Source organism: Pantoea alfalfae, assembly GCF_019880205.1.
GTDB classification, from domain to species: Bacteria; Pseudomonadota; Gammaproteobacteria; order Enterobacterales; family Enterobacteriaceae; genus Pantoea; species Pantoea alfalfae.
In genome coordinates, this window is record NZ_CP082292.1 from 1,551,297 (window position 1) to 1,608,967 (window position 57,671).

General features: G+C 59.4%; 51 protein-coding genes (2 of these 51 cut by a window edge). 43 read left to right on the forward strand and 8 right to left on the reverse strand.

Translation table 11 applies throughout. The annotated features are described in order from the left end of the window. The 18 genes from K6R05_RS07175 to K6R05_RS07260 all read left to right on the forward strand — a co-directional run. Nucleotides 1-814 carry the 3' portion of an aldehyde dehydrogenase family protein gene (locus K6R05_RS07175; RefSeq protein ID WP_222925297.1) on the forward strand. It extends 656 nt beyond the left edge of the window, so the window shows 814 of its 1,470 coding nt (coding positions 657-1,470); its start codon lies off the left edge, out of view; it ends in the stop codon at nucleotides 812-814. A gap of 27 nt (nucleotides 815-841) precedes the next feature. After that, the gene (locus K6R05_RS07180) at nucleotides 842-1,510 is read left to right on the forward strand and encodes a haloacid dehalogenase type II (RefSeq protein ID WP_222925298.1); all 669 of its coding nucleotides are present in this window, start codon (nucleotides 842-844) and stop codon (nucleotides 1,508-1,510) included. 10 nt (nucleotides 1,511-1,520) lie between these two features. After that, entirely contained in the window at nucleotides 1,521-2,798 is a 1,278-nt protein-coding gene (locus K6R05_RS07185) for an NAD(P)/FAD-dependent oxidoreductase (protein WP_222925299.1), read from the forward strand. An 81-nt stretch (nucleotides 2,799-2,879) separates the two neighbouring features. Further along, the gene (locus K6R05_RS07190) at nucleotides 2,880-4,487 is read left to right on the forward strand and encodes an ABC transporter substrate-binding protein (protein ID WP_161735942.1); all 1,608 of its coding nucleotides are present in this window, start codon (nucleotides 2,880-2,882) and stop codon (nucleotides 4,485-4,487) included. Between the two features lie 41 nt (nucleotides 4,488-4,528). Then, a complete protein-coding gene (locus K6R05_RS07195; RefSeq protein WP_010247875.1) occupies nucleotides 4,529-5,485 on the forward strand; it encodes an ABC transporter permease in 957 nt (318 codons plus the stop codon). Further along, nucleotides 5,482-6,333, forward strand: a complete 852-nt coding sequence (locus K6R05_RS07200) for an ABC transporter permease (protein ID WP_161735940.1) — start codon at nucleotides 5,482-5,484, stop codon at nucleotides 6,331-6,333. Before K6R05_RS07195 ends, K6R05_RS07200 begins: the two co-directional genes overlap by 4 nt. After that, nucleotides 6,330-7,994 carry an ABC transporter ATP-binding protein gene (locus tag K6R05_RS07205; protein ID WP_161735939.1) on the forward strand — a complete coding sequence of 555 codons (1,665 nt, stop codon included), beginning with the start codon at nucleotides 6,330-6,332 and terminating at the stop codon, nucleotides 7,992-7,994. The genes K6R05_RS07200 and K6R05_RS07205 overlap by 4 nt, the downstream gene beginning before the upstream one ends. A gap of 138 nt (nucleotides 7,995-8,132) precedes the next feature. Beyond that, nucleotides 8,133-9,464 (forward strand): NAD(P)/FAD-dependent oxidoreductase, encoded by a 1,332-nt coding sequence (locus K6R05_RS07210; RefSeq protein WP_222925470.1) that lies wholly within the window; start codon nucleotides 8,133-8,135, stop codon nucleotides 9,462-9,464. Between the two features lie 11 nt (nucleotides 9,465-9,475). Continuing rightward, nucleotides 9,476-10,318 (forward strand): GNAT family N-acetyltransferase, encoded by an 843-nt coding sequence (locus tag K6R05_RS07215; protein WP_161735938.1) that lies wholly within the window; start codon nucleotides 9,476-9,478, stop codon nucleotides 10,316-10,318. Beyond that, a complete protein-coding gene (locus tag K6R05_RS07220) occupies nucleotides 10,318-11,244 on the forward strand; it encodes a 2-hydroxyacid dehydrogenase (RefSeq protein WP_222925300.1) in 927 nt (308 codons plus the stop codon). The genes K6R05_RS07215 and K6R05_RS07220 overlap by 1 nt, the downstream gene beginning before the upstream one ends. A 1-nt stretch (nucleotide 11,245) precedes the next feature. Further along, the gene (locus tag K6R05_RS07225; RefSeq protein WP_161735936.1) at nucleotides 11,246-12,379 is read left to right on the forward strand and encodes a M20 aminoacylase family protein; all 1,134 of its coding nucleotides are present in this window, start codon (nucleotides 11,246-11,248) and stop codon (nucleotides 12,377-12,379) included. Between the two features lie 113 nt (nucleotides 12,380-12,492). Then, on the forward strand, nucleotides 12,493-13,809 hold the full coding sequence (gene gabT / locus K6R05_RS07230; protein ID WP_222925301.1) for a 4-aminobutyrate--2-oxoglutarate transaminase: 1,317 nt from the start codon (nucleotides 12,493-12,495) through the stop codon (nucleotides 13,807-13,809). A 165-nt stretch (nucleotides 13,810-13,974) separates the two neighbouring features. Further along, on the forward strand, nucleotides 13,975-14,487 hold the full coding sequence (locus tag K6R05_RS07235; protein WP_010247853.1) for an Lrp/AsnC family transcriptional regulator: 513 nt from the start codon (nucleotides 13,975-13,977) through the stop codon (nucleotides 14,485-14,487). 252 nt (nucleotides 14,488-14,739) lie between these two features. Next, on the forward strand, nucleotides 14,740-15,186 hold the full coding sequence (locus K6R05_RS07240) for a GNAT family N-acetyltransferase (protein ID WP_222925302.1): 447 nt from the start codon (nucleotides 14,740-14,742) through the stop codon (nucleotides 15,184-15,186). A gap of 18 nt (nucleotides 15,187-15,204) precedes the next feature. Next, entirely contained in the window at nucleotides 15,205-17,250 is a 2,046-nt protein-coding gene (locus K6R05_RS07245) for a hydantoinase/oxoprolinase family protein (protein WP_222925303.1), read from the forward strand. Between the two features lies 1 nt (nucleotide 17,251). Further along, nucleotides 17,252-19,210, forward strand: coding sequence for a hydantoinase B/oxoprolinase family protein (locus K6R05_RS07250; protein ID WP_222925304.1), 1,959 nt, complete (start codon nucleotides 17,252-17,254; stop codon nucleotides 19,208-19,210). Between the two features lie 62 nt (nucleotides 19,211-19,272). Further along, entirely contained in the window at nucleotides 19,273-21,054 is a 1,782-nt protein-coding gene (locus K6R05_RS07255; protein WP_222925305.1) for a thiamine pyrophosphate-requiring protein, read from the forward strand. 98 nt (nucleotides 21,055-21,152) lie between these two features. Next, nucleotides 21,153-21,995 (forward strand): oxidoreductase, encoded by an 843-nt coding sequence (locus tag K6R05_RS07260; RefSeq protein ID WP_161735930.1) that lies wholly within the window; start codon nucleotides 21,153-21,155, stop codon nucleotides 21,993-21,995. Nucleotides 21,996-22,087: 92 nt separating this feature from the next. Here K6R05_RS07260 and K6R05_RS07265 read toward each other — a convergent pair whose 3' ends face one another. Then, the gene (locus K6R05_RS07265) at nucleotides 22,088-22,309 is read right to left on the reverse strand and encodes a hypothetical protein (protein ID WP_010670899.1); all 222 of its coding nucleotides are present in this window, start codon (nucleotides 22,307-22,309) and stop codon (nucleotides 22,088-22,090) included. After that, complete coding sequence (locus tag K6R05_RS07270; RefSeq protein WP_222925306.1) at nucleotides 22,293-22,862, reverse strand: hypothetical protein; 570 nt, start codon at nucleotides 22,860-22,862, stop codon at nucleotides 22,293-22,295. The genes K6R05_RS07265 and K6R05_RS07270 overlap by 17 nt, the downstream gene beginning before the upstream one ends. Nucleotides 22,863-23,227: 365 nt before the next feature. Here K6R05_RS07270 and K6R05_RS07275 point away from each other — a divergent pair, with 365 nt between their 5' ends. The 3 genes from K6R05_RS07275 to biuH are packed head-to-tail and all read left to right on the forward strand — an operon-like array spanning nucleotide 23,228 to nucleotide 26,644. Beyond that, a complete protein-coding gene (locus tag K6R05_RS07275) occupies nucleotides 23,228-24,664 on the forward strand; it encodes an amidase (RefSeq protein WP_222925307.1) in 1,437 nt (478 codons plus the stop codon). Beyond that, nucleotides 24,661-25,977 (forward strand): purine-cytosine permease family protein, encoded by a 1,317-nt coding sequence (locus tag K6R05_RS07280; protein ID WP_222925308.1) that lies wholly within the window; start codon nucleotides 24,661-24,663, stop codon nucleotides 25,975-25,977. The genes K6R05_RS07275 and K6R05_RS07280 overlap by 4 nt, the downstream gene beginning before the upstream one ends. Continuing rightward, nucleotides 25,958-26,644 carry a biuret amidohydrolase gene (gene biuH, locus K6R05_RS07285; RefSeq protein ID WP_222925309.1) on the forward strand — a complete coding sequence of 229 codons (687 nt, stop codon included), beginning with the start codon at nucleotides 25,958-25,960 and terminating at the stop codon, nucleotides 26,642-26,644. The genes K6R05_RS07280 and biuH overlap by 20 nt, the downstream gene beginning before the upstream one ends. 93 nt (nucleotides 26,645-26,737) lie before the next feature. Here the strand turns inward: biuH and K6R05_RS07290 are convergent, their stop codons facing one another. After that, complete coding sequence (locus tag K6R05_RS07290) at nucleotides 26,738-28,924, reverse strand: putative bifunctional diguanylate cyclase/phosphodiesterase (protein WP_222925310.1); 2,187 nt, start codon at nucleotides 28,922-28,924, stop codon at nucleotides 26,738-26,740. Between the two features lie 416 nt (nucleotides 28,925-29,340). Here K6R05_RS07290 and K6R05_RS07295 point away from each other — a divergent pair, with 416 nt between their 5' ends. From K6R05_RS07295 to phnE (K6R05_RS07375), 17 genes are all read left to right on the forward strand, one after another. Further along, complete coding sequence (locus tag K6R05_RS07295; RefSeq protein WP_222925311.1) at nucleotides 29,341-30,441, forward strand: mechanosensitive ion channel family protein; 1,101 nt, start codon at nucleotides 29,341-29,343, stop codon at nucleotides 30,439-30,441. Between the two features lie 659 nt (nucleotides 30,442-31,100). Further along, nucleotides 31,101-31,814, forward strand: coding sequence for a bacteriorhodopsin (locus K6R05_RS07300; RefSeq protein ID WP_222925312.1), 714 nt, complete (start codon nucleotides 31,101-31,103; stop codon nucleotides 31,812-31,814). Beyond that, nucleotides 31,811-32,620, forward strand: a complete 810-nt coding sequence (locus K6R05_RS07305) for a Brp/Blh family beta-carotene 15,15'-dioxygenase (RefSeq protein WP_222925313.1) — start codon at nucleotides 31,811-31,813, stop codon at nucleotides 32,618-32,620. The genes K6R05_RS07300 and K6R05_RS07305 overlap by 4 nt, the downstream gene beginning before the upstream one ends. 236 nt (nucleotides 32,621-32,856) lie before the next feature. Beyond that, on the forward strand, nucleotides 32,857-33,570 hold the full coding sequence (phnF, locus tag K6R05_RS07310) for a phosphonate metabolism transcriptional regulator PhnF (protein ID WP_222925471.1): 714 nt from the start codon (nucleotides 32,857-32,859) through the stop codon (nucleotides 33,568-33,570). Next, the gene (gene phnG, locus K6R05_RS07315) at nucleotides 33,570-34,016 is read left to right on the forward strand and encodes a phosphonate C-P lyase system protein PhnG (protein ID WP_161736015.1); all 447 of its coding nucleotides are present in this window, start codon (nucleotides 33,570-33,572) and stop codon (nucleotides 34,014-34,016) included. The genes phnF and phnG overlap by 1 nt, the downstream gene beginning before the upstream one ends. Next, a complete protein-coding gene (phnH, locus tag K6R05_RS07320) occupies nucleotides 34,016-34,591 on the forward strand; it encodes a phosphonate C-P lyase system protein PhnH (protein WP_090959849.1) in 576 nt (191 codons plus the stop codon). Before phnG ends, phnH begins: the two co-directional genes overlap by 1 nt. Next, the gene (locus K6R05_RS07325; RefSeq protein WP_161736014.1) at nucleotides 34,591-35,667 is read left to right on the forward strand and encodes a carbon-phosphorus lyase complex subunit; all 1,077 of its coding nucleotides are present in this window, start codon (nucleotides 34,591-34,593) and stop codon (nucleotides 35,665-35,667) included. The genes phnH and K6R05_RS07325 overlap by 1 nt, the downstream gene beginning before the upstream one ends. Continuing rightward, complete coding sequence (locus tag K6R05_RS07330) at nucleotides 35,660-36,508, forward strand: alpha-D-ribose 1-methylphosphonate 5-phosphate C-P-lyase PhnJ (protein WP_110330551.1); 849 nt, start codon at nucleotides 35,660-35,662, stop codon at nucleotides 36,506-36,508. The genes K6R05_RS07325 and K6R05_RS07330 overlap by 8 nt, the downstream gene beginning before the upstream one ends. After that, entirely contained in the window at nucleotides 36,498-37,259 is a 762-nt protein-coding gene (phnK, locus tag K6R05_RS07335) for a phosphonate C-P lyase system protein PhnK (RefSeq protein WP_161736012.1), read from the forward strand. The genes K6R05_RS07330 and phnK overlap by 11 nt, the downstream gene beginning before the upstream one ends. Further along, a complete protein-coding gene (gene phnL / locus K6R05_RS07340) occupies nucleotides 37,260-37,973 on the forward strand; it encodes a phosphonate C-P lyase system protein PhnL (protein WP_222925314.1) in 714 nt (237 codons plus the stop codon). It abuts the gene before it with no gap. After that, nucleotides 37,970-39,106 (forward strand): alpha-D-ribose 1-methylphosphonate 5-triphosphate diphosphatase, encoded by a 1,137-nt coding sequence (gene phnM / locus K6R05_RS07345; RefSeq protein WP_161736010.1) that lies wholly within the window; start codon nucleotides 37,970-37,972, stop codon nucleotides 39,104-39,106. Before phnL ends, phnM begins: the two co-directional genes overlap by 4 nt. Then, nucleotides 39,106-39,642, forward strand: a complete 537-nt coding sequence (gene phnN / locus K6R05_RS07350; protein ID WP_161736009.1) for a ribose 1,5-bisphosphokinase — start codon at nucleotides 39,106-39,108, stop codon at nucleotides 39,640-39,642. The genes phnM and phnN overlap by 1 nt, the downstream gene beginning before the upstream one ends. Next, complete coding sequence (phnP, locus tag K6R05_RS07355) at nucleotides 39,639-40,409, forward strand: phosphonate metabolism protein PhnP (protein WP_222925315.1); 771 nt, start codon at nucleotides 39,639-39,641, stop codon at nucleotides 40,407-40,409. Before phnN ends, phnP begins: the two co-directional genes overlap by 4 nt. Before the next feature lie 78 nt (nucleotides 40,410-40,487). Beyond that, nucleotides 40,488-41,318 (forward strand): phosphonate ABC transporter ATP-binding protein, encoded by an 831-nt coding sequence (phnC, locus tag K6R05_RS07360; protein WP_222925316.1) that lies wholly within the window; start codon nucleotides 40,488-40,490, stop codon nucleotides 41,316-41,318. Nucleotides 41,319-41,344: 26 nt separating this feature from the next. After that, nucleotides 41,345-42,271, forward strand: a complete 927-nt coding sequence (gene phnD / locus K6R05_RS07365; RefSeq protein ID WP_161736006.1) for a phosphonate ABC transporter substrate-binding protein — start codon at nucleotides 41,345-41,347, stop codon at nucleotides 42,269-42,271. Between the two features lie 92 nt (nucleotides 42,272-42,363). Beyond that, nucleotides 42,364-43,224, forward strand: a complete 861-nt coding sequence (phnE, locus tag K6R05_RS07370) for a phosphonate ABC transporter, permease protein PhnE (RefSeq protein ID WP_222925317.1) — start codon at nucleotides 42,364-42,366, stop codon at nucleotides 43,222-43,224. Further along, entirely contained in the window at nucleotides 43,221-44,105 is an 885-nt protein-coding gene (gene phnE, locus K6R05_RS07375) for a phosphonate ABC transporter, permease protein PhnE (RefSeq protein WP_222925318.1), read from the forward strand. The genes phnE (K6R05_RS07370) and phnE (K6R05_RS07375) overlap by 4 nt, the downstream gene beginning before the upstream one ends. Here phnE (K6R05_RS07375) and K6R05_RS07380 read toward each other — a convergent pair. Then, nucleotides 44,059-46,668 (reverse strand): ATP-binding protein, encoded by a 2,610-nt coding sequence (locus tag K6R05_RS07380; protein WP_222925319.1) that lies wholly within the window; start codon nucleotides 46,666-46,668, stop codon nucleotides 44,059-44,061. The genes phnE (K6R05_RS07375) and K6R05_RS07380 overlap by 47 nt on opposite strands. Before the next feature lie 147 nt (nucleotides 46,669-46,815). Here K6R05_RS07380 and K6R05_RS07385 point away from each other — a divergent pair, with 147 nt between their 5' ends. The 4 genes from K6R05_RS07385 to K6R05_RS07400 all read left to right on the forward strand — a co-directional run bounded on the left by K6R05_RS07385 (nucleotide 46,816) and on the right by K6R05_RS07400 (nucleotide 51,079). After that, nucleotides 46,816-48,330: a sugar ABC transporter ATP-binding protein gene (locus K6R05_RS07385; protein WP_222925320.1), complete on the forward strand. Its 1,515-nt coding sequence runs from the start codon at nucleotides 46,816-46,818 to the stop codon at nucleotides 48,328-48,330. 10 nt (nucleotides 48,331-48,340) lie between these two features. Continuing rightward, a complete protein-coding gene (locus K6R05_RS07390; RefSeq protein ID WP_161736001.1) occupies nucleotides 48,341-49,321 on the forward strand; it encodes an ABC transporter permease subunit in 981 nt (326 codons plus the stop codon). A 91-nt stretch (nucleotides 49,322-49,412) separates the two neighbouring features. Continuing rightward, complete coding sequence (locus K6R05_RS07395) at nucleotides 49,413-50,351, forward strand: ABC transporter substrate-binding protein (RefSeq protein WP_013358324.1); 939 nt, start codon at nucleotides 49,413-49,415, stop codon at nucleotides 50,349-50,351. 44 nt (nucleotides 50,352-50,395) lie between these two features. Next, entirely contained in the window at nucleotides 50,396-51,079 is a 684-nt protein-coding gene (locus K6R05_RS07400) for a D-lyxose/D-mannose isomerase (RefSeq protein ID WP_161735999.1), read from the forward strand. A 15-nt stretch (nucleotides 51,080-51,094) separates the two neighbouring features. On the opposite strand, the gene K6R05_RS07405 is transcribed toward K6R05_RS07400, so the two are convergent. Then, nucleotides 51,095-51,838, reverse strand: coding sequence for a response regulator (locus K6R05_RS07405; protein WP_222925321.1), 744 nt, complete (start codon nucleotides 51,836-51,838; stop codon nucleotides 51,095-51,097). A gap of 422 nt (nucleotides 51,839-52,260) precedes the next feature. Here K6R05_RS07405 and K6R05_RS07410 point away from each other — a divergent pair, with 422 nt between their 5' ends. Then, nucleotides 52,261-53,559 (forward strand): NCS2 family permease, encoded by a 1,299-nt coding sequence (locus K6R05_RS07410; RefSeq protein WP_222925472.1) that lies wholly within the window; start codon nucleotides 52,261-52,263, stop codon nucleotides 53,557-53,559. An 823-nt stretch (nucleotides 53,560-54,382) separates the two neighbouring features. Here K6R05_RS07410 and K6R05_RS07415 read toward each other — a convergent pair. From K6R05_RS07415 to K6R05_RS07425, 3 genes are all read right to left on the reverse strand, one after another. After that, on the reverse strand, nucleotides 54,383-55,048 hold the full coding sequence (locus K6R05_RS07415; protein WP_222925322.1) for a PAS domain-containing protein: 666 nt from the start codon (nucleotides 55,046-55,048) through the stop codon (nucleotides 54,383-54,385). 4 nt (nucleotides 55,049-55,052) lie between these two features. Further along, a complete protein-coding gene (locus K6R05_RS07420) occupies nucleotides 55,053-55,736 on the reverse strand; it encodes a helix-turn-helix transcriptional regulator (RefSeq protein ID WP_222925323.1) in 684 nt (227 codons plus the stop codon). 1,660 nt (nucleotides 55,737-57,396) lie between these two features. Next, on the reverse strand, nucleotides 57,397-57,671 hold the end of the coding sequence (locus K6R05_RS07425; RefSeq protein ID WP_222925324.1) for an AMP nucleosidase. Its footprint extends 1,180 nt past the window's final position; the window shows 275 of its 1,455 coding nt (coding positions 1,181-1,455); its start codon lies off the right edge, out of view — the gene reads right to left on this strand; the stop codon is at nucleotides 57,397-57,399.

Genomic DNA, 57,671 nt, shown 5'->3' on the forward strand with positions numbered 1-57,671 from the left:
CAGCGCGCTGGTGAAACATCCGCTGGTGCGCAAAGTCTCGTTTACCGGCTCGACCCTGACCGGCGCGCGCATCATGAGTGATGCCGCGCAGCACGGCATGAAACCGGTGACGCTGGAGCTGGGCGGCAAAAGCCCGCAGCTGGTGTTTGATGATGCCGGTGACCTTGAGGTGCTGGCTCAGCGCATTCTGCGCGGCTTCACCGCCAACGGTGGTCAGGCCTGTGTAGCGGGCACCCGTCTTATTGTGCAGCGCAACATTGCCGATCCGCTGGTTGAGCGACTGGCCCAGCTTTGCCGGGAAGTGAAACCGGGCGTCACCTGGCAGGAAGGCAGCCGCTACGCGCCGCTGATCGATGAACGCCAGGGCAATAAAGTCTGCTCGGTCATTGAAGCCGCAAAAGCGCAGGGCGCAGAGGTGCTGGTGGGTGGAGAGCGCTTTGCCGACACCCAAGGCGGCTGGTTCTGGCAGCCGACGCTGCTGAGCCATGTGGCGCAGGATAACCCGGCGGTACAGCAGGAAATTTTTGGTCCGGTGCTGACGGTACAGACGTTTGATGATGAAGAGCAGGGCCTGGCGATGGCTGCGCACGAGACCTATGGCCTCTGCGCCGGTGTTCACACCCTAAGCCTGCCGCGCGCGCTGCGGGCGATGCGCGCCATCGACGCGGGCACTGTCTGGATCAATCGCTATGGTCGCTCCGGCGACTTCATCATTCCCACAGGCGGTTTTCTCGGCTCCGGCATTGGTAAAGATTTAGGGCGTCAGGCGTTTCAGGCCTGCCAGCGCCAGAAAAGCGTACTCATCGATTTCTAAGCGCAACTGACAAGACAGGGGTGTTACATGGCACTGTTTAAACCGAAATTCATTACGTTTGACTGTTACGGCACGCTGATTCGCTTCGATATGGCCGGTGCGGCACAACGCTGTTTCAGCGACCGCGTCGACCCGGATGCATTGAACGCGTTTACCGCCGACTTTGCCAGCTACCGGCTGGATGAGGTGCTCGGCGCATGGAAACCCTATTACGACGTGGTCAGTAATGCGATACAGCGCACTTGCAAAAAGTGGGGCATTAAGTGGGACAAAGCCGACAGCGACTTTATCTACACCGACTGCGCCAGCTGGGGTCCGCACCCCGACGTGCCGGCCGGACTGGCAAAAGTCGCTAAGGCGTTTCCGCTGGTGCTACTGACCAATTCGATGAAAGACCTCATCCCGCACCATGTACCGCGTCTGGGCGCGCCCATTCACATGACCATCACGGCAGAAGAGGCAGGCGCTTATAAACCGCAGATGAAGGGCTTCGAGTACATGCTGGATAAGCTTGGCTGTGGTCCGGAAGAGATCCTGCACGTCTCCTCCAGCTTCCGCTATGACCTGATGACCGCCTACGATCTCGGCATCAAAAACAAAGTCTGGGTCAACCGTGGTCATGAACCGGCGAACCCGTACTACCAGTACACCGAAATCAAAGATATCGGCGGCCTGCCTGGCGTCGTCGGACTCTGAGGAACTCCCCATGAAACTGGAATCGTTCTGGCAGGCCACGGCACCGGCCTTTACCGGTGCTGCCCGCGAACCGCTGCCCGCCCAGGCGGACGTGGTGGTGATTGGCGGCGGCTTCACCGGCGTTTCGGCAGCACTTAACCTGGCGCGCAGCGGCATCAGCGTGGTGCTGCTGGAGAGTGGCGACGTCATGAGCCAGGCATCGGCCCGCAACGGCGGTCACTGCAATACCGGTGTGGCGCAGAACTTCGCCTCGCTGGTGGCGAGTCAGGGTCTGGAGCAGGCCAGCCGCTTCTACCGGGCATTTGACGACGCGGTGAGCTACGTCCAGCAACTGATTCAGGCTGAAGCGATCGACTGCGACTTCCGTCTGTGCGGCAAACTCAAGCTCGCCAGCAAAGCATCGCATGTCGCCGGGCTACGGGAAGCCTATGAACTGATGCGTCGCACTGTGGACCCCGAGATCGAACTGCTCGACAAAACGGCAGTGCGCGACGAAATCGCCAGTGACAAATTTCACGGCGGCCTGCTGCAGAAGCGTGGCGGTCAGATGCACATGGGCAAGTTTGGCATTGGGCTGGCTGAAGCCGCCGCCCGCAGCGGGGCGAAAATTTACCCGCACCACGCCGTGACGAAGCTGGAACGTCTGAAGGGCTATCAGCACCGGATTCACACCGCGCAGGGCACCCTTCTGGCGGATAAAGTGCTGATGGCGACGGGCTGCTCCAACAGCGGCCCTTTCCCCTGGTTTCAGCGCCGCATCGTGCCGGTCGGCAGCTTTATTGTGGTGACGGAAGCGCTCGACCCGGCGCTGCTGCGCCAGGCGCTGCCCCATAATCGGACCTATGTGACATCGCTGAATATCGGCAACTACTTCCGCACCACTGCCGACAGCCGACTGGTGTTTGGCGGGCGGGCGCGGTTTGCGGTCAGTAACCCAACCTCGGATTCGCGCAGCGGCGAGATCCTGCGCCACGCGATGACGCAGATGCTGCCACAGCTCGGCCAGGCAGAGGTGGAGTACTGCTGGGGAGGCATGGTCGGTATGACGGCCGACCGTCTGCCGCACGCGGGTGAACAGGATGGCCTGTTCTATTCACTGGGCTACAGCGGCCACGGCACGCAGATGTCGGTGTGGATGGGACGGGTAATGGCCGATTTGCTGGCCGAAAAGCGCACTGAAAATCCCTGGCAGCGTGATGCATGGCCCGCGCTGCCCGGTTATCACGGCAAGCCATGGTTTTTACCGCTCGCAGGACTCTATTACAAAGCAAAGGATCGCCTTTCTTAACGTCCCGTCGGGTGCTGGCCGCCAGGTTGCCAGCACCGCCAGAACATGATCCCGGTTCGCCTGACTATTGAGGGTAGAGAGATGAGTAAATTTGATAATAACGACGCTGATGCGGTAAATCCGGCACTGACGCGCATGATCACCGAAGGATCGCTGTCACGTCGCAGCCTGATGAAAATGCTTTCCGCTGGTGCGGTGATGAGCAGTGGGCTGGTGGGCTTTTCCGGGGCGGCACTGGCGGACGACAAGCCGGTCAAAGGCGGTAAAGTGCGGGCGGCAATGTCGAATGCTTCCGCTACCGACACGCTCGATCCGGCGAAAAGTAACAACAGCGCGGACTACACCCGTCAGTTCATGTTCTACAGCGGCCTGACCGAACTGGACAAAAACCTGATGGCGCAACCGGCGCTGGCCGAATCACTGGAGTCCAGCGACGGCATCACCTGGCATATTAAACTGCGGAAGGGCGTCACCTTCCATGATGGCAAACCGCTGACCGCTAAAGATGTGATCTTCTCGCTCAGCCGACACAAAGATCCGGCTATCGCCTCAATCGCCTTTAAGCTGGCCGATCAGTTCAAAACCTTCAGCGCAGTCAATGATAACGAGGTGCAGCTGGAGCTGAATAGCGCCAACTTTGACGTCCCTTACATGCTGGCGACGCCGCCTTTTTTGATTGTCAAAGACGGCACCACCGACTTCAGCAAAGGCATCGGCACCGGTCCGTTTGTCTGCAAAACCTTTATGCCAGGCACACGCACCATCGGCACCAAAAATCCCCATTACTACAAGCCCGGCTTGCCGCACCTGGATGAGGTGGAGCTGATTGGCGTTACCGACGGTGCAGCACGCGTCAATGCCCTGATGTCGGGCGATCTGCAGATGGTCTCCACCCTGACAGCCGCAGACTGCAAACGCATTAAAGCCAGCAGCGAGTTTGGCATACTGGAGAGCAAATCAGGCATGTACACCAACCTGATTATCCGCACCGACGTGAAACCGGGTAACAACGAAGACTTTGTGCTGGCGATGAAATATCTGCAGCCGCGCGACATGCTGGTGAAAACGGTACTGCAGGGTTATGGCGACGTCAGTAATGACACGCCGGTGCCGCCGTGGCATCCGCTCTACAACGCCGACCTCAAACCGCGTCCGCTCGACATAGAAAAAGCGAAGTTCCACATTAAAAAAGCGGGTATGGCTGGCGCGACAGTAGAGATCATCACGACGCCCAACATTGAAGGGGCGAACGAAGGCGGGCAGATGATCCAGCAGATGGCGCGCGGGGCAGGGCTGAATGTAAAAGTGCGACGTGTGCCGTATGACGGTTACTGGTCTTCGCACTGGATGAAAGATCCGGTGGGATATGGCTCGATAAATCCGCGTCCGACGCTCGACATGCTCTTCTCACAGTTTTATCTCTCTACCGCACCGAATAATGAATCGGGCTGGAAAAATCCCCAGTTTGATCAACTGGTGGTCGCCGCGCGAGGGGAACGCGATCAGGCAAAGCGCAAGCAGATGTATGGCGATATGCAGACGCTGATTTATGACCACTGCGGCACGATCATCCCGACCTTTATCAGCTCCACCGATGGCTACAACAAAAAGGTTAAAGGGGTCGAAGCCTGGCCGTCAGGCATGATGATGGGCTATCGCTTCCATGAGTTTGCCTGGCTGACCGCCTGATCTCAGCCTGTCCCATCAGGCTATTCATAAGGAGTTCGCCGATGAACCGATACATGCTGTTCCTGATTGCCCGGCGCATTGGTGCTGGCATCCTGACGTTGCTTATCGTCTCGGCGGTGGTGTTTTTCATCACCAGCCTGCTGCCGGGTGACGCGGCGCAGATGATCCTTGGCCAGAATGCCACACCGGAAACGGTGGCGGCGTTACGGCAGCAACTGGGTCTCGATCAGCCTTTGCTGATGCGCTACTTCCACTGGCTGACAGGCATGGTGCAGGGCGACTTTGGCACCTCGTTTGCCAGCCATTTGCCGGTCTCGCAGCTGGTGGCGCAGCGCATTCCCGCCACCTTTGAACTGGCGGGCATCACCACGCTGATCTGCGTGCCGCTGGCGCTGATTATCGGCATTATTGCGGCGATGAATCGCGGTTCCCGGCTCGACCGGGCCCTGGTTATCGGCACCATGGCGACGGTGGCCGTGCCGGAGTTTCTGGTGGCGACGGTAGCGGTGCTGATTTTTGCCGTGAAGCTGCACTGGGTGTCGGCGATGTCGTTCGGCAGTCCGGATAGCGACCTGCTGAGTTACCTCAAAGCCTATGCGCTGCCGGTGCTGACGCTCTGCTGCGTGCTGGTGGCGCAGATGGCGCGTATGACGCGAGCCGCCATTATCAACCAGCTCGACAGCCCCTACCTGGAGATGGCGCTGCTGAAAGGGGTATCGCCGCTCCGCGCCGTGCTGCGTCATGCGCTACCCAACGCGGTTGGCCCGATCGCCAATGCGATTTCACTCAGCCTCTCCTACCTGTTTGGCGGCGTGATCATCATCGAAACCATCTTCAGCTATCCCGGTCTGGCCAGCCAGCTGGTGGATGCGGTCAGTAATCGCGACCTGCCGGTGGTGCAGCTCTGCGTGATGTTGTTCGCCGCCTGCTACCTGGTTCTGCTGCTGGCGGCCGACATTCTGACTATCGCCTTTAACCCGAAATGGAGAAGCGCATGAATACTCTCTTGTTGCCCTGGCGTTTCTTACAGTCGCTCTCCTGGTCAGGCCGGCTGGGTCTCATCATGTCGCTGTTCTGGCTGCTGATGGCGGTGTTTGGCACGCCACTGGCTCCGCACAGCATTGATGACATCGGCGGCGGTCCGCTGATGGGCGGCATGACGGCGGATAACCTGCTGGGGACCGACTACCTGGGACGCGACATGCTGAGCCGTATTCTCTACGGCGCGAAGTTCTCCATCGGTCTGGCGCTGAGTGCGGCACTGCTGGCCAGCCTGATCGGCACGCTGCTGGCGCTGCTGGCGGCGGTAACGGGACGCTGGCTGGAGGAGCTGCTGGGCCGCGTCAACGATGCCCTGCTGGTGCTGCCGGGCAAAGTGCTGTCGCTGATGATTGTCGCGGTGTTTGGCTCCTCGCTGCCCATGCTGATCCTCACGGCGGTGTTCACCTACTGGCCGGGCGCATTCCGCATCGCGTTTGCCATGGCCAGTTCGCTGCGCAGCATGGACTACGTCCGGGCATCACGGCTGCGGGGCGAAAGCCGCTGGTATATCGCCCTTCACGATATCCTGCCTAACATGGTGCACCCGATGCTGACGGACTTTGGCCTGCGCTTTGTCTACATCGTGCTGCTGCTGAGCGGCCTGAGCTTCCTTGGCCTGGGAGTGCAGCCGCCGTACGCTGACTGGGGCACGCTGGTTCGTGAAAATATGCAGGGGCTGTTTGATGGCTCGCCCGCGGTACTGATGCCCGCGCTGGCGATTGCCAGCCTGACCATTGGCGCCAACCTGTTTATAGACAGCCTGCAGGCGATGCGTCCGATGACGCTGGCGAAGGAGGGAGCATGAACGTGACACCACATACCGCCATGCCGGTGATTTCGGTGGATAAACTGCGCGTTACCGCACAGACCGATCGCGGCGAAGAGATCGACCTCGTTTCTGACATTCACTTCACGGTGCAGAAGGGCGAGGTGCTGGCGCTGATTGGCGAATCCGGCTCCGGGAAAACCACTATCGCGATGGCACTAATGGGCTATGCCCGCAGCGGCTGCCGCATCGCCGAGGGCAATATTCACGTTGCCGGCACCGACATTAACAGTCTGACACCGGGCCAGCTGCGCGCGTTTCGCGGCAATAAAGTCGCCTATATCGCCCAGAGCGCGGCGGCGTCATTTAATCCGGGCATGAAGATCCTCGACCAGGTGATTGAGCCGGTGGTTATTCACGGCACGATGACCCGTAAAGACGCGAAAGCGAAAGCGATCGGCCTGTTCCGTGAGCTGGCGCTGCCCAATCCCGGGACCATTGGTGACCGGTTCCCGCACCAGGTGTCGGGTGGTCAGTTACAGCGTCTGATGACGGCGATGGCGCTGATTGGCGATCCCGACGTCGTGATCCTTGATGAGCCTACGACCGCACTGGATGTCACCACGCAGGTGGAAGTGCTGAAGGCGTTTCGCCGCGTGGTGGTGCAGCGCGGCGTCACCGCGATTTACGTCAGTCACGATCTGGCCGTGGTGGCACAGATGGCTGACCGGATTCTGGTGCTGCTGCGCGGTAAAATGGCGGAGTATGGCAGCACCGCGCACCTGATTGGCGCGCCGCAGGCAGAGTACACGCGGCTGCTGATGGACGCAGCGCGGCAGAAAGAGCGGCCCAGCAACTGGTGTCCGGCTGCCGCCGATATTCAGCCGCTGCTGGAAGTGCGCGATCTCTATGCCGGTTACGGTCCGCGCGGCAGCGACGGCCAGCCAAAAATACGCATTCTGGAGGAGATTAACCTTAAGCTGTGGAAAGGGCAGGCGATTGGCATCATCGGCGAGTCAGGTTCAGGCAAAACGACGCTGGCTCATGCCATTGCTGGTCTCAACGCGCCGAGCCACGGGCATATCCTGTTTAACGGCCACTATATTGCCGGCGATATGCAGAAACGTCCTGACAACGAGCTGCGGCGCATTCAGTATGTGTTCCAGATGGCAGATACCGCGCTGAATCCGGCCCATAGCGTTGAGCGCATCCTGTCGCGCCCGCTAACGCTGTTTCACGGCCTGAGCGGCGCAGCCCGACAGCAGCGACTTTATCAGCTGCTGGATCTGGTGCAGCTGCCACGCAGCGTACTGTGGCGGCGTCCCTGGGCACTCTCCGGCGGTCAGAAGCAGCGCGTCAACCTGGCGCGTGCGCTGGCAGCGGAGCCGGATCTGATTTTGTGTGATGAAGTGACCTCAGCGCTGGATACTGTGGTCGCCGCCGCCGTCCTCGACTTAATCAGCGAACTGCGCCGCGAACTGGGGCTTTCCGTGATCTTCATCAGCCACGACATGCATGCGGTGCGCGCGGTGTGCGACGAAATTGTGGTGATGAAAAGCGGTCGCATCGTCACCCAGCTGGCACGCAACGACTACGACAAGCCGACCAGCGAGTTGTATTTCGAGCGGCTGAAGCGCGCAGTGCCGGAGCTGCGGCAGGGCTGGCTGGATGAGCATGAAGAGATTTTAAAAGCGGAGTGAGTTGCCGCTGAGCCTTACGGGCAACTGAATTTATCCGTCTGCATAGTACTGATGTGCAAGGCAGGCGGCGTGGGTCAGCGTACAGCGGCGACGTCGCTCTGCGCCAGACCCGATACTGACAACAGAGGTCATCTTGTTATGCCCGCACCGATTCGTTATGTACAGGACAGTGCTGACTTTCCCGATTCCGCCGATGTGGTGGTGATTGGCGCCGGTATCGCCGGTGCCGCCGCCACCTGGGAGCTGGCGAAGCAGGGAGTGAAGGTGGTACTGATTGAAAAAGGACTGGTCGGCGCTGAGCAGTCAAGCCGCAACTGGGGCTGGTGCCGCCAGCAAAACCGTGATGAGCGTGAGCTGCCGCTGATTATCTATGCGCTGCAACGCTGGGGTGAGCTCAGTGAAGAAACCGGCGAAGAGCTGGGTTTCCGCCGCAGCGGGCTGGTTTACGCCACGCAGGAAGAGTCGGATATCGCGGCCTGGGATAAGTGGAACCAGATGGCGAAAGGCTATGGCATGCGCAGTTCGATTCTCACCGCAGAGCAGGCTAAAGCGATGACGCCCGGCAGCACCACAAACTGGCTGGGCGGTCTCTCGTCGCCCACCGATGGTCACGCCGAGCCGCGCCTGGCGGCGCCTGGGCTGGTGGCTGGCGCGCAGAAAAAGGGTGCACTGCTGTTTCAGCAGTGCGCCGTGCGGGGACTGGATATCGCCGCCGGACGGGTCAGCGGCGTCTGGACCGAGCGCGGTCTGATCAAAACCAGCCGGGTTATCTGTGCCGCCGGGGCCTGGACCTCCATGTTCTGCCGTCGTCACGGCATCGACCTGCCGCTGGGCAACGTGATTGGCACGGCCTTCCGCACGCAGCCCATTGAGCAGGCGATCGCCATGCCGCTCTACACACCGGGCTTCGCCTGTCGCCCACAAATGGATGGCAGCTATACCGTGTCAGTATCTGGTCGTGGTCGTCTGGAGCCGGGCGCACAGGGGCTGCGCTATGCCCGTCAGTTCTATCCGACCTTTAAGAGCCGCCGCAAGAATCTGACCCTGAATCTCGGCCTGTCACCGTTCTTCAACGGCCCTGAGGCGATGGGGGGCTGGTCATTCGACCGCGAGTCGCCGTTTGAGCGGATGCGCATTCTCGATCCGGCAGCGGATGCAAAAATCGTGGAAGAAGGACTGGCGGCAATGCGGCGTGAATACCCGGCGCTGGCGAATCTCCGGCTGGCGCAGTCATGGGGCGGCATGATTGACAGCACCCCGGACGCCATTCCGGTTATCTCCACCGTGGCGAAACTGCCGGGGCTGGTGCTCTCGGCGGGTTACAGCGCCCACGGTTTCGGTATCGGACCGGGTGCCGGACGACTGGCCGCCGATCTGGCGACCGACGCCACACCCATCGTTGACCCGACCCCTTACCGCTACAGCCGTCTGGTTGACGGCAGCGGACTTGACACGCCAGGCATGATGTAAGGAGAACGCGAATGAGCCTGACAATACGCGCAATGACGCCAGACGATCTCGACCCATGTTTCGCCTTAACGCAGGCGCTGAAATGGCCCCACCGACGTGAAGACTGGCAGCTGGCGTTACAACTGGGCGAAGGCACAGTAATAGAAGAGCAGGGCAAACTGATGGGCAGCGCTGTGCTCTGGCGCTGGGGTGACCGTGCCGCCACGGTGGGACTGGTGATTATCGATAACCAGCAGCAGGGACGCGGCCTCGGCAAGCAACTGATGCTGGCGCAGCTGGAAAAACTGCCCGACGTTAACGTGCGTCTGCATGCCACCGAAATGGGCAAAGGGCTGTATGAAAAACTTGGCTTTGTCAGCTGTGGTGAGATCCGTCAGCACCAGACGCGTGCAGTTACCACGCTGCCAGAGGTGGTGATCCCCGCGGGGCTGAAACTGCGCCCGGCGACAGTAGCCGATCGTGACACGCTGGTCACGCTGGATCAGCAGGCACACGGCATGCATCGTCCGGCGCTGATTGAGCATTTAGTGCGCGACTGCCAGACGGTGCTCTTAGAGGACGCGGCACAGCGGATTCAGGGCTTCGCCAGCCTGCGCCGCTTTGGTCACGGCTGGGCGATTGGCCCGGTGATAGCGGCGGATTTCCCGATGGCTCAGGCGCTGGTCGCCTCGCTGATGCAGTCGCTGCAGGGTGAGTTTCTGCGCATCGACACCGATGCCGCGCTGCCGATGGCAGCCTGGCTTGAACGTCTTGGTATCCCTCAGGTCGATGCGCCCACCACCATGGTGCGCGGCACGCCCTGGACGCCGCAGGGTATGCACGCATTTGGACTGATGACGCAGGCGATGGCCTGATGCATATCGTCTATAAATCGGAGCCGGAACGAGGCCGGATCTGGCAGCGCTGGCTGGCGGAACATGCGCCTGATATTCAGCTGCATCTCTGGCCGGAGACCGGTGATCCGGAGCAGGTTGAGGCGCTGGTCGCCTGGCAGCCACCAGTTGACATTCCGGCGCTGTTTCCCCGCCTGAAACTGCTGTTCTCGGTGGGGGCCGGTGCCGATCAGTTTGACTTCAGCACGCTGCCGCCCGACCTGCCGGTAATCAGAATGATCGAGCCAGGCCTGACGCAGGGCATGGTGGAATATGTCACCTTCGCGGTGCTCGGTCTGCATCGCGACATGCCGCGCTATTTCCATCAGCAACGCCAGCAACAGTGGCAGCCTCATGCAGCCATACCTGCCGGGCAGCGTCGGGTCGGCGTGATGGGGCTTGGCGAACTGGGGCAGGCCGCGTTAGCCTGGCTGGTGGCGCTGGGCTTTGACTGCGCAGGCTGGAGCCGCACACCGCGCGAGTGCCCCGGTGTGCGCTGCTGGCACGGCGCGGATCAACTCGCTGACTTCCTGGCGCACAGCGAGATTCTGGTCTGCCTGCTGCCGCTGACCGACACCACCCAGGGTTTGCTGAATCAGTCCCTGTTCAGCCAGCTACCGCACGGCGCGGCGCTGGTACAGGCCGGACGCGGCCCGCAGCTGAATCATGATGATCTGCTGCAGGCGCTGGAGAGCGGTCAGCTCCGCGCCGCCGTCATTGACGTCACCGATCCGGAGCCGTTACCACCGGGCCATCCCTTCTGGCACCATCCCGCCATCTGGCTGACGCCGCACATTGCCAGCCAGACGCAGAATGAGAGTGCCATTGCGGCCCTGCTGGAGAATCTGCGGCGCTACCAGCGTGGTGAGCCGCTGCACGGTGAGATTGACCGTTCGCGAGGATATTAAGATGGAACATTTAGTGGTACTGCGCCGCGACCTGCATGTGCACCCGGAGCTGGGTTTTCAGGAGCAGCGCACCAGCGACATCGTGGCGAACTTCCTGCACCAGCTGGGCATCGAGGTGCATCGCGGCATCGGTAAAACCGGCGTGGTCGGGATACTGAAAAAGGGCACCAGTGAACGCATGATTGGCCTGCGCGCCGATATGGATGCGCTGCCGATGCAGGATCAAGGCGGCACGGAATGGCAAAGTCAGGCAGAGCAGGTGAGTCACGCCTGCGGCCACGATGGTCACACCGTGATGCTGCTGGGTGCCGCTGAAAAACTGGCGCGGGACGTCAGCTTTGACGGCAGCGTCTGCTTTATCTTCCAGCCTGCTGAAGAGGGACTGGCGGGTGCAAAAGCGATGATCGACGACGGCCTCTTCAGCCGCTTTCCCTGTGAGGCGGTCTACGCCATTCACAACTGGCCGGAACTGCCGCTCGGTCAGGTACAGACCCGCCCTGGCCCGATTATGGCAGCGGCCGACCGCTTTGATATCAGGGTGCTGGGCGGCGGCGGCCACGCCGCGCAGCCGCACCTTACACGCGACACCCTGCTGGCGGTCAGCGAGCTGGTGGTGCAGCTCAATACGCTGGTTTCACGCGCACTCGACCCGTGTGAAACCGCGCTGCTCACCGTCACACGGATGCAGGGTGGCTTTTCACACAACATGATCCCGGCCGAGGCGAGTATCACCGGCACGGTGCGTACCTTCAGCCCGGCGGCGCAGGATACGATTGAAGCGCGGCTGCGCCAGATGGCGGAGCACGTCACGGCGGCTCATGGCCTGCGCGCAGAAGTGAACTATCAGCGTTACTACCCGGCGACGATTAACAGCGCGACGGAAGCGCAGTTTTGTCTGGAGGCGCTGACGCAGGCGGGCATACCGGTTGACACCGCGGCCAGACCCGCGCTCACCTCGGAAGATTTCGCTTTTATGTTACAGGCGTGTCCCGGTGCCTATCTGTGGCTGGGATCGGCACCCTGCAAGCCATTGCACCATGCCGCTTATGACTTCAACGATGCGCTGATCCCGCATGGCGTTAACGTTTTTGTCGCGCTGGTACGCCAGGCGCTGGCAGAGAAATTTCCCTGCTGAATGCAGCGGGATTTTGACAGGAAATGCCGCTGCCTCGGAAATTACGGCAGCGTGAGAAACCAGCGGGTTGCGATACTTGAGCCAACCGAACGTTACGTGGATGAGGGTTTAAAATGCAGAATGTCATGGCAGAGCAGCAAGCATACTCCGATAACAGCCTGTTACTGGATGCACGCGAGCAGAACGTGCCGCGCGGTGTAGTGACCGCCCATCCGCTGGTGATTGAACGCGCCAGAGGCAGTGAAGTGTGGGACGTTGAGGGCAATCGCTATCTCGACTTTGTTGGCGGCATCGGCGTGCTGAATGTCGGTCACAATCACCCGGCGGTAGTCAATGCGGTGACCCGCCAGCTTGGTCTGGTGTCACACGCCTGTTTTCAGGTGGTGGCCTATCCGGGCTACATTGAGCTGGCGCAGCGGCTGAATAGACTGGTGGGTGGCGATGAGGCGTACAAAAGTGTCTTCTTCACCAGCGGCGCCGAAGCGGTGGAAAATGCGGTGAAGATTGCCCGCTCACACACCCAGCGCCCCGGCATTATCGCGTTTGATGGCGCGTTTCATGGCCGCACCCTGCTGGGCGTCACCCTGACCGGCATGTCCGCGCCATACAAACAGAACTTTGGCCCGTTCCCCGGCGACATCTATCGTCTTCCCTTCCCGAATCCACTGCACGGCGTGACGGAAGCGGACTGCCTGAAGGCGCTGGATCAGCTATTCGCGGTGCAGATCCTGCCGGAGCGTGTGGCGGCGATTATCATTGAGCCGGTTCAGGGCGACGGCGGCTTCCTGCCCGCTGGCCCGGCATTTATGCAGGCGTTGCGTCGCATTACCAGCCAGCACGGCATTCTGCTGATTTGTGATGAAATCCAGTCCGGCTTCGGGCGTACCGGCACGATGTTCGCCTTCCAGCAACTGGGTATCAAACCCGATTTAGTCACGCTGGCGAAAAGCCTGGGCGGGGGGCTGCCGATTTCTGGCGTGGTGGGGCGTGCGGAGATCATGGAGGCACCGACGCCTGGCGGGTTAGGCGGTACTTATGGCGGCAACGCACTGGCCTGTGCGGCGGCACTGGCGGTGCTGGATCTGTTTGAGCATGAGAACCTGCTGCAGCGTTCCTGTCAGCTCGGCGAACAGCTCAATGCCCGTCTGCGACAGCTGGCGGATAAATATGCCTGCATCGGTGACGTGCGCGGTGTGGGCTTCATGCAGGCGGTAGAAATTCTTGATTTCGAAACCGGTCGTCCCGATGCGGCGCTGACCCAGAAGATCCTCGACAGCGCCTGTCAGGAAGGACTGCTGCTGATTAAGTGCGGCCTGCATCGCAACACCATCCGTTTCCTGGCACCGCTGGTCACTACCGACTCACAGCTGGAAGAGGCGCTGCATATTTTCGATATTGCGCTGGCACGTGCCACCGGCCGGCTGGGTTAAACCGTATTCCTCATTGATTTTGTTAGAGTAATTTGAAAATCTCCCGCTGGTATAACCACTGCGAAGCGCTGGCGCGTTTACGGTAAAGCATGTTATATCTTCGGGAGGTTCTGAACATTTGATTGCGCGCCTGGCCCAACAGGCTCTGACAATGAGGGGGGTGCTATGAACGGCTTAATGAAACTCGACCGCATCGACATCAACATCCTGGTGCAACTCCAGAAAGATGGCCGTATCAGCAACGTTAACCTCGCCGACGCCGTAGGCCTCTCGCCCAGCCCCTGTCTGCAACGGGTCAAACGTCTGGAACAGGCCGGTTTTATCACCGGTTATGAAGCGCACATTAATCTCACCCGCATCACTGATTCAGTGACTGTCTTTACCGAAGTCACCCTGTCCGGCCATCGCCGCGAAGATTTTATGAAATTTGAAAGTGCGATGCGCGACGTCGATGAACTGATGGAGTGCCATCTGATCACCGGCGGCTATGACTATCTGCTGCGCTTTATTACCCGCAGCATTGAACATTACCAGGAAGTGATTGAGAAGATGCTCGACGCGCAGATCGGCATCGATAAGTACTTCAGCTATATCGTCATCAAATCCCCGATCATGAAAAGCAGCGTGCCATTACGCTCGCTCATCGGCAAACATAACTCAGTCGAATTCGGCGTATAACGGGCGGTCGCCTCTCGCCACCTCCCCGGTGGAGAGGGCGGCCACACGCATTGTCTCTGTCTGCTGTTCCCCCCACCCACCTTTGTTCACAGACGGGCTTCCTTTCCCCTTTAACCTTTGCGATTTTTCCCTCAGCATAAAATTTTTTCCCTGCCCAAAATTCAGTCGCTCTGTCCGGTTTTGTCGCTTGCTACGGCCTCAATCGTTGAGCGAACCCTTTTACACTGAATTCAACCGATACAAGGAGTTGTGATGGACTCACTACTGATTGCTGACCAGCAGTGGCAGCGCGATGCGTTCACTGTCTCTACCGATCGCCAGCGGCTCGATCTGGCCTGGATCCACATCCAGCTGGCGGAGAAGTCGTACTGGGCCAAAGGCCAGCCGGAAGCGAAAACCCGGCGGACGATTGCCGGTTCGCTGCCGTTTGGCCTCTATCACCAGCAGGCACAGATTGGCTTTGCCCGACTAATCACCGACTACACCCGCTTTGGCTGGCTGTGCGACGTGATAATTGATGAAAACTGGCGTGGTCACGGGCTGGGTAGCTGGCTGGCGACCTGTGTTCGTGAACACCCGGAGCTGCAAACGGTGCATCGCTGGATGCTCTCAACCCAGGATGCGCATCAGGTCTACCAACGGCTCGGCTGGCGTGTGGTGCAGCATCCCGAGGCGCTGATGGAATTTCCCCCTTCCTGACACTGGAGTTAACCCGATATGCGATACCGCGTTGGCGTGGATATTGGTGGTTCCTTTACCGATTTCGCCGTGCTCGATCAGCAAACGAACCAGATCCACACCCTGAAGGTCCTGTCGCGACCGGATAAGCCCGGCAGCGAAATCTTAACCGGGCTGGCGCAGTTTCAGCAGCAGCAGGGCATTGATCCCGCTGAAATTGGCTACTTCACTCACGGCACCACGGTAGGCATCAATGCGGTGATCCAGCGGCGCGGCGTGCGGCTGGCGCTGTTTGCCACCGAGGGCTTCTGCGATGTACTGGAGCTGGCCCGGCTGAAAATCCCGCATATCCATGACCTTTTCTCACGGCGTGCAGCGCCGCTGATTACCCGTGACAGGGTGTTTGCCATCCGCGAACGCAGCGACGCGCAGGGCAACATACTGCAACCCGTGGATCGCCAGAGTGTGCTCGACGCAATCCATCAGGCACGCGCTGCCGGTTGTCAGGGCATTGTGGTGTCGCTGCTGCACAGCTATCGCAACCGACACAATGAAGCGGCGGTGAAGGCGATTATCGATGAGGTGGCACCTGAACTGCTGACCTCCTGTTCCGCCGACATCTGGCCGATCATCCGCGAATATGAACGCACCATCACCGCCACCATCAACGCCTACGTGCAGCCGATGGTCATTCACTACCTGGAATCCTTTGAGCAGGCACTGCAACGGCTTGGCGTTAAGCCACCGCCGCGCATCACCAAATCCAACGGCGGGGTAATGGGCGTTGACCAGGCGAAGCGCGAATGTGTGCAGATGGTGCTCTCCGGCACCGCATCCGGCGTGATTGGCGCCAGTTACCTCGCCAGCGCCTGCGGTTTTGACAAAATCCTCAGCCTGGATATCGGCGGCACCAGCGCCGACGTGGCGGTGATCATCGACGGCAAGGTGGCGCAGGGCAATGGCGAAATCATCGGGGATTTCCCGATCTTTATTCCTTCCGTCGCTGTGACCTCGGTGGGTCAGGGCGGCGGCTCGCCGGCGTGGATTTATGGGCAGGGCGTATTGCAGATGGGGCCGGACAGCGCCGGTTCGCTACCCGGGCCGGTCTGCTTCCAGCGCGGCGGCACGCAGCCGACCGCTACCGATGCCTTTGCCGCCTGCGGCATGATGGGCCACGGTGCGCTGGGTTATGACGCGGTGACGGTGGATGTTGCCGCCGCCTGTGCGGCCTGGCAGCCGCTGGCGGATGCGCTCGCTATTTCGGTTGAAGAAACCGCCGAGACCGCTATCCAGCTGGCGATCTCCAGCATGTACAGCGACACCAGCGGCCTGCTGTCGCGCTTTGGCCTCGATCCACGTGAATTCTGGTTCCTCGCCTTTGGCGGCGCGGGACCGATGATGGGCTGTTTTCTCGCCCGCGAACTGAACATGAAAGGGGTGATCGTGCCGCCGACGCCGGGCGTGCTCTCCGCGCTGGGCGGGCTGGTGGCGGACATCCGCAACGACTTTATCCGTACGCTCTACGGCGATCTGACGCCTGCGCTGGCCGACACCTTAGCCAGTGAAGCCGACGCCTTGCAGCAGCGCGCCTGCGGCTGGCTGGCGCAGGAGCACGGTAGCGACATGCCATACAGCCTGCAGTTCAGCGCGGATATGCGCTATCGCGGTCAGTCGTTTGAAATCGACGTGCCGCTGGAGGCGAGCTGGCTGGTGCAGGCGGACTTCGCTGCGCTGCATGACGCCTTTGATCGGCAGCACCAGCAGCTGTTTGGTCACTGTGACCCGGAGGCGCCAGTGCAGCTGATCACCCTGCGGCTGGTGATGACCTCGCCGACGCCGAAACCGGTGCTCATCACACTTCCCCCCGCCACAGCACCCGTGCCGGTCCTGAAACAGACCAGAGCCTGGATCGACGGCGGCTGGCATCAGATCGATTTAGTGCTGCGTTCAGTGCTGCGTGCCGGACATCAGCTCAGTGGCCCGGTCATCATCGCCCAGGACGACTGCACCACCTGCGTGCCGCCCGGCATGAGCGTCACGGTCGATTCATTCGGTAATCTGCTCATCACGGCGAACGAGGCATAACATGGCGATTGACGGACGTAACTTACAGATCCTGGCGAACTACTGCGCCGCTGCGGCTGATGCGATGGCCTTTACGCTGATGCGCACCGCGCACTCCACTTTCGTGAAAGAGACGGAAGATTTCTCCTGCCAGATTGTCAGCCGCAGCGGGCTGGCATTTGCCTCGCCGCGCAGCTTTGGCGCGCCCTGGTACAGCGGCATCGACTATGCGCCGGTGCTGGCGCTGATAGAGGAGTACGCCGAGGGCGACATCTGTATTACCAACGACGCCTACGCCGGTAACGTGGCAACTCACTCGCCCGATATCCACATCTGGAAGCCGGTATTCCATCAGGGCGAAATTGTCTGCTTCGTGGTCGGTCACATTCACAACACCGACGTCGGCGGCGCAGTGCCTGCCTCGCTGTCGCGCTCGCTGACCGATATCGTGCAGGAGGGTATTCGCATCCCGCCGCTGAAGATCATACAACAGGGTCAGCTCAACGAAGAGGTCGCCAGCATTATGCGGCTAAACGTCCGGGTGCCTGATCAGAACTGGGGCGATTTCAAGGCGCAGCTGGCGTCGGTGAACGTGGGCGAGCGCAAAATCCACGACATCATTGCCCGCTTTGGCATTGATGATTTTTTGCAGGGCATTGAGGGCATTCTCGATTATGCCGAAGCGCAGGCGCGCACGATTATCAGTACCATTCCCGACGGTGAATACTTTTACGCCGACTACGCCGATGAAGATGGCGAGGGCGGCTATCCCTGTCGCATCGCCATTACGCTGCGGGTGCAGGGCGACCGGCTGGAGCTGGACTACACCGGCAGCGATCCGCAGCTGGCGTCGTCGCTGAACATGCCGACTGGCGGGCGCGAGCGGCATCCGCTGGCGCTGGTGGGCGTCACCTATGTGCTATCAACGCTGGACCGTTCGCTGCTGCTTAACGCCGGTACGCTGCGGCCAACCCGGGCAATTCTGCCGCCAGGCACGGTGATGAACTGTGAAGCACCTGCAGCAGTGGGGATGCGTTCGCTGACCTGTGCACTGTCGCAGATTGCGACGATTGGCGTCTTCTCGCTGGCGATGCCGGACCGACTGCCCGCGAACTCACCGGGCGGCAACTCGATTATGAACATCCGCACTCAAACGCAGAACCGCAGCGTGGTCGCCTCACTGGGGCCGGTGGGCGGCGGGGCGGGCGGCACGCCGCATCATGACGGACCCGATGGTTCTGGCGGGCTTTCCGCCTTTCTGAAAAACACCCCGATTGAGATCAACGAAGCGGAAGTGCCGATTCGCTTCCATCGCTACGGACTGGCGCAGGACAGCGCCGGCGCCGGTCGCTATCGCGGCGGCCTGGCGACCGAAATGGCGTTCGAGATTTTCTCGCCCAACACCACCATTACCGCGCGCAACCGTAACCGGTCAGTGTTTGCCTCGGCGGGTGTAGTGGGCGGACAGAGCGGTGCGCTGTCGACCTTCCGTACCCGGCGCAACGGTGAAGTCATTAATCACGGTAACACCGATGTGATCCACTGCCAGCCAGGTGATGTGGTCGACGTGCGCGGACCCGGTGCAGGCGGTTACGGCCTGCCGTCACAGCGCGATGTTGAGGCGGTCATGCAGGATGTGCGCTGTGGGTATCTCAGCGTCGCGGCGGCCAGAGCGCAGTATGGCGTGGTGGTAGTGGATAACCGCGTGGATCAGGCGGCGACAGAAAGGTTGCGCGCCGACATGCCGCAGCAGGTCGCGCACCATTTTGAGCACGGCGAAGCACGGAGTCGCTTCGAAACGTGCTGGACGCCTCAGCGTTATCAGTTGCTGACCGCCTTTCTGGCAAACGCGCCGGTGAGCTGGCGTCACTTCCTGAAAACCCAGGTATTCCGGGCGGTGGAGGAGACAGGCGAAACGGCGGATATGGCGCAAATATTCAGTGATTTGCGTCAGCGATACCCGGCAATGGCGAACAGTTAACGGTGATGGCTCATCGTCTACTACGCTTTAAGTCTGTAAGGACAACGAGGGGAAACGCGACGATGAGCATGAAAACCAGTGATTTTTTTGTCCAGCGCCTGAAAGAGTGGGGCGTCACACGCATTTACGGCTATCCGGGAGACGGGATTAACGGCGTGCTGGGGGCGATTCAGCGCGCAAACGCCAAAGGGGACGGCATCGAATTTATTCAGGTGCGTCATGAAGAGATGGCGGCCTTTATGGCGGCCGGACACGCAAAATTTACCGGTGAGCTGGGCGTCTGCCTGTCGACTGGCGGACCGGGCGCAACCCATCTGTTGACCGGACTCTATGACGCCAAAATGGACCATGCCCCCGTGCTGGCCATTGCCGGACAGGCAGAGGCGACTGCGCGGGGTGCCAGTTACCAGCAGGAGATGAATCTGGATCGCATCTTCTCGGACGTCGCCAACTTTGTTCAGGAAGCCTCGACCTCAACGCAGGTGCGCCATCTGCTGGACCGTGGCGTGCGCATCGCCAAAGCGCAAAATGGCGTGGCGGTGATCATCATCCCTAAAGATATTCAGGATGAAGAGTGGCAGCCGCCGCAGCATCTGCACGGTTTTACCCATTCCGGCAGCGGCTATCAACGTCCTAAAGTCATTCCTTACGAAGCGGATCTGCAACGCGCCGCTGAGGTGCTTAACGCCGGTAAAAAAGTGGCGATTCTGATCGGGGCAGGCGCACGCGACGCCGCCGTGGAAGTGGTTCAGGTCGCCAATGTGCTGGGTGCGGGCGTGGCAAAAGCGCTGCTGGGCAAAGATGTGCTGCCGGACGATGCGCCGTTTGTGACCGGTTCGATTGGCCTGCTGGGCACGAAGCCCTCATCTGATTTAATGCAGAACTGCGATACCCTGCTAATGATCGGCAGCGGCTTCCCGTGGACAGAATTCCTGCCGGAAGAGGGCAAGGCGCGTGCGGTACAGATTGACATCGACCCGGCCATGCTCGGCCTGCGCTATCCCAGCGAAGTCAATCTGCATGGCGATGCGGCTGAAACCCTGCGTGCGCTGCTGCCGCTGCTAACCCACAAAGAGGATCGCAGCTGGCAGGAAGCTATCGCGGTTCAGGTACGTGACTGGTGGACGCTGATGGAAGAGCGCGCCATGGCACCCGCTAATCCGGTCAATCCGCAGCGGGTAGTGTGGGAGATGTCGCCTCAGTTGCCGGACAACGCCATTGTTACCTCGGATTCCGGCTCCTGCGCCAATTGGTTCGCCCGCGACTATCGGGTGAAACAGGGGCAGCGCGCTTCGCTCTCCGGCGGCCTGGCCTGTATGGGCGCGGCGGTGCCCTACGCCATTGCCGCGAAATTTGCTCACCCGGAGAAACCGGTGGTGGCGCTGGTAGGTGACGGCGCGATGCAGATGAACAACATGGCCGAGCTGATCACCATCCAGAAATACTGGCAACAATGGGCCGATCCGCGCCTGATCGTCTGCGTGTTCAACAATCAGGATCTCAATCAGGTCACCTGGGAGCAACGCGTGATGGAGGGTAATCCGCGCTTTGACGCCTCGCAGCAGTTGCCGGACGTGAAGTATGCCGAGTTTGCGCAGTCGCTGGGGATGGTCGGAATTTATGTCGATAATCCTGACGATCTGGCCGGTGCATGGCAGCGTGCGCTTAGCGCCGATCGCCCGGTCTTGCTGGAGGTGAAAACCGATCCGGAAGTTGCGCCGTTACCGCCGCATATCACCTTTAAGCAGGCGAAAGCCTTTATGGCGTCGATGGTGAAAGGCGATCGCGGGGCGGCGCAGATCATCAGCGACACCGCCAGCCAGCTGTTCCATAAAAAGCATTAAGGGCTAAGTGGGGCGGTTCCGCCTCGCTAACCTTGATCCCCGGATGCACTCGCGTCCGGGTCGTAAACCCCTTCATCATACTTAACGGGAGTCTTAACATGACTGCTCATTCCAGCCCTGTCTGGTTAATCTCGGGATGTTCAACCGGTTTTGGTCGTGAACTGGCGCAGCAGACCATCGCGCGTGGTTTTAAGGTCGTCGTAACGGCGCGTGATACGTCGTCCATCGCCGATCTGGTTGAAGGACACGACAACGCACTGGCGTTGGCGCTGGATGTGACCCGGCAGGCGAGCATCGACCAGGCCGTCAAAGCAGCTTTGGACACCTTCGGCACCATTGATGTGCTGGTAAACAACGCCGGTTACGGCTACCAGAGTTCGGTGGAAGAGGGTGTGGAAAGTGAAATTCGCGCCCAGTTTGATGCCAACGTTTTTGGCCTGTTCGCCCTGACGCGCGCGGTGCTGCCTGCGATGCGCAAAGCGCGCAGCGGTCATGTTATCAACATCACCTCTGTGGCTGGCTTAATTGGCTTTGCCAGCTCAGGCTACTACTCTGCCAGCAAACATGCGGTGGAAGGCTGGTCCGACTCGCTGGCGCTGGAAGCGGGGCCGTTGGGCATTCACGTTACCTGCGTCGAACCCGGTCCGTTCCGCACCGACTGGGCCGGACGCTCACTGCATCAGACGCCGAGTAACTTGCCGGACTATGCAGAGACTGCAGCCGCACGGATGAAAGCCACCGCCGAATACAGCGGTACTCAGAAAGGCGATCCGGCACGGGCCGCCGCGGCGATGATCGCCATCACCGAACATGACAACCCGCCACGCCATCTGGTGATGGGGGCCTGGGGCCATGACGCCGTTACCAGCAAGCTCAAAGAGCGTCTGGCTGAGATAGAAGCGTGGAAACAGACGTCAGTGGAGACGGATTTTCCGGAGTAGAGGTGAGTGCGCTGTGGGTGGCGGAAAGCCGCCCGCGTGTGAGCCAGAAGCTGATAAAAATACGAAAGGCCCGTTTATCGGGCCTTTAAGCGTTAAGCGCTGATCTTAGCTTTCTGCATTTCGCGCGCATTCAGCTCCTTCAGCTTGCGGCGCAACAGGGCAGATGAGGAGCGTTTTTTCCTCTGAGCTAACTGGGCCTTAATGGCGGGCAGATCGGGTCTGGCCAGCCACTCAGCTATCAATAGTGCCCTTAACTCCCTGTTCTCGGCATCAGCCGCATCTGTGATGCCATCGTATTTATCGTAAAACGACATAGCAAGCTCTCCCTGTAGTCACTACTTTATAAGCCCGGAAATATTTCGGGATTAAAGGTTGCGGTGCTTTCTTCGGCAACCCTGTTCGGCGATTGTAGCGTAGTTCATTTTTTAACCCAAGCAAAGCGTCATAGATCTCCTCAAGGGGTGTCGGGCGATTGCGGTCGACGATCTCTCCTGATGCAGCCTGGAAAACAAAACCGCCTATAAAGAAGCTTTCATGGTGTGCCATTAACGCCAGGAGTACGCTTTTGAAAACGACAGCACCCCCTAATCCTGCAAAGCTGATATGGCGGAAATCGCCCAGACACTCCAGACCATCGAACACGTCAAAACAGACTTCAGCCAGCCCGTTAACCGGAAAAGCGATACCGGGTGGCAACTGGTATCCGATGCGGGTAAAGGTCTGTTCATCCATTAGCGTGCCCACGATGACAGTGTAATTCTCATTACCGGCAACAAACGCGTAACTGTAATGAATACGCCGATCGTAAATGAATTTTTTTCGCCTGATTTCGTAGTTTTCAAGATAAATATCTTCTTCAAAGCGCACTTCTCATCCCTGCCGCAGCTTATGAATCCCTGAAACTCGATTTTTGCTCTCCTGCTCAGTAACCTCAAACATCACTGGTAAAGATGTGGTTATTGATTCCAGCATATCGGCCGCTGTTGCTGATTATCGACATCGTTTTGTAAGCCAGCCCGCAAACCATTCAGCTATTACGCCCCTTTATCGCGCAGGCCTGCGCCATCATCGTGCTGAAAAATAAACAGCCACCCATCCCCAACATCATAAGAATTCGATCTTGTATCCCAGCCCGTATTCCATCTGGCATCCCCGTTTCAGACCGGATGCATCACCGCTAACTGGCACGCTTCATGCACTCGCTGACAGGTACAATTCTGGCGAGGTAACCCATGTTTGACTCCTTATTAGACGAAGATGCCACCACGATGGCCGCTCTGATTCGCAGCGGGGACGTGTCGGCGTGCGAGCTGACCGGGGCGGCGCTGGCGCGGATGGAACAGCGGGAACCGGCGATACAGGCTTTTTGTACCCCGACGCCTGAACGGGCAATGGCACAGGCCAGAGAAGTGGATGCCCGACGGGTGCGCGGGGAAACGCTGGGCGCGCTGGCGGGCGTACCGCTGGCGGTGAAGGATTTAATCTGCACCGCAAACGTCAGAACCACCTCCGGATCGGCGGCATACAAAGATTTCGTACCGGAAGATGACGACATCACGGTGGAACGGTTGCTGGCCGCCGACGCCATCCTGCTGGGCAAAACGACTGCGCCGGAGTTTGGTTACAGCGGCGTCGGACACAATCCGCTGTTCCCGTCACCACGCAATCCCTGGGATCGGGCAATGACGCCAGGCGGTTCCAGCGCAGGTTCCGGCGCAGCGGTAGCGGCGCGGCTCTGCCCGATTGCACTGGGCAGCGACGGTGGCGGCTCGGTACGCATTCCGGCAGCGCACTGCGGCATTTTTGGCTTTAAGGCGTCAATGGGCCGGGTGCCATTGTGGCCCGGCTGCCGCGATGAGCGCTATCCCGGCGTGTCGAGCTGGGAGTCACTGGAGCATATCGGGCCGATGACGCGCAGCGTGCGCGATGCCGCCCTGATGATGTCGCTGATGGCCGGGCCGGATATGCGTGACCGCCACTCGATCCCTTGCTGCGACGTTGACTGGCTGGGCGCACCAGAGCATTTGCCTGGCAAACTGCGCATCGCCTTTAGCGCAGATTTTGGTTATGTGGCTGTTGACCCGGAGGTGCGGGCGCTGGTCAGCGCGGCGGTGCAGCGTTTTGCCGCTGAAATCGGGGCTGAACTGGAGGTGGCCGATCCCGGCTTCCCTGATCCGGCTGCCGCCTTTGGCGCGCTGGTGGCGATGGAGAGCGATCTCACCGGCATGCGCCAGATGATGGCGGAGCAGGACAGCAAGATGTCGCCGCATCTGGTCGCCATGCTGCAGCGCGACTGGCGGGCGGAAAACTTCACCGATGCCATCACCACCCGAAAAGCGGTCAGCAACAGCCTGTGGCGCTTTATGCAGCGCTTTGATCTGCTGATCACGCCGACGCTGGCAGTGCCGCCATTTCCGCTGGGGATGCAGGGACCAGAGATCATTGATGGCCGCATGGTCCGCAGCGATCACTGGCTCTCGTTCTGCTTCCCGTTCAACTTCACCGGACAGCCTGCTGCGTCTGTGCCCGCCGGTTTTACCGCCAGCGGCCTGCCCGTCGGGATGCAGATTGTCGGACGTCATCTTGATGATGCGTTAGTGCTGGCTGCCAGTGCCGCTTTCGAGCGCATTCAGCCGTGGAATCACCTTCAACCCGGAATCGCCCAATGAAAACATCTGATACACCTGCGCTGGAGCAGGAGTTTGAACATGAGCCGGTGCCGCTGTCGCACCGTCATTCCACCCGCTCCGTCTCGGCGGTCTGGTTTGGCTTTCCGATGATCCTCACCAACGCGCTGTTTGGCGGCATCATCACCTGGCATCTGGGATTCTGGCCCGCGCTGATCGCCATTCTGCTGGGCAACCTGGTGCTGTTCGCCTATGTCGGTGCGCTGAGCTGGTACGCCGGTAACAGCGGGATGAACTTCGCTCTGCAGGCCAGACGCACCTTTGGCAGCAAAGGCTACATCCTGGTTTCCGGTTTTCTCTCGACGGTGGTGATCGGCTGGTATGCCTTCCAGACCGGTCTCACCGGCACGGTGATTAATCAGACCTTTGGCTGGAATGCGCTGGCGGTGACCGCCTTTGCCATGATCCTTTACACAGGTATTACGTTCCTGGGCGTGCGGGCGCTGTCGGTACTGGGGATGATCGCCGCGCCGCTGTTTGTGGTGCTGGGGATGGTGGCGTTGTGGCTGATCAGCAAACAGCACGACTTCTCCATCGTGACGCAGTGGAAGGGCAGCGCCAGCGCCGCCGGTGCCATGAGCATGGGCACTGCCGTCACTATGGTGGTGGCCGGTTTTGCTGACTCCGGCACCATGACCGCCGACTTCACCCGCTGGTCGAAGAATGGCCGCTCGGCGGTGATTGCCGCGTTCTCTGCGTTCCCGATCGCCAATGTGATCTCCTATCTGTTTGGCGTGGTGATTGTGGCAGTGGGCGCGGCGGTTGATCCGCTGACCAACGGCGGTAACTTTCTGCCGATGCTGATGGGACACAGCGCCTTCCTGTCGGTGGTGGCCTTTCTGTTTGTCTTTATCAATCTGGGGTCAGTTTGCACCCACTGTCTCTACAACGGTGCGGTGGGTTTCAGCCATCTGTTCAGCAGCAAAATGCGCCTCTGGACGCTGATCCTCGGTGCCATTGGCGGCGTGCTGGCGCTCGCGGGAGTCTGGTCTTACTTCCTGGAGTGGCTCAGCCTGCTGGGCATTGTGGTGCCGCCGTTTGGTGCGGTAATGATTGTGGATTTGATTTTCATGGCGCGCATCAGCGAGCAGCGTCCGGCGCAGCGTTTCCGTGGCACCGCGTTTGCCGCCTGGGCGATTGGCAGCCTGTGTGCAGTCATCGCCCATGTGGCTTTCCCGCAGTTCGGTGAAGCGGTGATCGGTTTGATGACCGCCGCCATCAGCTACACCCTGATCAGTAAAATGCGCATGTCGCGCCCGGTAATGGAGAACAGCAATGCCCGACTACAGCGTTAATTCGACCCCCTACGCCTGGCCGTTTGACGGCAGCTTTAGCCCGGCTGACACGGCGCTGATCGTGATTGATATGCAGACCGATTTCTGTGGTGTCGGCGGCTATGTCCACAGCATGGGCTATGATGTGAGCCTGACCCGCGCGCCCATCGTCCCTTTGCAGCAGGTGCTGGCGGCGATGCGCGCCCGGCAGTTTCCGATTATCCATACCCGTGAAGGACACCGGCCCGACCTCAGCGATCTGCACGCCAACAAGCGCTGGCGCTCGCGACGGATGAACGCCGGGATCGGCGATGTGGGACCCTGTGGCCGTATTCTGGTGCGCGGTGAACCGGGCTGGGAAATCATCCCGGAGCTGACTCCGTTGCCGGAGGAAGTGGTGATTGATAAACCGGGGAAGGGATCGTTTTACGCCACCGATCTGGAGCTGATTCTGCGCAGTCGCGGCATCCGTAACCTGATCCTGACCGGTATTACCACCGACGTCTGCGTCCATACCACGCTGCGCGAAGCCAACGATCGCGGCTTTGAGTGCCTGGTGCTCTCCGATTGCTGTGCTGCGACCGAGCAGCGGCATCATGAGGCGGCGCTGAGCATGATCCCTATGCAGGGCGGCATCTTTGGCGCGGTCGCTACGTCGGCCGCGCTGCTGGATAGCCTGGGCGTGTAGCGTTTTGCATCCCACAGTAAGAGGTGCTGCCCTGATTCTCAGGGCGATTCCGCCTGGCCTGAGCGCCGTTATGCGCTCAGGCCATCCACAGCACTATTCGCGCTGCGTATCCTCTGGCGCAGGTAATCTCATCAGCGCTTCAAGCTGATCGGCGGGTACCGCCTGACTGAACAGATAGCCCTGCAGCTGATTACAGCCTGCATCTGCCAGTGCAGACATCTGCCCGGTGGTCTCGACACCCTCCGCCGTCACTATCAGCCCCATGGCATGGCCCAGTTTCACCACGGATTCAACAATCGCCACGGAATTTTCCGCCACGCCCAGCGACTGGGTGAACGAGCGGTCAATTTTGATTTTGTCCACCGGGAAGGTGCTGAGGTAGTTGAGGCTGGAGTAGCCGGTGCCGAAGTCATCCAGCGCGATGCGGAAGCCTGCTTCCCGCAGCGACACAATAATCTCGCGTGCTTCGCGTTCATCCTCGATTAATACGCCCTCAGTGATTTCCAGCTCCAGCCGCTTTGGGTCACCGCCGTGCTGGCTGACAATCGCCATTACACGGTCAACAAAGCCGGTAGAGCGGAACTGCACGGGCGAGACATTGACAGCCACCAGCAAATCGGGAAAGCGCTGCTGAGTGGCACAGGCTTCAGCCAGCACCCATTCGCCCAGCGGGATAATCAGGCCGGTCTCTTCGGCAATCGCGATAAATTCACCGGGTGCGATCAGGCCGCGCGTCGGGTGATGCCAGCGCAGCAGCGCTTCAATGCCGACCATCTGCTGACCGCCAACGTCCATCAGTGGCTGATACCATACCTCAAGTCCCTGTCGGGTTTGCAGCGCCGTACGCAGATCGGTGGCGATGGTCTGCCGGGTTTGCACTGACTCATCCATTGCCCGTTCAAACTGACGAAACCGGCCGCGCCCGCCGCTTTTGGCTTCATACAGCGCGATATCGGCTTTGCGCATCAGCTCCAGCCGATCAATGCCGTCTTTAGGTGCCAGCGCCAGTCCGATACTGGCCCCGCTCCAGACATCGCTGCCGAACAGGGTAAACGGCTGAGCCAGCTCGTCAATCATGCGCTGCGCCAGGCTATTCACCTGACCAATATTATCGACCTCCGGCATCACCACCATAAATTCATCGCCCCCGATGCGTCCCACGGTATCGCTGGCCCGCACGATACGACTCAGGCGCTGCGCCACCGCGATGATCAGCTCATCGCCAGCATGATGACCGTGGGTATCGTTGACGGCCTTGAAGCGGTCAAGATCGATCAGCAGCAAGGCTACCCGCTGATCGTTGCGCGTCGCCAGGGCCAGCGCCTGGGCTAAGCGGTCTTCAACCAGCGCGCGGTTCGGCAGGCCGGTCAGCACGTCATGAAATGCCAGATGTTGTGCCTGCGCTTCCGATGCGCCCAGCCTGAGCATCGATTGCGAGAGGTTAACTGACGAGTTCCAGAGTCGCCGTACCATATAAAGACAAAGCAGCGATATCGCCAGCACCGCCAGCCCGGTAGACGGCCCGATGGTGCGCAGCATCTGCGCACCCGGGCGGGCGGGGATCCAGTTGAGATAGCCAACCGGCTCGCCCGCCTGCGCGATCAGCAGATAGCGTGCGCTGGTGCCGGACTGAGATGTGCCATCAGAAAAGTGCAGTCCCTCCAGCTGATTGCGTTCCGCCAGGCTCGCCAGATAACCGTCGTCGAGAAATTTCAGGCTCACCAGCCGGAAACGCGGCAGGTCGTTGCTATCCCGCTGGATGCTACCCACGGCCAGCGCCGCAGCTCGCTGGGTAACACGGGCATAATCGGCGTTATCCTGACGCCTGGGATCCTGGATCAGCGTGTTTTGCAGCACCTCGGCGATCAGCGGACCGTTGTCCGCTTCCATAACCGGCTGGCCTTCACGCCAGACTCTGACGATCTGGTTTTGCGCATCCAGCACCATAATCAGCTGATGGCCGAACATCTCATACAGCCACTGCCCGATGTTCTCATCCAGCCACCTGTCGCTGTTCCCCTCAGCCAGATGCTCCTCAAAGGGCCGCCAGCGTGACAGGCTATGCAACTGGCGCAGATGCTCATTCAGACTCTGCGAAAAAGAGGCCTCAATCATCCGCTGCTGCTGATGCCGGGCCTCAGTATTGGTCAGTGACGTGCCAATAAATAGTGCCGCACCCGCACCGGCAAACGTCAGCACAAGGATAGCCACCAGCGGCACCAACACTTCGCGCAGAAAACTGTGGCGAAAATCAGAGGAAAGTTTAAGGGTGTTAATCATATTGTTGTTTTTCTCAGCAGCAGGGGAACAGCTTAAAAATTAGCAGATAGGAACAGATCTTCCATGAAAAGCTTGATGGATAGTGAGCAGGCGAGCGTTTTTCTGTTAACGAGCGGCGGGGGCAGGCTGACAGTCAGGGAAAGAAAGTGAGTACGTTTTATCAGTTATTTTAATGAGCGCGGCAGTCATGCCGAGGGCATAAAGGTCAGGATGGTAAACCCTGACCTGTGCGGTAAGGCTGACAGGCTGAATTCGGCCGCAAGTCCATCACCGCGCATTTCCTGCCAACTTCGCTGCTATGGTTCATACTCATGAGCGCTGATTGTGTTACGAATGGATAACCGTGCAGACAACGGTTACTGAGTGGGTCACTTATCTGACAGCCTGCGCCTGACAGCTAACGAAAAGGGAAAATAATGCCATTGTTATTCGGTGAGTTATCTGGTTTCCCGTCATGGGTACCTGTTGTATTACTCGTCTCGCTTTCTTTTATTCTGGGTTTCCTGGCCCGCCTTATCCTGCTCGCGTTTATCCGCTACTGGCAGGGCCGTGACAGAAAGCTGTTCAAATCTCTGGAAAAGCACCTTAGCGGTTCGATGTTCTTTTTCGTGCCGTTATTGATGATCAATGTCGGGATTAACTACATCGATTTCCATCCTGAATCACTTGAACTCATCACCAATATCATCAACGTTTTTATCATCATGTCATTCTGCTCGGTCTTAATCCGGCTGACCAACGTGGCGCAGGATATGCTTTATATCCGCTACGACATTAATATTTCCAATAACCTGCGTGCGCGAAAAATCCGTACTCAGATTATCTATGTCAAGAAAGTCGTTATTGTCATCCTGGTGCTGTTCTGTGTTTCGCTGATTCTGCTGAGTTTTCCCGGCGTGCGTAAATTCGGCACCACTATTCTGGCCGGTGCGGGTGTGGCCGGTATCATTATTGGTTTCGCTTTACAGAAGTCGCTGGTTAACCTGTTCGCCGGTATTCAGATCGCCTTTACCCAGCCGATTAAGATTGATGATGCAGTGGTGGTGGAAAAGGAGTGGGGCTGGATTGAAGAGATCAACCTGACCTATGTGGTGGTGCGCATCTGGGATCTACGCCGTCTGGTGCTGCCGATTACTTACTTCACCGAGAATCCGTTTCAGAACTGGACGCGCAACAACGCGCAGATTTTAGGCTCGGTATTTCTCTATGTGGATTACTCGATGCCGCTGGAGCCATTGCGTAAGCATTTCGACAAAATCCTGAGTGAAACCAAACTCTGGGACCAGGAAACCTCGGTGCTTCAGGTGACCGACACCACCGAAAAAACCATGACCATCAGGATGCTGATGACCGCCCAGAACTCCCCGATCGCCTTTGATTTGCGCTGTTATGTGCGTGAAAAGATGATTGAGTTTATTCAGCAGAATTACCCGGAAAGCCTGCCACAGGTGAGGGCGTCGCTGACGGATAGTGGGTCGGAGAAGGTGGGGAGAGCAGTAATGGAAGAAAATATTTAGAGAAGGAGAGAAACGGCAGTTTAATTGGGTTTGCAGAAAAATACAGCTGTCGTTTCGATTTTATAAGCCAGAAATTAAGTTTGCGCATTCTTTCCCCACTTATGGATTGGGCATAAGATAACGGGCAGGATGGGGGCAACTTTTAGACATTATTTCTTTTTATCGTTTTACGTTTAATCGGCAGACATCAGAATTCAGTTTTTATTTATGCCATTGAACCCATGTGAAACGCCTCACCACGCTATTCTCATAGCGCCCGATTTCATATTTACCACTGAAAAATAAAATTATTGCTCTTTTGTCAGTTTATGCAAATAAGAGGTCTGCCCCACCGCCATGATAAAAAATATGACTTAAATCAATAGGTTATTTTCAGGATTGCTTTCTCTTTTTTTGAGGTTATGGAAGTAAAGCGAAACGCTGAGAAACATAACTTTACATTGAATTTTTTATCAGACGCTTACCAGGTTGATAAAAGAGGTTAATTTAACCGTTTATTTAAAAATAAGAACTTGTGAGTTAATCATCCTGAGCAGATGACGAATATCACCATATACTTTCAGCATATTCGTTGAATGAATATAAACCTGCTTGATTAACGATAATTTGTCGCTGCATTGCTGGCGCGATACCGGCGTTTTAGTACAGGAGAGAAAAAAATGGATCAATCCGCATTCATGATTGGGTTTTCGGTCATGGCCATCGCATCACTGATTATCTACGTGACGGGTGACAAAAAATATCCTTTTGGCCACCATACACTCGTGCACGCGTCAGTCCCGTTTATTGCGGCCACGGCTTATCTGGCCATGGCGTTTGAATTTGGCAACCTCACGCTGGACAGTGGCACGGTAGTGTATCTGGCACGTTATGCTGACTGGTCTGTCACCACGCCTCTTTTACTGGCCGGGCTGGTCATGCTGGCTTTCCATGAACAGGGTAAGCCGGGCGAAATGGCGGGCTTTCTCACGGCCATCATTGTGCTGGATGTGATGATGATCGTCACCGGTCTGGTCTCTTCGCTGGCTGAAAATGCTGTCGCGAAATGGGTCTGGTATCTGTGGTCATGCGCGGCATTTCTGGGCGTTGTTTATCTGCTCTGGGGACCGCTGCGTGCTATAGCCGCTTCGCGGGGTAGTGCGCTGGCAGGTGCATATAACAAAAATGTGGCCTTGCTGACCATCGTATGGTTTATCTATCCGATCGTTTTTCTGGTGGGTCCGGAAGGGCTCAACATCATTACTGATGCGACATCGGTCTGGGCATTCCTGATTCTGGATATCATCGCAAAAGTTTTCTATGCCTTCTACGCCGCGGCTAACATGAAGAAAGCCCTTTCTCATGCCGTGCCTGTTGGTGCAGTCAGGAGATGAGAGGCCAGGTGCGGCTCGGCTGGGCAGGACTGTGGGGGGCAGCGCTGGCGGCCTCTTTCAGCCCTCTTGCCGGGCAGGTGCTGTTTGCGACCGGAGCGATTGGCCTTATCGGCATGGCGCACGGTGCCAGCGATCTTGACGTCGTGAAACGCGAGCGTCAGTTTCCATTTCTTGCCGCCTATGGGCTGGTCATTGTGCTCTGTCTGTTCTGGTGGCACGGTGCGCCGGCACTGGCGCTGCCCGTTTTTCTCCTGGCCTCAGCCATACACTTTGCACTTGAGGATGCCCCTCATGGATGCAGCATTGAACGTCTGGCGCGGGGAATAAGCATGATAGCGACGCCAGCTGCTCTGCATCTGCAGGCGTTCAGTACAATTCTGCATGAGGCGGGGCTGGGATTTTCATTGCCACACTCTTTTGCTGCAGGCATTGCCCTCACAGGGGGAGTTTGTGCAGCAGGCCTTATTTTTGTGGGCTTACTCCGCCGGGACAGACGTCTTCTGGCCGGTACACTGGCATTATTACTCCTTCCGCCTTTCGTCGGTTTTTCAATGGGCTTTCTGATTTTGCATGCGCTCCCGCAAACCCGGCAGCGGCGCGATCTGCTGGGATGCAAAAGCTACACAGGCTACCTGCATGCCACATGGCCGGTACTGACGGCAGCCATTCTGCTGGCGGCGGGAACCGTCGCGATGATGCATCCCACGGATAAAGCGGGAATTCAGTCACTTTTTGCGGCACTGGCCGCACTGGCGATTCCGCATATGCTCATTACGCCCTGGTTTAAAACACGGCAAGAAGCGTAAAGCCATCGTGCAGCACCCTGAAAGTGTTCCCGGACAAACAGAGCAGAGGGTTTCAGGCCTGAGCTCTATTCCCATGACGCCTCTTTATCCTTAACTGGCTTCTGTCCCGACTTTCACATTCACCCCACCTTCACCCCTGCGTCACTATTCTGTCATCTGCGTCCCTCAGGCTAACCCCATCCCGCAGCGTCTTATCACTGCGTTCCCACTCTGTAACCCGTGAGGATTTCATCGTGATGGAGTTATCCAGACATCCGACCACTGTCTATCAGGCTGTTGCCGCACAACTGGAGCAGGCGCTGAAAGAGCGCTACCGCTGCGGCGACTATCTTCCTTCCGAACAACAGCTGGCCGATCACTATGAGGTGAACCGCCACACCCTGCGCCGCGCTGTCGATGAGCTGGTGCACAAAGGGCTGCTGCAGCGCCGTCATGGCGTCGGCATCCTGGTGCTGATGCGCCCGTATGACTATCCGCTGCATGCGCAGGCGCGCTTTAGCCAGAACCTGATGGAGCAGGGCAGTCACCCGACCAGCGAACGGCTGCTGGCGGTGCTGCGTCCGGCCAGCAACGACGTCGCCAGTGCGCTGGGCGTAAAAGAGGGCGAAAACGTCATTCACCTGCGCACCCTGCGCCGCGCCAACGGCGTGCCGCTCTGCCTGATCAACCATTTCCTCGCCGACCTCAGCTGGTGGCCACAGCTGCAGCAATTTAACAGCGGGTCGCTGCACGATTTCTTAGTGGAGCACACCGGCAAACAGCTGGTGCGCACCCAGACGCGTATCAGCACCCGCCGGGCGCAGGCAAAGGAGTGTCGGCAGCTGGATATCGCGCTGCATGCGCCGCTGCTCTGCGTGCGGACCCTGAACAAAACCAGTGATGGCGCGGTGGCGGAATACTCCGTCAGCCTGACGCGCGGCGACATGATCGAACTGACTCTGGAGCACTAATGGAACAGCAAACGGATCGCCAGCGCTGGCTGTCGGTGCTGGCACACAGCAGCGCCACCCTGCTTGAAGCGCACTGGCAGGCGCTTAATCTCCAGCCCGAATTCACGCTGGTTCGTCCGGCAGAGATCGGGCTGACGCGGTTACAGGCGCGGATGGGGGCTACCGGAAAACGCTTCGTGATGGGTGATGCCACGGTAACGCGCGCAGTGGTGCAGCTGGGCGACGGCACCCTGGGCTACAGCTACCTGTTAGGGCGCGACAAAGCCCATGCCGAACGCTGCGCCCTGCTGGATGCGCTGTTGCAGCAGCCGGAAACCCGGCTTTTGCTGGAAGAGAAGATTATTACGCCGCTGGCAGCGTGGCGCGATGAGCAGCGACAGCTGCGCGCCCGTGAAATCGCCAGCAGCAAAGTGGATTTCTTTACGCTGGTTCGCGGAGATAACTGATGACTTTACTGGCAAGTTTTAACCATCCGGTCGCGGATGCACAGCGCGCGTTTCGCCGCATTCTGAAAGCGATGAGCGAACCGGGCGTGATGGTCTCGCTGCCGCTGCAACAGGGCTGGGGCGCACTGTCCCCGGCGGCCACGGCGCTGCTGCTGACGCTGGTTGACCAGGAAAGTCCGGTCTGGCTGGATGCGCAAATCGACAACGAACAGCTGCGCAACAATCTGCGCTTCCACACCGGCGCGCCCATCACCACGCAGCAGGACGCCCCTTTCGCGCTGAGCCATGCGGCGGCGCAGCCGGATCCGACGCAGTTCGCGGCGGGTGACAACATGTCGCCGGAAAAAAGCACCACGCTGATTATCGAGGTACCGTCGCTGAATGGCGGATTAACGCTGCGTCTCTCCGGTCCCGGCCTGCGGGAAACCCGCGCCATTGCGCCGCAGCTGCCGGAAAGCGTACTGGAATATCTGCGCACCCGTCCGCATCCGTTTCCACAGGGCGTGGATCTGATCTTCACCTGTGGCGAAGCGATCATGGCCGTGCCGCGCACCACCGTTGTGGAGGTGTGCTGATGTATGTCGCGGTGAAAGGGGGCGAAAAAGCCATCTCTAATGCCCACCAGCTGCAGGCCGATCTGCGACGCGGGGATCGGGCAGTAGCGGAACTCGGCTGTGACCAGGTGGCGCAGCAGCTGGGCCTGGCGGTGGACCGGGTGATGACCGAAGGCGGAATTTACGATCCGCAACTGGCGGCGCTGGCTATCAAGCAGGCCAGCGGCGATCTGGTCGAGGCGATCTTTCTGCTGCGCGCTTATCGAACCACATTGCCACGGCTGGCGGAGAGCACGCCGCTGGCGACCGGTGCGATGCGTATCGAACGCCGCATCTCGGCGGTCTACAAAGATCTGCCGGGCGGCCAGGTGCTGGGCCCAACCTATGACTACAGCCACCGGCTGCTCGACTTCACGCTGCTGGCTAACGGTGAAACGCCCGCTGCGCCGCGTGACGATTGCCCGGTGCCAGACCAGTGCCCCCATATGTTCAGCATGATGAGCGAGGAAGGGCTGGCTGCTGGCGAGGTGGATGACGGCAGCGAGCCGGTCGATATCACCCGCGAGCCAGTGAGTTTTCCCGCCTCACGCGCCGCGCGGCTGCAACAGCTGGTGCGCGGCGACGAAGGGTTTCTGCTGGCGCTGGGCTATTCGACCCAGCGCGGCTATGGCCGTACCCATCCGTTTGCCGGTGAGATCCGCACCGGCACTCTCAGCGTCAGCATCTGTCCCGAAGAGCTGGGTTTTGAGCTGGAGATCGGGGAACTGCTGCTGACGGAGTGTGAAATGGTCAACGGCGTCGCCCACAGCGATGATGCTGCGCCGCAGTTTACCCGGGGTTACGGGCTGGTGTTTGGCCGTGCCGAACGCAAAGCGATGGCGATGGCGCTGGTAGACCGCGCGCTGCAAAGCCGCGAGCAGAATGAGCGTGTGACCAGCCCGGCGCAGGATGAAGAGTTTGTGCTGTCGCACGCCGACAACGTCGAAGCGGCGGGCTTTGTCTCGCACCTCAAGCTGCCGCACTACGTCGATTTTCAGGCCGAGCTGGAATTGCTGAAACAGCTCCAGAACGATTATCAGGAACGCAACCATGGCTGAACTCACCGGCTATAACAACGGCTATCTCGACGAGCAGACCAAACGCACCATCCGTCGCGCCATCCTGAAAGCGGTGGCGATCCCCGGCTATCAGGTGCCATTCGCCGGACGCGAGATGCCGATGCCTTACGGCTGGGGCACTGGCGGCATCCAGATCACCGCCAGCGTGATTGGCGATCAGGATGTGCTCAAGGTGATCGATCAGGGCGCAGATGACACCACGAATGCGGTATCGATCCGCCAGTTCTTTAAGCGGGTCAGCGGCGCGGCCACCACCGAGCGCACCGCCGATGCCACGCTGATCCAGACCCGCCATCGCATCCCGGAAACGCCACTGGAGGAGGATCAGATCCTGATTTTTCAGGTGCCGATCCCTGAGCCACTGCGTTTTATTGAGCCGCGCGAAACCGAGACCCGCACTATGCACGCGCTGGAGGAGTACGGCATCATGCAGGTGAAGCTGTATGAAGATATCGCCCGCTACGGGCATATCGCCACCACCTACGCTTATCCGGTGCGGGTCAACGATCGCTACGTGATGGATCCGTCGCCCATTCCTAAATTCGATAACCCGAAGATGCACATGATGCCCGCGTTGCAGCTGTTTGGTGCCGGGCGTGAAAAGCGCATCTACGCTTTGCCGCCTTATACCCGCGTGGAGAGTCTCGACTTCGACGATCACCCGTTCACCGTGCAGCAGTGGGAAGAACCCTGCGCGCTGTGCGGCTCGCGCCACAGCTATCTCGATGAGGTGGTGATGGACGATCAGGGAACGCGGATGTTTGTCTGCTCCGACACCGACTTTTGCCATCAGCAGCAGGAACAGCAACATGCACAGTGAACAGCCGCTGCTTGCGGTGAACCAGCTCACCCATCTTTACGCGCCGGGCAAAGGGTTTGAGCAGGTCAGTTTTGATCTCTGGCCCGGTGAAGTGCTGGGGATTGTCGGCGAGTCCGGCTCCGGTAAAACCACGCTGCTGCAGAGCCTGTCGGCGCGTCTGACGCCGCAGCAGGGCAGCATTCTTTATCAGAACCGCAACCTTTATCAGATGAGTGAAAGCGATCGCCGTCGCCTGCTGCGCACCGAGTGGGGCGTAGTACATCAGCATCCGATGGACGGACTGCGTTCGCAGGTCAGTGCGGGCGGCAACATCGGCGAACGGCTGATGGCGACCGGGCAGCGCCACTATGGCGACATCCGCGCCGAGGCGAGCCGCTGGTTACAGGCGGTAGAGATTGATGCCGGTCGCATCGACGATCTGCCGACCACCTTTTCCGGCGGGATGCAGCAGCGTCTGCAGATTGCCCGTAACCTGGTGACGCAGCCGCAGCTGATGTTTATGGATGAGCCAACCGGCGGGCTGGATGTCTCGGTGCAGGCGCGACTGCTGGATCTGCTGCGAACGCTGGTGCGCGAGCTGAATCTGGCGGTGGTGATTGTCACTCACGATCTCGGCGTAGCGCGACTGCTGGCGCATCGCCTGCTGGTGATGAAACAGGGGCGGGTGGTGGAGAGCGGTCTGACCGACCGCGTGCTGGACGATCCTCATCATCCTTACACTCAACTGCTGGTCTCTTCGGTGCTCAATTAAATGACGACTCACACTCCGCGTCTGCGTGTAGAAAATCTGTGTAAAACCTTTGTGCTGCACAATCAGAACGGCGCGGCGCTGCCGGTGCTGCACAACGCCAGTCTGACGGCAGGCGAGGGCGAATGCGTGGTGCTGCACGGTCACTCTGGTAGCGGCAAATCCACGCTACTGCGCGCGCTTTATGGCAACTATCAGCCCGACAGCGGCCACATCCGCGTGGCGCATCAGGGCGAATGGATCGATATGGCGCAGGCATCAGCGCGTCAGATTATCGCCCTGCGCCGTGACACGCTGGGCTGGGTCAGCCAGTTTCTGCGGGTGATCCCGCGCGTGCCGACACTGGAGATTGTGATGCAGCCGCTGCTGGAGCGCGGCGTGGATCGTGAATTCTGCGAAGCGCGGGCCGCCGAACTGCTGGCCCGGCTGAATGTGCCGCAGCGTCTCTGGTCGTTGGCCCCGTCCACCTTTTCCGGCGGAGAGCAGCAGCGCGTGAACATCGCTCGCGGCTTTATCGCCGACTATCCGGTGCTACTGCTGGATGAACCCACCGCCTCGCTCGACAGCGTCAACAGCGCGGCGGTAGTGAGTTTGATTGAACAGGCGCGCGCCCGGGGTGCCGCCATCGTCGGTATTTTTCACGATCGGGCGGTGCGCGAGCGGGTAGCCGACCGGCTGCACCTGATGCACCCGACCGACACAGGAGTGCAGGCATGATCATCAATAACGTCAGACTGGTGCTGGAAAACGAAGTGGTGAACGGATCGCTGGAGTTTCGTGATGAGCGCATCAGCAGCTTCAGCGAAACCACCAGCCAGCAGCCGGGCGCGCTGGATGGCGAAGGGGCCTGGCTGCTGCCGGGGCTGGTGGAGCTGCACACCGATAACCTCGACAAGTTTTTCACCCCACGGCCAAAAGTGGACTGGCCTGCACATTCGGCGATGAGCAGCCACGATGCGCTGATGGTTTCCAGCGGCATCACCACCGTGCTGGACGCGATTGGCGTGGGCGATGTGCGCGACGGCGGGCACCGGCTGGATAACCTCAGCAAGATGATCGACGCCATCCGCGACAGCAACCGTAAAGGGCTGAACCGGGCCGAGCATCTGCTGCATCTGCGCTGTGAACTGCCGCATCCTACCACCGCGCCGCTGTTTGAAGCGCTGATGGGCACGCCGGAACTGGCGCTGGTGTCGCTGATGGACCATTCGCCGGGCCAGCGCCAGTATGCGTCGCTGACCAAATATCGCGAATATTATCAGGGCAAATATCAGCTCAACGACGCCGAGATGGATCAGTTCGAGCATGACCAGCTCACTCTGGCGGCAGCGTGGTCGCAGCCCAATCGTCAGGCGATTGCCGGACTGTGCCGCGAACATGGCATCGCCATTGCCAGCCACGATGACGCTACCGCGGCGCACGTGGAGGAATCCCATGCGGCAGGCAGCCGCATCGCGGAGTTTCCGACCACGCTGGAGGCGGCTCGCGCCTCACGCTATCGCAACATGCAGGTGCTGATGGGCGCGCCCAACATCGTGCGCGGCGGCTCGCACTCCGGCAACGTTGCCGCCTGGGAACTGGCGTCACACGGCCTGCTGAATATTCTGTCATCCGATTACTACCCGGCCAGCCTGCTGGATGCGGCGTTCCGGCTGGCAGATGATGAGCGCAACAGCCTCGGCATGGCGCAGGCGATTGCACTGGTGACCTGTAACCCGGCCCGCGCGCTAGGGCTGGAGGATCGCGGTGTGATCGCCGAGGGCTGCCGCGCCGATCTGGTGCTGGCGCACACCGCACACGGTTACCCGCACGTGCGGCACGTCTGGAGCAAAGGTCGGCAGGTGTACTGATGGCGCGGCTGATCTGGCTCACCGGTCCCTCGGGTTCGGGTAAAGACAGCCTGCTGGATGCGCTGCGGGCGTCACCGCCGCCCCGGCTGCTGATCGCCCATCGCTACATTACCCGCGCCGCCGATGCGGGCGGTGAAAACCATGTGGCGCTGACTGAGGCGGAGTTTGAGCGTCGCGCCGCACTCGGCCTGTTTGCGGTGAGCTGGGAGGCGCACGGTTTCCGCTACGGCATCGGCTGTGAGACCGAGCAATGGCTGTTGCGCGGGCAGAATGTGGTGGTGAACGGGTCGCGGCTGCATCTGGCCCAGGCGCAGGCGCGGTTTGGTGCGCAGCTGCTGCCAGTCTGTCTGCAGGTGTCGCCCGCGGTACTGGCGGCGCGGCTGCGTCAGCGCGGACGGGAAGATGAGGCGGAGATCGCCCGGCGGCTGGCGCGCGCCGCTCAGCCGCAGCCCGATGGCTGCCTTATTCTCAACAACGACGGCGCGCTGGCGGATACCGTCTGCCAGCTGCGCCAGATACTGGAGGCGCATCAATGAAACTCACTTTTCTGGGTACCGGCGGGGTGACTGCGGCACCGCTGCCGGGCTGCGACTGTCGCGCCTGCCAGCGGGCGCAGCGCAATAGCGCCCATGCGCGTGCGGCCTGCAGTGCGCTGATTGAGTTTGGCCACGAGCGAATCCTGCTGGATGCCGGTCTGCCGCTGCTGGCGTCGCGCTTTCCGCCCGGCACGCTGACGCGCATTCTGCTGACCCATTACCACATGGATCATGTGCAGGGCCTGTTTGCGCTGCGCTGGGGAGTGGGCGCACCGATTCCGGTCTGGGGACCGCCCGATCCGCGTGGCTGTGACGATCTCTATAAACACCCTGGCCTGCTCGATTTCCGTCCCGCCTTAACGCCGTTTGTGGCGCACGCCTTCGGTGAATTGCAGGTCACGCCGCTGCCCCTGCAACACTCGAAGCTGACGCACGGCTATCTGTTCGACTGGCATGGCACCCGGCTCGCCTGGCTGTGCGACACCTGCGAACTGCCGTCCGATACCGCCGACTTCCTGCGTGGCCAGCCGCTGGATCAACTGGTGATTGACTGCAACGATCCGCCCCGTGCCGAACCGCGTAATCACAATGATGTGACCCGGGCACTGGCGATTGCGGCGCTGCTTCAGCCGCGTCAGACGTGGCTGACCCACCTCAGTCATGAGATGGATAACTGGTTAGCCGAAAACCCGTTGTCGGAGGGTGTGCAGCCTGCCCGTGACGGTCAGACATTGCTGTGCGGTGCGCACTGGCCTGTCACGGTTTGATCATCTTGCTGTCATCCCGCGTTCATCGCGCCACGCCTTAATAACCGGCAGACGCAATCAGCGATGACGGAGAACAGCATGGCACAGGCACTTCTGAAAACGGTGGTCGATAACGACGTACCACCGGTCAGCCACAGCGGACAAAAAGTGTTGTCGGTGCAGAAACTGAGCAAAGCCTACGGCGACACCCAGGTGCTGGATCAGGTTAGTTTCGACCTGCACGCCGGTGAACTGGTGGCGGTGATTGGCCGCTCGGGCGCGGGTAAATCGACCCTGCTGCATATGCTCAACGGCACGATTAACGCCACGTCCGGCGCGATTATAAGCCTGCATGAAGGCGAAGCCGATCGTAACGTGGTCACGCTCAACAGCCGCCAGCTGCGCGAATGGCGCAGCCAGTGCGGCATGATCTTTCAGGACTTCTGTCTGGTGCCGCGACTCGACGTGCTGACCAACGTGCTGCTGGGCCGTCTGAGCCAGACCGGCACGCTGAAGTCTTTCTTTAAAATCTTCTCTGACCAGGACCGGGCGCACGCCATCGAACTGCTGCAGTGGATGAACATGCTGCCGCAGGCGCTGCAGCGGGCGGAAAACCTCTCTGGCGGTCAGATGCAGCGCGTGGCGATCTGTCGCGCATTAATGCAGAACCCCAAAATCCTGCTGGCCGATGAGCCGGTGGCGTCGCTCGACCCTAAAAATACCAAACGCATCATGGATGTACTGCGTCAGGTCAGCGAGCAGGGCATCAGCGTCATGGTCAACCTGCACTCGATTGAGCTGGTGAAAAGCTATTGCACCCGTGTGATTGGCATCCAGCGCGGCGTGGTGCTGTTTGACGGCCATCCTTCCCGACTCACCGACAGCCTGCTGCACCAGCTGTACGGTGATGAACTTAACCAAATCCATTAACGTCCACAGCAAGAGAATAATTCCGAATGAAACTGACTTCTTTAGCACTTCTGACCCCTGTCATGGCGTTTGGTGTCAGCGCAGCGGATGCGCCGAAACAGCTTAATCTGGGGATTCTGGGCGGGCAGAACGCCACCCAGCAGATCGGCGACAATCAGTGTGTGAAGACCTTCTTTGATAAAGAGCTGGGTGTGGATACCCAGATGCGCAACGCCTCTGACTATTCGGGCGTGATTCAGGGCCTGCTGGGCGGCAAGATCGATATGGTACTGAGTATGTCACCGGCTTCGTTTGCCTCGGTCTACATTCAGGACCCGAAAGCGGTAGACGTGGTCGGCATTGTGGTGGATGACAAAGATCAGTCACGTGGCTACCACTCTGTCGTCATCGTTAAAGCGGACAGCCCGTATAAAAAGCTGGAAGACCTGAAGGGCAAATCTTTCGGTATGGCCGATCCCGACTCGACGTCCGGTTTCCTGATGCCAAACCAGGCGTTTAAGAAGATGTTCGGCGGCTCGGTGGATGACAAATATAACAACACCTTCTCCAGCGTCACCTTCTCTGGCGGCCATGAGCAGGACATTCTGGGCGTGCTGAACAACCAGTTCGATGGCGCGGTCACCTGGACCTCGCTGGTCGGTGACTACAACAGCGGCTACACCTCTGGCGCATTTGGCCGTCTGATCCGTATGGACCATCCGGATCTGATGAAGCAGATCCGCATTATCTGGCAGTCACCGCTGATTCCCAACGGCCCGGTGCTGGTCAGCAACAAGCTGCCCGCTGACTTTAAAGCGAAAGTGGTGTCGGCGATTAAAAAGCTGGATAAGGAAGATCACGCCTGCTTCGTGAAAGCGGTAGGCGGTGAGCAGCATATCGGTGAGGCGACGGTCGCTGATTACAAAAATATCATCGATATGAAACGTGACCTGATGAAAGGCAGCCGCGGCTAAGGCCGGACTTCCTGACTTTTCCTGCCCAGGCGGGAAAGGCGGGACGCGGCAACCCCGCCTGCGTCCCGCTGCTTTAGCGCCGGAGAACCCCTTTGACCGACTTCGAACACTATTACCAACGCATCCGCCGTCAGCAGAAGCGTGACACGCTGTTGTGGTCACTGCTGCTGGTGGCGCTCTATCTGGCGGCGGGCAGGGTGGCAGAATTTAATCTGCTCACCGTCTGGCAGTCGCTGCCGCACTTCTTCGACTACCTGCACGAAATCCTGCCGGTGCTGCATCTGCCGCTGCTGTTTGCCGACGGCAAAACCAGTGGCTCGCTGGCTTACTGGGGCTACCGTCTGCCGATTCAGCTGCCGCTGATCTGGGAAACGCTGCAACTGGCGCTGGCCTCGACGCTGGTGGCGGTGGCACTGGCCGCAGTGCTGGCCTTTTTCGCCGCCGACAACACCCAGACGCCGGTCAGCGTGCGGATGACGATTCGCGCCTGTGTTGCCTTTCTGCGCACCATGCCAGAGCTGGCGTGGGCGGTGATGTTTGTCATGGCGTTTGGCATCGGCGCGATCCCTGGTTTTCTGGCGCTGGCGCTGCACACCGTGGGCAGCCTGACCAAGCTGTTTTACGAGGCGATTGAGTCGGCGTCGGATAAGCCGGTGCGCGGTCTGGCCGCCTGCGGTGCCAGCAAGCTGCAGCGGATGCGTTTCGCCTTCTGGCCACAGGTGAAACCGATCTTTCTCTCCTACAGCTTTATGCGGCTGGAGATTAACTTTCGCTCCTCCACCATTCTTGGGCTGGTCGGCGCGGGTGGCATCGGCCAGGAGCTGATGACCAATATCAAACTGGACCGCTACGATCAGGTCAGTATCACGCTGCTGCTGATCCTGATTGTGGTGTCGCTGCTGGATACGCTCTCCGGCCAGCTTCGTCGCCGTGTCACAGGAGACAGGACATGATAAGCACCGTTCCCGATATCGCGCTAATGAAGCAGCAGCATCGTGAACTCTTCGCCGCACAGCCGCGCTATCTGCGTCGCCTGGCGCTGATGACACTGGCAGTGCTGCTCTACTACCTCTTTTTCTTCTCGGTATTTGGTCTGGAGTGGCCGCGTTTGCTGATGGGCTGTCAGCAGCTGGGGCGCTATTTCCTGCGGATGTTTGTCTGGCACGATTTCGTGAACTGGCCGTTTGGCTACTATCTGTCGCAGGTCGGCATCACCTTAGGGATTGTCTTTGCCGGCACGCTGACTGCCTCGCTGCTGGCGCTGCCGCTGTCGTTTCTGGCGGCACGCAATGTGATGCACGATCGCGCTGCGAAGCCGCTGGCGTTTCTGGTGCGGCGTCTGTTCGATGTGTTACGCGGCATCGATATGGCGATCTGGGGGCTGATATTCGTGCGAGCGGTGGGGATGGGGCCGCTGGCCGGGGTGCTGGCGATTATCCTGCAGGATGTCGGCCTGCTCGGTAAGCTGTACGCCGAAGGGCATGAAGCGGTGGAGCGCTCGCCCAGTCGCGGGCTGGGCGCGGTCGGGGCCAACAGTCTGCAGAAACACCGGTTCGGCATCTTCACCCAGTCATTTCCGCAGTTCCTGGCGCTGAGCCTTTACCAGATTGAGTCTAATACCCGCTCGGCGGCGGTGCTGGGCTTTGTCGGCGCGGGTGGCGTCGGCCTGGTCTATGCCGAGAACATGCGGCTGTGGAACTGGGATGTGGTGATGTTCCTGACGCTGATCCTGGTGGTAGTGGTCATGGTGATGGATGTGATCTCTAGCCGCCTGCGTAAGCGCTACATCAGTGGCAAGCCGGTGCCGTTGTGGCAGCCTGCTGCGCGCGATTAAGTCGCTCGCTGCGCTGCCAGGCGCGCTGCAGCGCCTGCACCAGCTGGGCCTGCTGCCAGGGTTTCGCCAGCCGTTCGCACAGCGGCAGCGTCACCGGCTGGTGGCGCAGATCCTGACCGCTGATAAGCAGCGTCGCCAGCTGCGGCCAGTTCTGCTGCGCCTGGCGGATCACCTCTGCACCATTGATCTCGCCGGGCAGCATCAGATCGCTGATCAGCAGGTCGATATCAGGCGTCTGGCGCAGCAGCGCCAGCGCCGCTTCACCATCACCACACTCCAGCGTCAGATACCCCAGCTGATGCAGATGCTCGCACAACGTCTGGCGCACCGCCGGTTCATCATCCAGCACCAGTATCAGCCGGTTGTTCGCTGCCTCTGCCTCCGCGGGCTTTGGCGGTGGCGGGGCGATCGCGGCAGTGGCGGCGGCTTCCGAAGCGCGCGGCAACAGCAGCCGCACCGTGGTGCCCTGGCCCGGCGCGGTTTCCAGTTCGATCTGCCCGCCTGACTGTCGCACAAAGCCGTAAACCATTGACAGCCCCAGCCCGCTGCCGCTGCCGGTGGCTTTGGTGGTGAAGAAGGGCTCGAAAACCTGCTCGCGAACCTCGGCGGACATACCACAACCGCGATCGATGACCTCTATTGTGACCCTGTCACTTTTCTCGCCTGCTTCCGGACGACGCTGATTCCAGATGCGCAGCCGGATTTCGCCGCTTTGCTGATACATCGCATCGCGCGCGTTTACCACCAGATTCATCAGCGCATTCTCCAGCTGGCTGGCATCAATCCAGGCCAGCCAGCCAGGACGCTGCGCATCAATAACCAGCTGCTGACCCGGCAGCAGCGAGTGTTGCAACAGGCTCTGCAGGTTATCCACCAGCGTCACCACCGACACCGCGCGGGGATAGAGCGCCTGCTTGCGTGAAAACGCCAGCAGCCGCTGCGTCAGCTGGGCGGCGCGATCGGCGGCCTGCCGCGCCCGCTCTATCCGGGTCGCCAGCGGGCCGGGCATCAGCTGGCCTTCAGTCAGCGCCAGACTGCCGATAATCACCGCCAGCAGATTGTTGAAGTCGTGCGCCAGGCCGCCGGTCAGCTGACCGACCGCCTTCATCTTCTGGCTGTGCTGTAGCGCCTCCTCCAGCGTTTTGCGCGAGGTCCGATCCAGCACGGTATTGACCATGCCGCGCCGGGGGATCGGGCTGAAGCGCAGCTCCAGTGTCCGGCCATCGGCCAGCCGGATCTCCTGCGGTTCGCCGGGATCGTGCAGATCGACCGCCAGCGGAGCCAGCAGTTGCTGATAATGGACGCCACGATGCAGCTCACGCGGCGCGATACCCAGCAGCTCGGCATACTGGGCGTTCCACACCACCAGCTGACCGTGGTGATCGAACAGGGCAAAGCCGTCGCGCATCGCCAGAAACGTGGATTCCAGCTGATTACTTTTCTCTTTCAGCAGTCGTGAGGTATGCGCCAGCGAGGAGGTATTGCGGGCAAAGACGTTAAAGGCGCGCGCCAGCTCGCCCAGCTCGTCGCGCCGCTGCAATCCCGGCACGCTGACGTTCTGCTCGCCCTGCGCCAGCCGCGTCATCGCCCCGGCAATCGCCGTCAGGCTCGACCCAAGATTGCGGTAGATATAGATCCCGGCGTACCCGGTGATCGCCAGCGCCAGCAGCACAAATAGCGCGATAAAGCCGATGATGGAGTCGAGTTCGTGATGGGTGGCCTGGGTGCGCGCCTCGCTCTGCAATGCGACCTGCTGCACCGACGCATTGATATCGTCGTTCAGCATCGCGACCAGCGCTTTAATCCGGTAGGTGGCGTAGGCGATCGCCAGGTCACTCTGCTCCAGCGCCTCCGCCAGCGGCAGCAGGCGCTGCTGAGTGACCAGCAGCCGTTGTACCTGCTGACCGGTGATCCCCGTCAGCGGCACCGTGCGCCACTGCGTCATGATCTGCTGAAGCTGCTCAATCACGGCGATGGGCGAGGGTGTACGGATGGCGATGGTGATCAGCCGTTCGGTCTGTTCGCGCAGTGCGGCATCCGGTCGCGTCCGCTGTTCCAGCTGCACCCGCTGGTCGATATGGCTGAGCAGAATCTGCGTCTGCCACAGATCGCTCAGCATGTTGTTGCGCTGCAGATGCCGCTGATGGCCGTTCAGCAGCAGGCTGTTAATCGTCTGTTCCAGCATCAGGCTGCGCGCGCGGATCCGGGCGATGCGCTCCGGCTGACGGGCCGCCAGCGGCGCGCTGGCCAGCAGGCTCAGCGACTGCTGCAACGCCTGCTGATTCTGCTGCAGCCGCTGTGATTCGCTCTGATACTCCAGCGCCCCGACCACCTGCGACAGCCGCACCGCTGCTGTCGCCACGTTGGCGGTGTCACGTGCCAGCGCCAGGCTGCCGTTCATATCCGCCAGCGTCTGCGCCTGCGCCTGCTCCTGAATCGCCCCGGCATGACGAAAGCCGATAATCGCCACCACGCTCACCATCAGCGTGACCGACACTACCAGCAGATTGAACATCAACAGGCGGCCACGTGCCCCGGCCTGCCACGGATAACTGCGCTGCATCCCACGACCTCTTCATCACTGCAACAGTGGGCCGAGTATAGGAGCGTGATGTCGGGCATTTATGACAAATATGAATGGCGGCTGACATTTTCCGTTTATCTGGTGTTGCTTAACTGGCGGCTATCCACAGTCCGCAGGAGCAGGGCGATGACAGCCACACCGATACTGGAAATGCGGGGCATTACCCGGCGCTTCGGCAATTTTCATGCCCTGAAGGGCGTTGACCTCACGGTGTATCCTGGTGAGGTTCATGCGCTGATGGGGGAGAACGGCGCGGGTAAAAGCACACTGATGAAGATTCTGGCCGGTGCCTATACCGCCAGCAGCGGGGAAATTCTCATTGAAGGCAGGCCCTATACGATTAAGGGGCCGAAAGAGGCGCTGGCCGCCGGGATCACCCTGATTTATCAGGAGATCAACCTGGCACCCAATCTGACGGTGGCGGAGAACATTTTTCTCGGCAGCGAAATCGCACCCGGCGGGCTGGTGAAGCGGCGGCAGATGGCCGAAGAGGCGCAGCGGGTGATTGACCGGCTCGGCGCGCAGTTCAGCGCCTGGGATCTGGTGAGTCGATTGAGCATCGCCGAGCAGCAGCAGGTGGAGATCGCCCGCGCGCTGCAACGCAACAGCCGCATCCTGGTGATGGATGAGCCGACCGCCGCGCTCTCTAATCGCGAAACCGAACAGCTTTTTGCGCTGATTAAACGGCTGCGCAGCGAAGGCATGGCCATTATCTATATCAGCCACCGCATGGCGGAGGTCTATGAGCTGTCCGATCGCGTCAGCGTGCTGCGTGACGGGGAGTATGTGGGCAGCCTGACCCGTGACCAGCTCAATGCCAGTGAACTGGTGCGGATGATGGTCGGGCGGCCGCTCAGCGACCTGTTTAACAAAGACCGGGCTATCCCGTTGGGCGACATCCGGCTGGCAGTGAATCACCTCGCCGACGGCGGCAAAGTGCATCCCAGCAGTCTGGCGGTGCGGGCCGGGGAAATAGTCGGCCTGGCCGGTCTGGTGGGCGCAGGCCGCAGTGAACTGGCACAGCTGATCTTTGGCGTACACAAGCCGAAACAGGGTGAGATCTGGATCGACGGCGAGAAGGTCACTATTCATTCGCCGCGTGATGCGATTGCGCGCGGTATCGGTTTTCTCACTGAGAACCGCAAAGAGCAGGGGCTGTTTCTGGAGATGGCGGCGCAGGAGAACATCGTCATGGCGACGCTGGAGCGCGATTCGAGTTACGGCATGCTCAACCGCCGTAAAGGACAGACCATCGCGACGGAGGCGATCGCCTCACTCAATATTCGTGTACCACACGCTCAGGTCCGTGCAGGCGGCCTGTCGGGCGGCAACCAGCAGAAGCTGCTGATCTCACGCTGGGTGGCGATTGGCCCGCGCATTCTGATCCTGGATGAGCCGACGCGCGGCGTCGATGTCGGCGCGAAAAGCGAGATCTACCGCATGATGCAGGAGATGGCGCGGCAGGGTGTGGCGATTTTAATGATCTCCAGCGAACTGCCGGAAGTGGTCGGGATGAGCGACCGCGTTTACGTGATGCACGAAGGCACCATCGTCGGTGAGCTTGAGGGCAGCCACATCAGTCAGGAAAACATTATGACGCTGGCAACCGGTGCGCACAGCACGTCAGCAGGCGAAATCTGAGGAGACCATCATGTCACAACTGGCCCGCACCAAAGCGCCGACGCTGAAACGCGCCCTGATGGGCGATCTGCTGCAAACGGTGGGTATCCTGCCGATTCTTATCCTGATCGTGGCGGTATTTGGGTTCGTTACGCCCAACTTCTTTACCGAAGCGAACCTGCTCAACATTACCCGTCAGGCGTCGATCAACATCGTGCTGGCGGCGGGCATGACCTTTGTCATTCTGACCGGCGGCATCGACCTGTCGGTGGGATCGATGCTGGGCACTACGGCGGTGGTCGCGCTGGTGGCGTCGCTGGATCCGATGCTCGCCTCCCTTACTATTCCGATGGCGCTGGGCGCGGGCCTGGTGATGGGGCTGTTCAACGGTATCCTGGTCGCCTGGGCCGGATTGCCGCCCTTTATTGTCACGCTCGGCACCTACACTGCGCTGCGCGGGGCGGCCTATCTGCTGGCGAACGGCACCACGGTGATTAACTCCGATATTAACTTTGAGTGGATTGGTAACGGCTATCTCGGGCCGGTGCCGTGGCTGATTGTGATTGCCTTTGCGGTAATCGCCATCTGCTGGTTCATCCTGCGTCGCACCACGCTGGGCGTCCATATCTACGCGGTCGGCGGCAACATCCAGGCGGCGCGTCTTACCGGCATCAAGGTTGGCGTGGTGCTGCTGTTTGTCTACGGCATGAGCGGCCTGCTGTCAGGGCTGGGCGGCTTAATGAGCGCCTCGCGGCTCTACAGCGCCAACGGCAACCTCGGCGTCGGCTACGAGCTGGATGCGATTGCGGCGGTGATCCTCGGCGGGACCAGCTTTGTCGGCGGCATCGGCACCATCACCGGCACCCTGATTGGCGCACTGATTATCGCCACGCTGAACAACGGCATGACGCTGATGGGCGTCTCCTATTTCTGGCAGCTGGTGATTAAGGGCGCGGTGATCATCATCGCGGTCCTGATCGACAAATACCGTACCCGACATCATGTGAGTTGAGGCTGAAAAGGGCGGATGCGCCGTGTCGCCTCCGCCACCCAAAAAAACGCCATTAAGCGGTTGGCACCTTGAAAACAGCAGGAGAAGGTCTATGCGTTTTAATCCGATTGTAACCGGGCTGCTGGCGGCGACGCTGTTCAGCACCGGCCTGGCTCAGGCAAAAGAACTCAAATCTATTGGCGTCACGGTCGGCGATCTCGCTAACCCCTTCTTCGTGCAGATCACCAAAGGCGCAGAGATGAAGGCGCGTCAGCTGGCGGGCGATAAGGTCAACGTGACGCTGGTCTCCAGCGGTTACGATCTCGGTCAGCAGGTCGGCCAGATTGATAACTTTATCGCGGCCAAAGTCGACATGATTATCCTCAATGCCGCCGACTCCAAAGGGATCGCCCCGGCGGTGAAGCGGGCGCGTGACGCCGGTATCGTGGTGGTGGCGGTCGACGTGGCAGCCGATGGCGCGAATGCGACCATCACCTCCGATAACACCGAGGCGGGCGCGATGGCCTGTAAATATATTTCTGACCGCCTGAAGAACAAAGGCAACGTGGTGATCATCAACGGACCGCCGGTTTCAGCTGTACAGAACCGCGTTGAAGGCTGCATGAATGAGCTGAAAACCCATCCGGATATCAAGCTGCTCTCCTACAACCAGAACGCCAAAGGCAGTCGTGAAGGCGGACTGGAAGTCATGACCGGCCTGCTCTCGGCTAACCCGAAAATCGATGCGGTCTTTGCTATCAACGACCCGACCGCGATTGGTGCCGATTTAGCCGCGAAACAGGCGCAGCGCAGTGAGTTCTTTATCGTTGGCGTCGATGGCTCGCCAGACGGTGAAGAGGCGCTGAAGCGCAAGAATTCACTGTTCGTTGCGACGCCTGCGCAGGACCCGCAGGTCATGGCGGCCAAAGCGGTTGAGATTGGCTATGACATCCTGCAGGGCAAACCGGCCCCGGATAAGCCCGTGCTGATCCCGGTGAAACTGATCGACCGCAATAATATCGGCAGCTATCAGGGCTGGACGGTGAAATAGGCTTTAATGTGGCACCCTTCGGGTGCCGCTCTCAGGAGGCCACTATGCAACGTTCAGAGGTTAACTCTTATCTGCAACATACCCGCGAGTTTTTCCGGCAGCAGGATGTGCATCTGCCGCCGTGGGCCGATTACAGCGTCAGCCAGTGGCGCGCTCAGGATCGCGACGTGATACAGGAGATTCTGGCGCTGCGGCTGGGCTGGGACCTCACCAGTTTTGGCGCGGCAGATTTTATGCAGACCGGCCTGACGCTGTTTACCCTTCGTAACGGCTCGCCGGGCGGGCAGCCGTGGCATAAACCCTACGCCGAGAAGATAATGCACGTGCGTGAAGGGCAACTGACGCCGATGCACTATCATCCGCGCAAGATGGAAGACATCATCAATCGCGGCGGCGGCAACCTGATTGTCGAACTGCATAACCGCGACGGTGACGGGCTGGCTGACTCGCCGGTGGCAGTGTCGCTGGATGGCCTGCGCCAGATTCATGCTGCCGGTTCACAACTGCGGCTCTCTCCGGGTGAAAGCGTAACGCTGGAGGCGGGCGTCTGGCACAGTTTCTGGGGCGAAAGCGGCTTCGGCGATGTGCTGGTGGGCGAGGTATCAATGCCCAACGATGATGAAAACGACAACGTGTTTCTGACGCCGCTGGCCCGTTTTAATCCACTGAATGAGGATGAAGCGCCGCGCTGGCTGCTGTGCAACGATTATTCGGACTGGCTATCCTGAGCGCGGCAGGCGTAATCAGGCAATCTGACTGGCACGCGTTGTCGAATCGGGTTTCACCACATCGGCCGAAAAGACGTAACCCAGCCCGCGGATGGTGCGGATCAGGTCAGGCTGATGCGGGTTAGTTTCAATTTTACGGCGCAGCCGCATGATGAGCACGTCGATGGTGCGGTCAAACACATCGAGACTTTCGCTGTGGGTCAGCTCCAGCAGCTGATCGCGGGTCAGCACCTTGCGGGCGTGATGCACCAGCGCACGCAGCAGACTGTATTCTCCCTGGGTCAGCGGCACAAGTTCGCGCTGCGGATTAAACAGCTGGCAGCGGCCATCGTCCAGTTGCCAGCCGCCAAAACGCCAGCCCGCCTGTTCAGGATCGGCCTGTGCGATACGCCCGCTGCGACGCAGGGCCGCCCGGGCGCGCGCCACTACCACGCGGGGATTAAAGGGTTTGGCGATGTAGTCGTCTGCGCCCATCTCCAGACCGACTACCATCTCCGCTTCTGAACCCATGCCGGTCAGCATAATCACCAGCACTTCCGGTCGTTGCCGCTGAAGCTGCTGCAGCACCAGTAAACCGTTGGTATCGGGCAGCATCATATCCAGCATCACCAGCGAAATCTCCGGGTGCGCGTTGAGCATCAATAGCGCCTCGCGTCCCTGATGACAGCGGTAGACCGTTAACAGATGTTCACTTAACGCATCCTGCAGGACATCGCAGACAGCAGGATCATCATCCACCACCAAAATCGCTGGCTTCATGGCGCGGCCTCAATGTTACGAAAGAGTTAATTCTGGAGTCTACACAGGCCAGAAAAGGTTGCTGAGGCAGCGTGCTGAAACGTGACCCGCTTCGCCTGTGAGAGTATGGAAGCGTGCGCTGGCGCAGAGTTTTCAGGGGGTGCTGATTTGCCGCAGGAAAACGATTGCGCAGGATCGGTGCATTGCACCATAATCGCGCCTCGTTTTGGTTCGGACTCTTCTTAGGCAAGTCCGGCTCTGCCAGGTAATCGATTGCGTTTGCAGATGGCATGGCAATTGCTTTGGGCAGTGGGTAAGGCAGGGATTTCAGGCGGTTCTGGCACGCAGGTATGCAGCGGCCGGCATCCATGTCCCGGAAACAGAATAATCAGCATACAAACCCCTTTGGCAAGAGAGACGGCTGTCTCCTGTATCGAGAGATGATGATGTTAGAAAAACTATTCAAACTCAAAGCGCATAACACCACGGTTCGTACCGAGATTATCGCCGGGATCACCACCTTCCTGGCGATGGCCTATATTCTGTTTGTGAACCCGAGCATTCTGGGCGCAACCGGCATGGATAAAGGCGCGGTATTTGTCGCCACCTGTCTGGCGGCGGCGATTGGCTGCGTGCTGATGGGGCTGATCGCCAACTACCCGATCGCGCTGGCACCAGGCATGGGACTGAACGCCTTCTTTACCTACACCGTGGTGTTGCACATGGGTTACACGTGGCAGGTTGCGCTGGGCGCGGTGTTTCTCTCGGCAGTGATTTTCTTCGCAATGTCCCTGTTTAAAATCCGTGAGTGGATTATTGCCAGTATCCCGCTGCCGCTGCGCGCCGGGATTGGCGCCGGTATCGGGCTGTTCCTGGCGATCATTGCGCTGGAAGGGGCGGGCATCGTGGTCGATAATCCGGCCACGCTGGTGGGCATTGGCGATCTGACCAAACCGGGTCCGCTGCTGGCGATGCTTGGCTTTGTGGTGATCGTGGTACTGGAAGCGCGTCGCGTCACCGGCGCGGTGCTGATCGGTATTCTGCTGGTGACCTTTATCTCGATGGGCATGGGTTTGTCGCCGTTTGCCGGGGTCTTTTCTGCGCCGCCATCGATTGCACCAACCTTTATGCAGCTGGATATTGCCGGGGCATTTAACGTCGGCCTGATTAGCGTGATTTTCGCCTTCCTGTTTGTCGATGTGTTTGATAACACCGGCACGCTGCTGGGCGTGACGAAACGTGCTGGTCTGGCGGATGAGCAGGGCAACGTGCCGAAGATGGGCCGTGCGCTGATTGCTGACAGTGCGGCTGCACTGTTTGGTTCACTGCTCGGGACCTCGACCACCACCAGTTATGTGGAATCGGCGGCAGGCGTGAGTGCCGGTGGCCGTACCGGACTGACCGCGATCGTGGTGGGTATCCTGTTCCTGCTGGCACTGTTCTTCTCACCGCTGGCTTCCAGCGTGCCGGTTTACGCTACTGCGCCTGCACTGCTGTTTGTGGCGGTGCTGATGGCATCGGGTCTGGCAGATATTGACTGGAAAGATATCACCACGGCTGCCCCGGTTACCGTGACCGCGCTGACCATGCCGCTGACCTATTCCATCGCCAATGGCATCGCGTTTGGTTTTATTACCTGGACGCTGGTGAAGCTGTTGAGTGGTCGCGCGAAAGAGGTGAATGCGGCGCTGGTGATTCTGTCGATTTTGTTTGTGATTAAACTTGGGTGGTTAAGTGCTTAATCTACCGCGTTGCGGTTAAGGAATGCTTAGCAGCGGCTTGCTCTGGGTGGGTTACGCGTTGCAGTGGGCTTACTCTGAGCGGGTTACGCCCGCCAGGCGATAGGGAGTTTCAGGTTGCCTGTGCAGGCGGACGCGTTAAGGGGCGGACGCCCGCCCCTTAACAATCCCGGCGTCCGGCAGCCTGCGCGCCCCGCTGTGCGGGGTGCCTTCATCACGCCCTGCGGCCAGCGGACCGTCCGGACGCGCCATCCCTGGCGCGAACCGTCCTTTCGCCGACGTCCTGTCGGCTCATCCTGGCCTCCGGTTGTTCCTCAGCGCTTCGGACGCCTCTCACCAACCCCCGCCTGTGATTTCTTTGTGTTAACTGTGGTGCTGTGTTGTCTGCTGGACTTAAAGCCACAGTCAAAGTCAAAGCCAGTCCCAAAAAACCCACAGCGATAAAGTACCCAACACAGAAAGAAGAGATAACAGCAGGGGGGAGGGAGGCCGTCAGAACCGCAGAGCGGATGAGGGATTTCAGGACGAGCGACAGGGATGTCGCGAAGAGGCGGATTCGCGCCAGGGATGGCGCGTCCCGCTGGTCCGTAAGAAATCCTGAAAAAGCGAAGGAACCGCGAAGCGGCGGTGAAGCAGGCCGGAGCCCGGGGTCAAGGGGGCGCGGCGACTGGCGCCCCCTTGTCGGTCGCCTGCAGAGGCGATACTGAAACTGCCCAACTGCTCAGGCGAACGAAACCCCTCTCAGAGCCCGTTCGCGCAGCGAACATCCCAGCATCAGCTCTTCTGCCAGCCCGTTCGCGCAGCGAACAAACCCAGCCTCTGCGCCTCAGGTAATCAGCACATATCCTTTGTTCAGAAAAAAAGGCGGGATGTAGTTATCCCACCCCTCCTGCATACAATGCTCCTTCAACGCAGCGTTGTTGGTTGCACCAGATTTGTCGTAACAGCGTATAAGCCGGTTGCGAAGGGCCGGAGCACTGATGCCAAGAATTCCTGGCATAAGGTTCTGCTTTACCCCACAAAGCAGTAGCAGAATCACTTCCCATTCTTTGTCGGTGAAGATATTCGCGGGCCGGGTAAAGACAAAAGGTCTTCTGTCACGTGGCCGGAGGAACGTTGAAAAGTAAACATTGGTGATCTCAAGGTAGGTACAGATAATACCATCGGTTCCGTCATTGAACGTCCATGGGCGTTTCTCCACCATAAAAGATCGCAGCCTGTTCTCTTTTCCGTATTCAAAAGTCTTAAGCACAATGCTCATTTCTTTTGTATTCAGGATTTTTTTATCATCATGCAGAATATGGTGGTAATAATCGCTAATGTCTGGCGTCAGGTCGGTGTCAAATGTCCCCACAATAGTGTCAGACGTAACGTTGAAATAACTGCATGCAATCTTATTGGCATAAACATAGCGTGAGACACTGTTTTTAATAGCCCAGCCAAACAGCGAGTGATCAAAGTAATATTCAACAGGATTCAGCTTTCTGACCATCAGTTCATCCTCTTATTATAATATGGCCTTTTTTCAGAAAGAACGGTGGAATATAGTGGTCTAACTTATTGTCACGGCAATAGCCGGTCAGTGCGGAAAGCGAATTCAGGCCAGTCTTTCTGTAACAACTTCTGAGTCTGCCATTAACTGCGTCGGCTGAAATTGCCAGGATGCTGCTTATTTCTTTTATGTTCATGCCACAGACCAGCAGATAAACGACTTCCCACTCTTTTTCTGTGAAGACGGATGAGGGCGATTCAAAAGTCGCATGCCGAATTATTTTGCCGTCCAGCAACGCTCCCGGTGTGATGATCCTGACATGCCTGACGCTGACCAGTGTACCTATACAGTTATGCGTGTCGTCATACAGTGGCTCCTGAACGCTGTATGCGGGCTGCATGATTTTCTCTTTGCCCTGTATATGTGTGGTAATCGCTCTTACCGCCTGGCCAGTTCTTTCTATCTCTCTCTCCTGCTGGCTGAACAGGTCAGCAAATTCTGCAACCGGAACAGGCATATCTCTGATATGGCGACCTTCGTAGTCAAATTTCGTTGAAAGCGTCTGCCAGCTTTTGAACGTATTATTGACATAAACAAAGTGGGACTGATTGTCCTTCACGCCCCAGCCGACAACAGGATCGTTTTCAAACATCCTGATAAGCCTGGCAGGTAATGTAATTTCTTTCATGAGCGTGTCCTTACAGTTCCATTACTCTACATTAAATTGACCTTGCAACTTAATAACCCTACAAAGTAATAACACTTTATATAAAGTGCCGTACTTTAATTGTACCTTTATGCAAGCCGGGATGGGTGTGAAAGTAATATCACAAGCCAATGCGCAGGGAAAGTTGTCTGTATAATAAAAAAAGAAGTATGCCCATAACCGAAAGGTTATGGGCTTTTTGTATTAAGAGGCATATTAATTACGGGATTTAATTAGGGTTAATGACAGGACTTAGTGGTCCGCATAAATTTCGCTTTCGAGCGAGCTGACGCTGAGAAGGTTATGTTGCGCGGTGCCGACACACTGAGCAGGTTACGCCCGCCAGGCGAGGGGGAGTTTCAGGTTGCCTGTGCAGGCGGACGCGTTTAGGGGGCGTACGCCCGCCCCTTAACAATCCCGGCGTCCGGCTGCCTGCGCGCCCCGCCCTGCGGCCAGCGGACCGTCCGGACGCGCCATCCCTGGCGCGAACCGTCTTTTCGCCGACGTCCTGTCGGCTCATCCTGGCCTCTGGTTGTTCCTCAGCGCTGCGGATGCCTCTGGCAGACCCCTGCCGGTGAGAAAATTACGCTTTGCAGCGGGCTGGCACTGAGAAGGTTACGCCCGCCAGGCTATGGGGAGTTTCAGGTTGCCTGTGCAGGCGGACGCGTCAAGGGGCGTACGCCCGCCCCTTAACAATCCCGGCGTCCGGCTGCCTGCGCGCCCCGCCCTGCGGGGTGCCTTCGTCACGCCCTGCGGCCAGCGGACCGTCCGGACGCGCCATCCCTGGCGCGAACCGTCCTTTCGCCGACGTCCTGTCGGCTCATCCTGGCCTCCGGTTGTTCCTCAGCGCTCCGGATGCCTCTCCCAAACCCCCGCCTGTGATTTCTTTGTGTTAACTGTGGCGCTGTGTTGTCTGCTGGACTTAAAGCCACAGTCAAAGTTAAAGCCAGTCCCAAAAAACCCACAGCGATAAAGTACCCAACACAGAAAGAAGAGATAACAGCAGGGGGTTAGGGAGGCCATCTGAACCGCTAAGCGGATGAGGAATTTCAGGACGAGCGACAGGGATGTCGCGAAGAGGCGGGTTCGCGCCAGGGATGGCGCGTCCCGCTGGTCCGTAAGAAATCCGGAAGAAGCGAAGGAACCGCGAAGCGGCGGTGAAGCAGGCCGGAGCCCGGGGTCAAGGGGGCGCGGCGACTGGCGCCCCCTTGTCGGTCGCCTGCAGAGGCGGGTCTGAAACTGCCTAACTGCTCAGGCGAACGAAACCCCTCCCAGAGCCTGTTCGCGCAGCGAACACCATGTTATTAGCGCATGTAGCCCGCGAGGTGAACGAAAACCCTCTCAGAGCCTGTTCGCGCAGCGAACACCATGTTATTAGCGCATGTAGCCCGCGAGGTGAACGAAACCCCTCTCAGAGCCTGTTCGCGCAGCGAACACCATGTTATTAGCGCATGTAGCCCGCGAGGTGAACGAAACCCCTCTCAGAGCCTGTTCGCGCAGCGAACACCATGTTATTAGCGCATGTGCCCGCGAGGTGAACGAAACCCCTCTCAGAGCCTGTTCGCGCAGCGAACACCTCAGCGTCAGCGCAGCAGCCCCGTTCACGCAGCGAACAAACCTCCCCAAGCCAGCGGCGATACACCTACCGGAAAGGCGGCTCATTAAACGTCCGCAGTTTACGCGAATGCAGCTTATCGCCTTCGGCGCGCAGCAGTTCAACCGCATGGATACCAATCTGCAGATGCTCTGAAATCGCCCCCTCATAGAAGCGGTTTGCCTGACCGGGTAACTTAATCTCGCCGTGCAGCGGCTTGTCGGAGACGCACAGCAGCGTGCCGTACGGCACCCGGAAGCGATAGCCCTGCGCGGCAATGGTGGCGCTCTCCATATCGACCGCTACCGCACGGCTCAGGTTAA

Coding starts and splice junctions, on each gene's coding strand:
- K6R05_RS07215 (WP_161735938.1), top strand. CDS start 9,476: ATGAGCCTGACAATACGCGCAATGACGCCAGACGATCTCGACCCATGT.
- phnP (WP_222925315.1), top strand. CDS start 39,639: ATGAAACTCACTTTTCTGGGTACCGGCGGGGTGACTGCGGCACCGCTG.
- K6R05_RS07195 (WP_010247875.1), top strand. CDS start 4,529: ATGAACCGATACATGCTGTTCCTGATTGCCCGGCGCATTGGTGCTGGC.
- K6R05_RS07325 (WP_161736014.1), top strand. CDS start 34,591: ATGTATGTCGCGGTGAAAGGGGGCGAAAAAGCCATCTCTAATGCCCAC.
- K6R05_RS07205 (WP_161735939.1), top strand. CDS start 6,330: ATGAACGTGACACCACATACCGCCATGCCGGTGATTTCGGTGGATAAA.
- K6R05_RS07395 (WP_013358324.1), top strand. CDS start 49,413: ATGCGTTTTAATCCGATTGTAACCGGGCTGCTGGCGGCGACGCTGTTC.
- K6R05_RS07275 (WP_222925307.1), top strand. CDS start 23,228: ATGTTTGACTCCTTATTAGACGAAGATGCCACCACGATGGCCGCTCTG.
- K6R05_RS07210 (WP_222925470.1), top strand. CDS start 8,133: ATGCCCGCACCGATTCGTTATGTACAGGACAGTGCTGACTTTCCCGAT.
- K6R05_RS07235 (WP_010247853.1), top strand. CDS start 13,975: ATGAACGGCTTAATGAAACTCGACCGCATCGACATCAACATCCTGGTG.
- phnD (WP_161736006.1), top strand. CDS start 41,345: ATGAAACTGACTTCTTTAGCACTTCTGACCCCTGTCATGGCGTTTGGT.
- K6R05_RS07410 (WP_222925472.1), top strand. CDS start 52,261: ATGATGTTAGAAAAACTATTCAAACTCAAAGCGCATAACACCACGGTT.
- K6R05_RS07280 (WP_222925308.1), top strand. CDS start 24,661: ATGAAAACATCTGATACACCTGCGCTGGAGCAGGAGTTTGAACATGAG.
- K6R05_RS07260 (WP_161735930.1), top strand. CDS start 21,153: ATGACTGCTCATTCCAGCCCTGTCTGGTTAATCTCGGGATGTTCAACC.
- K6R05_RS07385 (WP_222925320.1), top strand. CDS start 46,816: ATGACAGCCACACCGATACTGGAAATGCGGGGCATTACCCGGCGCTTC.
- K6R05_RS07390 (WP_161736001.1), top strand. CDS start 48,341: ATGTCACAACTGGCCCGCACCAAAGCGCCGACGCTGAAACGCGCCCTG.
- phnK (WP_161736012.1), top strand. CDS start 36,498: ATGCACAGTGAACAGCCGCTGCTTGCGGTGAACCAGCTCACCCATCTT.
- K6R05_RS07190 (WP_161735942.1), top strand. CDS start 2,880: ATGAGTAAATTTGATAATAACGACGCTGATGCGGTAAATCCGGCACTG.
- K6R05_RS07400 (WP_161735999.1), top strand. CDS start 50,396: ATGCAACGTTCAGAGGTTAACTCTTATCTGCAACATACCCGCGAGTTT.
- K6R05_RS07255 (WP_222925305.1), top strand. CDS start 19,273: ATGAGCATGAAAACCAGTGATTTTTTTGTCCAGCGCCTGAAAGAGTGG.
- K6R05_RS07300 (WP_222925312.1), top strand. CDS start 31,101: ATGGATCAATCCGCATTCATGATTGGGTTTTCGGTCATGGCCATCGCA.
- biuH (WP_222925309.1), top strand. CDS start 25,958: ATGCCCGACTACAGCGTTAATTCGACCCCCTACGCCTGGCCGTTTGAC.
- K6R05_RS07265 (WP_010670899.1), bottom strand. CDS start 22,309: ATGTCGTTTTACGATAAATACGATGGCATCACAGATGCGGCTGATGCC.
- phnH (WP_090959849.1), top strand. CDS start 34,016: ATGACTTTACTGGCAAGTTTTAACCATCCGGTCGCGGATGCACAGCGC.
- phnN (WP_161736009.1), top strand. CDS start 39,106: ATGGCGCGGCTGATCTGGCTCACCGGTCCCTCGGGTTCGGGTAAAGAC.
- K6R05_RS07185 (WP_222925299.1), top strand. CDS start 1,521: ATGAAACTGGAATCGTTCTGGCAGGCCACGGCACCGGCCTTTACCGGT.
- gabT (WP_222925301.1), top strand. CDS start 12,493: ATGCAGAATGTCATGGCAGAGCAGCAAGCATACTCCGATAACAGCCTG.
- K6R05_RS07220 (WP_222925300.1), top strand. CDS start 10,318: ATGCATATCGTCTATAAATCGGAGCCGGAACGAGGCCGGATCTGGCAG.
- K6R05_RS07380 (WP_222925319.1), bottom strand. CDS start 46,668: ATGCAGCGCAGTTATCCGTGGCAGGCCGGGGCACGTGGCCGCCTGTTG.
- phnL (WP_222925314.1), top strand. CDS start 37,260: ATGACGACTCACACTCCGCGTCTGCGTGTAGAAAATCTGTGTAAAACC.
- K6R05_RS07420 (WP_222925323.1), bottom strand. CDS start 55,736: ATGAAAGAAATTACATTACCTGCCAGGCTTATCAGGATGTTTGAAAAC.
- phnE (WP_222925318.1), top strand. CDS start 43,221: ATGATAAGCACCGTTCCCGATATCGCGCTAATGAAGCAGCAGCATCGT.
- K6R05_RS07290 (WP_222925310.1), bottom strand. CDS start 28,924: ATGATTAACACCCTTAAACTTTCCTCTGATTTTCGCCACAGTTTTCTG.
- K6R05_RS07330 (WP_110330551.1), top strand. CDS start 35,660: ATGGCTGAACTCACCGGCTATAACAACGGCTATCTCGACGAGCAGACC.
- phnC (WP_222925316.1), top strand. CDS start 40,488: ATGGCACAGGCACTTCTGAAAACGGTGGTCGATAACGACGTACCACCG.
- K6R05_RS07200 (WP_161735940.1), top strand. CDS start 5,482: ATGAATACTCTCTTGTTGCCCTGGCGTTTCTTACAGTCGCTCTCCTGG.
- K6R05_RS07180 (WP_222925298.1), top strand. CDS start 842: ATGGCACTGTTTAAACCGAAATTCATTACGTTTGACTGTTACGGCACG.
- K6R05_RS07415 (WP_222925322.1), bottom strand. CDS start 55,048: ATGGTCAGAAAGCTGAATCCTGTTGAATATTACTTTGATCACTCGCTG.
- phnM (WP_161736010.1), top strand. CDS start 37,970: ATGATCATCAATAACGTCAGACTGGTGCTGGAAAACGAAGTGGTGAAC.
- phnG (WP_161736015.1), top strand. CDS start 33,570: ATGGAACAGCAAACGGATCGCCAGCGCTGGCTGTCGGTGCTGGCACAC.
- phnF (WP_222925471.1), top strand. CDS start 32,857: ATGGAGTTATCCAGACATCCGACCACTGTCTATCAGGCTGTTGCCGCA.
- K6R05_RS07305 (WP_222925313.1), top strand. CDS start 31,811: ATGAGAGGCCAGGTGCGGCTCGGCTGGGCAGGACTGTGGGGGGCAGCG.
- K6R05_RS07405 (WP_222925321.1), bottom strand. CDS start 51,838: ATGAAGCCAGCGATTTTGGTGGTGGATGATGATCCTGCTGTCTGCGAT.
- K6R05_RS07240 (WP_222925302.1), top strand. CDS start 14,740: ATGGACTCACTACTGATTGCTGACCAGCAGTGGCAGCGCGATGCGTTC.
- K6R05_RS07250 (WP_222925304.1), top strand. CDS start 17,252: ATGGCGATTGACGGACGTAACTTACAGATCCTGGCGAACTACTGCGCC.
- K6R05_RS07245 (WP_222925303.1), top strand. CDS start 15,205: ATGCGATACCGCGTTGGCGTGGATATTGGTGGTTCCTTTACCGATTTC.
- K6R05_RS07225 (WP_161735936.1), top strand. CDS start 11,246: ATGGAACATTTAGTGGTACTGCGCCGCGACCTGCATGTGCACCCGGAG.
- K6R05_RS07295 (WP_222925311.1), top strand. CDS start 29,341: ATGCCATTGTTATTCGGTGAGTTATCTGGTTTCCCGTCATGGGTACCT.